This window comes from Pseudomonas sp. NFPP24 (assembly GCF_900112095.1).
GTDB lineage: Bacteria > Pseudomonadota > Gammaproteobacteria > Pseudomonadales > Pseudomonadaceae > Aquipseudomonas > Aquipseudomonas extremorientalis.
Genome location: NZ_FOKD01000003.1, coordinates 450,278 through 506,723, shown reverse-complemented (window position 1 = coordinate 506,723; position 56,446 = coordinate 450,278). Strand labels below are relative to the sequence as shown.

54 protein-coding genes, 1 tRNA gene and 1 pseudogene (2 of these 56 cut by a window edge) are annotated in these 56,446 nt (G+C 61.5%); 42 read left to right on the top strand and 14 right to left on the bottom strand.

The genetic code is table 11. From position 1 onward, the window contains the following. The 3 genes in view from rbsK to BM026_RS09190 are tightly spaced (at most 25 nt apart) and all read left to right on the top strand, a layout consistent with a single transcriptional unit that may run on beyond the window. Positions 1 to 855 carry the 3' portion of a ribokinase gene (rbsK, locus tag BM026_RS09200; RefSeq protein ID WP_093528213.1) on the top strand. 63 nt of this gene lie to the left of the window's left edge, so the window shows 855 of its 918 coding nt (coding positions 64-918); its start codon lies off the left edge, out of view; its stop codon occupies positions 853 to 855. Further along, a complete protein-coding gene (gene rbsD / locus BM026_RS09195; protein WP_071492190.1) occupies positions 852 to 1,256 on the top strand; it encodes a D-ribose pyranase in 405 nt (134 codons plus the stop codon). Before rbsK ends, rbsD begins: the two co-directional genes overlap by 4 nt. A gap of 25 nt (positions 1,257 to 1,281) precedes the next feature. Continuing rightward, entirely contained in the window at positions 1,282 to 2,310 is a 1,029-nt protein-coding gene (locus BM026_RS09190) for a nucleoside hydrolase (RefSeq protein WP_093528210.1), read from the top strand. Between the two features lie 24 nt (positions 2,311 to 2,334). On the opposite strand, the gene BM026_RS09185 is transcribed toward BM026_RS09190, so the two are convergent. Next, positions 2,335 to 2,547 carry a hypothetical protein gene (locus BM026_RS09185; protein WP_010209115.1) on the bottom strand — a complete coding sequence of 71 codons (213 nt, stop codon included), beginning with the start codon at positions 2,545 to 2,547 and terminating at the stop codon, positions 2,335 to 2,337. A gap of 170 nt (positions 2,548 to 2,717) precedes the next feature. Here BM026_RS09185 and BM026_RS09180 point away from each other — a divergent pair, with 170 nt between their 5' ends. Further along, positions 2,718 to 3,026 (top strand): hypothetical protein, encoded by a 309-nt coding sequence (locus BM026_RS09180; RefSeq protein ID WP_071492213.1) that lies wholly within the window; start codon positions 2,718 to 2,720, stop codon positions 3,024 to 3,026. A gap of 143 nt (positions 3,027 to 3,169) precedes the next feature. Continuing rightward, the gene (locus tag BM026_RS09175) at positions 3,170 to 3,490 is read left to right on the top strand and encodes an I78 family peptidase inhibitor (RefSeq protein WP_092250399.1); all 321 of its coding nucleotides are present in this window, start codon (positions 3,170 to 3,172) and stop codon (positions 3,488 to 3,490) included. A gap of 73 nt (positions 3,491 to 3,563) precedes the next feature. Here the strand turns inward: BM026_RS09175 and BM026_RS09170 are convergent, their stop codons facing one another. Together BM026_RS09170 and BM026_RS09165 are read right to left on the bottom strand one after the other, a co-directional pair. Then, the gene (locus BM026_RS09170; RefSeq protein ID WP_003234260.1) at positions 3,564 to 3,776 is read right to left on the bottom strand and encodes a cold-shock protein; all 213 of its coding nucleotides are present in this window, start codon (positions 3,774 to 3,776) and stop codon (positions 3,564 to 3,566) included. Between the two features lie 289 nt (positions 3,777 to 4,065). Then, entirely contained in the window at positions 4,066 to 4,380 is a 315-nt protein-coding gene (locus BM026_RS09165) for a hypothetical protein (protein ID WP_016978147.1), read from the bottom strand. Between the two features lie 367 nt (positions 4,381 to 4,747). Between BM026_RS09165 and thrS the strand changes: the two genes are divergently transcribed. From thrS to BM026_RS29540, 11 genes and pseudogenes are all read left to right on the top strand, one after another. Beyond that, positions 4,748 to 6,670, top strand: a complete 1,923-nt coding sequence (gene thrS, locus BM026_RS09160) for a threonine--tRNA ligase (RefSeq protein WP_093513072.1) — start codon at positions 4,748 to 4,750, stop codon at positions 6,668 to 6,670. Further along, positions 6,670 to 7,221, top strand: coding sequence for a translation initiation factor IF-3 (gene infC / locus BM026_RS09155; RefSeq protein ID WP_169850653.1), 552 nt, complete (start codon positions 6,670 to 6,672; stop codon positions 7,219 to 7,221). Before thrS ends, infC begins: the two co-directional genes overlap by 1 nt. 60 nt (positions 7,222 to 7,281) lie before the next feature. Then, a complete protein-coding gene (gene rpmI, locus BM026_RS09150; RefSeq protein WP_002553160.1) occupies positions 7,282 to 7,476 on the top strand; it encodes a 50S ribosomal protein L35 in 195 nt (64 codons plus the stop codon). Positions 7,477 to 7,506: 30 nt separating this feature from the next. Next, the gene (gene rplT / locus BM026_RS09145) at positions 7,507 to 7,863 is read left to right on the top strand and encodes a 50S ribosomal protein L20 (protein WP_002553161.1); all 357 of its coding nucleotides are present in this window, start codon (positions 7,507 to 7,509) and stop codon (positions 7,861 to 7,863) included. Positions 7,864 to 7,971: 108 nt separating this feature from the next. After that, complete coding sequence (gene pheS, locus BM026_RS09140; RefSeq protein ID WP_003192486.1) at positions 7,972 to 8,988, top strand: phenylalanine--tRNA ligase subunit alpha; 1,017 nt, start codon at positions 7,972 to 7,974, stop codon at positions 8,986 to 8,988. Positions 8,989 to 9,014: 26 nt separating this feature from the next. Continuing rightward, positions 9,015 to 11,393: a phenylalanine--tRNA ligase subunit beta gene (gene pheT / locus BM026_RS09135; RefSeq protein WP_093528207.1), complete on the top strand. Its 2,379-nt coding sequence runs from the start codon at positions 9,015 to 9,017 to the stop codon at positions 11,391 to 11,393. Positions 11,394 to 11,396: 3 nt separating this feature from the next. Further along, a complete protein-coding gene (gene ihfA, locus BM026_RS09130) occupies positions 11,397 to 11,699 on the top strand; it encodes an integration host factor subunit alpha (RefSeq protein WP_002553164.1) in 303 nt (100 codons plus the stop codon). Then, positions 11,680 to 12,036, top strand: coding sequence for a MerR family transcriptional regulator (locus BM026_RS09125; RefSeq protein ID WP_010209127.1), 357 nt, complete (start codon positions 11,680 to 11,682; stop codon positions 12,034 to 12,036). The genes ihfA and BM026_RS09125 overlap by 20 nt, the downstream gene beginning before the upstream one ends. A gap of 90 nt (positions 12,037 to 12,126) precedes the next feature. Next, positions 12,127 to 12,203, top strand: a tRNA-Pro gene (locus tag BM026_RS09120). Between the two features lie 215 nt (positions 12,204 to 12,418). Further along, a pseudogene (locus BM026_RS29545) lies at positions 12,419 to 13,195 on the top strand (PAS domain-containing protein); the annotation flags it as partial. A 99-nt stretch (positions 13,196 to 13,294) separates the two neighbouring features. After that, on the top strand, positions 13,295 to 13,732 hold the full coding sequence (locus BM026_RS29540; RefSeq protein ID WP_371322063.1) for a methyl-accepting chemotaxis protein: 438 nt from the start codon (positions 13,295 to 13,297) through the stop codon (positions 13,730 to 13,732). A gap of 102 nt (positions 13,733 to 13,834) precedes the next feature. On the opposite strand, the gene BM026_RS09110 is transcribed toward BM026_RS29540, so the two are convergent. The 7 genes from BM026_RS09110 to BM026_RS09080 all read right to left on the bottom strand — a co-directional run bounded on the left by BM026_RS09110 (position 13,835) and on the right by BM026_RS09080 (position 21,731). Continuing rightward, the gene (locus BM026_RS09110; RefSeq protein WP_093528205.1) at positions 13,835 to 15,475 is read right to left on the bottom strand and encodes an AMP-binding protein; all 1,641 of its coding nucleotides are present in this window, start codon (positions 15,473 to 15,475) and stop codon (positions 13,835 to 13,837) included. Positions 15,476 to 15,500: 25 nt separating this feature from the next. Then, entirely contained in the window at positions 15,501 to 16,781 is a 1,281-nt protein-coding gene (locus BM026_RS09105) for a GTP-binding protein (RefSeq protein ID WP_093528202.1), read from the bottom strand. Next, positions 16,778 to 17,440, bottom strand: a complete 663-nt coding sequence (nthB, locus tag BM026_RS09100) for a nitrile hydratase subunit beta (protein ID WP_093528199.1) — start codon at positions 17,438 to 17,440, stop codon at positions 16,778 to 16,780. Before nthB ends, BM026_RS09105 begins: the two co-directional genes overlap by 4 nt. A 41-nt stretch (positions 17,441 to 17,481) precedes the next feature. Continuing rightward, positions 17,482 to 18,084: a nitrile hydratase subunit alpha gene (gene nthA / locus BM026_RS09095; protein ID WP_092250418.1), complete on the bottom strand. Its 603-nt coding sequence runs from the start codon at positions 18,082 to 18,084 to the stop codon at positions 17,482 to 17,484. Between the two features lie 80 nt (positions 18,085 to 18,164). After that, complete coding sequence (locus tag BM026_RS09090) at positions 18,165 to 19,679, bottom strand: amidase (protein ID WP_092250421.1); 1,515 nt, start codon at positions 19,677 to 19,679, stop codon at positions 18,165 to 18,167. A gap of 118 nt (positions 19,680 to 19,797) precedes the next feature. Then, positions 19,798 to 20,667: a transporter gene (locus BM026_RS09085; RefSeq protein ID WP_092250424.1), complete on the bottom strand. Its 870-nt coding sequence runs from the start codon at positions 20,665 to 20,667 to the stop codon at positions 19,798 to 19,800. Beyond that, the gene (locus tag BM026_RS09080; RefSeq protein WP_093528196.1) at positions 20,664 to 21,731 is read right to left on the bottom strand and encodes an aliphatic aldoxime dehydratase; all 1,068 of its coding nucleotides are present in this window, start codon (positions 21,729 to 21,731) and stop codon (positions 20,664 to 20,666) included. The genes BM026_RS09085 and BM026_RS09080 overlap by 4 nt, the downstream gene beginning before the upstream one ends. 549 nt (positions 21,732 to 22,280) lie before the next feature. Between BM026_RS09080 and BM026_RS09075 the strand changes: the two genes are divergently transcribed. Beyond that, positions 22,281 to 23,216, top strand: a complete 936-nt coding sequence (locus BM026_RS09075; RefSeq protein WP_093528193.1) for an AraC-like ligand-binding domain-containing protein — start codon at positions 22,281 to 22,283, stop codon at positions 23,214 to 23,216. A gap of 540 nt (positions 23,217 to 23,756) precedes the next feature. Here BM026_RS09075 and BM026_RS09065 read toward each other — a convergent pair. The 4 genes from BM026_RS09065 to BM026_RS09050 all read right to left on the bottom strand — a co-directional run bounded on the left by BM026_RS09065 (position 23,757) and on the right by BM026_RS09050 (position 28,974). Continuing rightward, positions 23,757 to 25,001: an OprD family porin gene (locus BM026_RS09065; RefSeq protein ID WP_093528190.1), complete on the bottom strand. Its 1,245-nt coding sequence runs from the start codon at positions 24,999 to 25,001 to the stop codon at positions 23,757 to 23,759. Between the two features lie 100 nt (positions 25,002 to 25,101). Continuing rightward, complete coding sequence (locus BM026_RS09060) at positions 25,102 to 26,406, bottom strand: CitMHS family transporter (protein ID WP_093528187.1); 1,305 nt, start codon at positions 26,404 to 26,406, stop codon at positions 25,102 to 25,104. Between the two features lie 128 nt (positions 26,407 to 26,534). After that, positions 26,535 to 27,848: a dicarboxylate/amino acid:cation symporter gene (locus BM026_RS09055; protein WP_092250441.1), complete on the bottom strand. Its 1,314-nt coding sequence runs from the start codon at positions 27,846 to 27,848 to the stop codon at positions 26,535 to 26,537. Positions 27,849 to 27,891: 43 nt separating this feature from the next. Continuing rightward, the gene (locus tag BM026_RS09050; protein WP_071492173.1) at positions 27,892 to 28,974 is read right to left on the bottom strand and encodes a 4-oxalomesaconate tautomerase; all 1,083 of its coding nucleotides are present in this window, start codon (positions 28,972 to 28,974) and stop codon (positions 27,892 to 27,894) included. 165 nt (positions 28,975 to 29,139) lie between these two features. Here BM026_RS09050 and BM026_RS09045 point away from each other — a divergent pair, with 165 nt between their 5' ends. The 25 genes from BM026_RS09045 to BM026_RS08925 form a co-directional block, all read left to right on the top strand. Next, on the top strand, positions 29,140 to 30,030 hold the full coding sequence (locus BM026_RS09045; RefSeq protein ID WP_071492172.1) for a LysR family transcriptional regulator: 891 nt from the start codon (positions 29,140 to 29,142) through the stop codon (positions 30,028 to 30,030). Between the two features lie 264 nt (positions 30,031 to 30,294). Beyond that, positions 30,295 to 30,966, top strand: a complete 672-nt coding sequence (locus BM026_RS09040; RefSeq protein WP_071492171.1) for a GntR family transcriptional regulator — start codon at positions 30,295 to 30,297, stop codon at positions 30,964 to 30,966. Positions 30,967 to 31,031: 65 nt separating this feature from the next. Next, positions 31,032 to 31,838, top strand: coding sequence for an ABC transporter substrate-binding protein (locus BM026_RS09035; protein ID WP_071492170.1), 807 nt, complete (start codon positions 31,032 to 31,034; stop codon positions 31,836 to 31,838). A gap of 12 nt (positions 31,839 to 31,850) precedes the next feature. Further along, positions 31,851 to 32,627, top strand: coding sequence for an amino acid ABC transporter permease (locus BM026_RS09030; RefSeq protein ID WP_058426249.1), 777 nt, complete (start codon positions 31,851 to 31,853; stop codon positions 32,625 to 32,627). A 2-nt stretch (positions 32,628 to 32,629) separates the two neighbouring features. Continuing rightward, a complete protein-coding gene (locus BM026_RS09025; RefSeq protein WP_092250444.1) occupies positions 32,630 to 33,409 on the top strand; it encodes an amino acid ABC transporter ATP-binding protein in 780 nt (259 codons plus the stop codon). A 35-nt stretch (positions 33,410 to 33,444) separates the two neighbouring features. Next, a complete protein-coding gene (locus BM026_RS09020) occupies positions 33,445 to 35,055 on the top strand; it encodes a gamma-glutamyltransferase family protein (RefSeq protein WP_093528184.1) in 1,611 nt (536 codons plus the stop codon). Between the two features lie 85 nt (positions 35,056 to 35,140). Further along, positions 35,141 to 37,531 (top strand): TonB-dependent receptor, encoded by a 2,391-nt coding sequence (locus tag BM026_RS09015; protein ID WP_092250450.1) that lies wholly within the window; start codon positions 35,141 to 35,143, stop codon positions 37,529 to 37,531. Positions 37,532 to 37,658: 127 nt separating this feature from the next. Next, entirely contained in the window at positions 37,659 to 38,573 is a 915-nt protein-coding gene (locus tag BM026_RS09010) for a Fe(3+) dicitrate ABC transporter substrate-binding protein FecB (RefSeq protein WP_371914406.1), read from the top strand. A 2-nt stretch (positions 38,574 to 38,575) separates the two neighbouring features. After that, entirely contained in the window at positions 38,576 to 39,565 is a 990-nt protein-coding gene (gene fecC, locus BM026_RS09005; RefSeq protein WP_093528178.1) for an iron-dicitrate ABC transporter permease FecC, read from the top strand. Continuing rightward, on the top strand, positions 39,562 to 40,530 hold the full coding sequence (locus tag BM026_RS09000; RefSeq protein WP_093528175.1) for an iron chelate uptake ABC transporter family permease subunit: 969 nt from the start codon (positions 39,562 to 39,564) through the stop codon (positions 40,528 to 40,530). Before fecC ends, BM026_RS09000 begins: the two co-directional genes overlap by 4 nt. A 4-nt stretch (positions 40,531 to 40,534) precedes the next feature. After that, entirely contained in the window at positions 40,535 to 41,326 is a 792-nt protein-coding gene (fecE, locus tag BM026_RS08995) for a Fe(3+) dicitrate ABC transporter ATP-binding protein FecE (RefSeq protein ID WP_093528172.1), read from the top strand. Between the two features lie 529 nt (positions 41,327 to 41,855). Next, positions 41,856 to 43,517 (top strand): GspE/PulE family protein, encoded by a 1,662-nt coding sequence (locus BM026_RS08990; protein ID WP_371914405.1) that lies wholly within the window; start codon positions 41,856 to 41,858, stop codon positions 43,515 to 43,517. Then, positions 43,514 to 44,710: a type II secretion system inner membrane protein GspF gene (gene gspF / locus BM026_RS08985; RefSeq protein WP_093528166.1), complete on the top strand. Its 1,197-nt coding sequence runs from the start codon at positions 43,514 to 43,516 to the stop codon at positions 44,708 to 44,710. Before BM026_RS08990 ends, gspF begins: the two co-directional genes overlap by 4 nt. Before the next feature lie 13 nt (positions 44,711 to 44,723). Then, a complete protein-coding gene (locus BM026_RS08980) occupies positions 44,724 to 45,113 on the top strand; it encodes a type II secretion system protein GspG (RefSeq protein WP_010209194.1) in 390 nt (129 codons plus the stop codon). A 7-nt stretch (positions 45,114 to 45,120) separates the two neighbouring features. Then, complete coding sequence (locus BM026_RS08975; RefSeq protein WP_092250470.1) at positions 45,121 to 45,546, top strand: GspH/FimT family pseudopilin; 426 nt, start codon at positions 45,121 to 45,123, stop codon at positions 45,544 to 45,546. Further along, positions 45,543 to 45,875 carry a type II secretion system protein gene (locus BM026_RS08970; RefSeq protein WP_058427615.1) on the top strand — a complete coding sequence of 111 codons (333 nt, stop codon included), beginning with the start codon at positions 45,543 to 45,545 and terminating at the stop codon, positions 45,873 to 45,875. Before BM026_RS08975 ends, BM026_RS08970 begins: the two co-directional genes overlap by 4 nt. Further along, positions 45,872 to 46,441, top strand: coding sequence for a prepilin-type N-terminal cleavage/methylation domain-containing protein (locus BM026_RS08965; protein WP_092250473.1), 570 nt, complete (start codon positions 45,872 to 45,874; stop codon positions 46,439 to 46,441). The genes BM026_RS08970 and BM026_RS08965 overlap by 4 nt, the downstream gene beginning before the upstream one ends. Continuing rightward, positions 46,438 to 47,139 carry a general secretion pathway protein GspK gene (locus BM026_RS08960; protein ID WP_071492157.1) on the top strand — a complete coding sequence of 234 codons (702 nt, stop codon included), beginning with the start codon at positions 46,438 to 46,440 and terminating at the stop codon, positions 47,137 to 47,139. The genes BM026_RS08965 and BM026_RS08960 overlap by 4 nt, the downstream gene beginning before the upstream one ends. Further along, entirely contained in the window at positions 47,136 to 48,125 is a 990-nt protein-coding gene (locus tag BM026_RS08955) for a type II secretion system protein GspL (RefSeq protein WP_093528163.1), read from the top strand. The genes BM026_RS08960 and BM026_RS08955 overlap by 4 nt, the downstream gene beginning before the upstream one ends. Continuing rightward, complete coding sequence (gspM, locus tag BM026_RS08950; RefSeq protein WP_093528160.1) at positions 48,100 to 48,702, top strand: type II secretion system protein GspM; 603 nt, start codon at positions 48,100 to 48,102, stop codon at positions 48,700 to 48,702. Before BM026_RS08955 ends, gspM begins: the two co-directional genes overlap by 26 nt. Further along, positions 48,699 to 49,217 carry a general secretion pathway protein GspN gene (locus BM026_RS08945; RefSeq protein ID WP_093528157.1) on the top strand — a complete coding sequence of 173 codons (519 nt, stop codon included), beginning with the start codon at positions 48,699 to 48,701 and terminating at the stop codon, positions 49,215 to 49,217. Before gspM ends, BM026_RS08945 begins: the two co-directional genes overlap by 4 nt. 5 nt (positions 49,218 to 49,222) lie before the next feature. Continuing rightward, positions 49,223 to 51,334: a type II secretion system secretin GspD gene (gene gspD / locus BM026_RS08940; RefSeq protein ID WP_093528154.1), complete on the top strand. Its 2,112-nt coding sequence runs from the start codon at positions 49,223 to 49,225 to the stop codon at positions 51,332 to 51,334. 1,100 nt (positions 51,335 to 52,434) lie between these two features. Further along, a complete protein-coding gene (locus BM026_RS08935) occupies positions 52,435 to 54,828 on the top strand; it encodes a TonB-dependent receptor plug domain-containing protein (RefSeq protein ID WP_093528151.1) in 2,394 nt (797 codons plus the stop codon). Between the two features lie 16 nt (positions 54,829 to 54,844). Further along, entirely contained in the window at positions 54,845 to 55,810 is a 966-nt protein-coding gene (locus BM026_RS08930; protein WP_092244444.1) for an amino acid ABC transporter permease, read from the top strand. After that, a protein-coding gene (locus BM026_RS08925; RefSeq protein WP_092244447.1) for an amino acid ABC transporter ATP-binding protein crosses the window boundary here: on the top strand, positions 55,803 to 56,446 show its 5' portion. 130 nt of this gene lie beyond the right edge of the window; 644 of the gene's 774 nt are visible here — the first part of the coding sequence; it begins with the start codon at positions 55,803 to 55,805; the stop codon falls past the right edge of the window. Before BM026_RS08930 ends, BM026_RS08925 begins: the two co-directional genes overlap by 8 nt.

Sequence of the window (56,446 nt, the reverse complement as noted above, 5' to 3'; positions counted from 1 at the left end):
TTGCCCCGTGCCGGTGAAACCTTGATCGGCCAGACATTCTCAACCGTACCTGGCGGCAAGGGTGCGAACCAGGCGGTCGCCTCCGCACGCTTGGGGGCCGATGTGTCGATGATCGGCTGTGTCGGCAGCGATGCCTATGGCATCCAGTTGCGCGATGCGTTGGTGGTGGAAGGCATCGATTGCCAGGCCGTCAGCACCGTGGACGGTTCCAGTGGCGTGGCCTTGATCGTGGTCGACGACAGCAGTCAGAACGCGATTGTGATCGTGGCGGGCAGTAACGGCGAACTGACGCCAGCCTCATTGCAGGCGTTTGATGCGGTGCTGCAGACGGCTGAGGTGATCGTCTGCCAGCTGGAAGTGCCGATGAATACGGTAGGCTATGCCCTCAAGCGCGGTCGTGAGCTGGGCAAGACGGTGATCCTCAACCCTGCACCGGCCAGCGCGCCGTTGCCGGCCGAGTGGTACGCCTCGATCGACTACCTGATCCCCAATGAAAGCGAAGCTGGCGCACTGAGTGGTGTGGCCGTCGACTCCATTGACAGTGCCAAGGCCGCGGCCACCCAACTGATCCTGGCGGGCGCCGGCAAAGTCATCGTCACCCTGGGCTCTCAGGGCGCACTGTTTACCGACGGCCAGAATTTCGAGCACCTGCATGCGCCCAAGGTCAAGGCGGTAGACACAACGGCAGCGGGTGATACGTTCGTCGGTGGCTTTGCTGCGGCGTTGGCCAACGGCAAGAGCGAGGCCGAGGCCATTCGTTTTGGCCAGGTCGCGGCGGCATTGTCGGTCACCCGCGCCGGTGCGCAGCCCTCTATTCCAACGCTGCACGACGTACAAGGTTTTGTGCCCTCATGAAAAAGACACCTCTGCTCAATATTGCCCTGTCGCGTGTGATCGCCTCCCTGGGGCACGGTGACATCCTCGTGATCGGTGACGCTGGCCTGCCGGTGCCGCCGGGTGTCGAGTTGATCGACCTGGCGTTGACCCAGGGCATCCCGGATTTCATCAGCACCTTGCGTATCGTGCTCAGCGAGATGCAGGTTGAACGCCATGTGCTGGCGGAAGAAATCCTGCTCAAGCAACCACCGGCGCTGGTCGAGCTCAATGCGCTCACAGAGCAGGCGGCCCTCGGTGAGCGGCGCCTGGTCAGCCATGACGAATTCAAGCAGCTCAGCCACAAGGCGCGCGCGGTGGTGCGCACTGGTGAATGCCAGCCTTACTGCAATATCGCGCTGGTGTCCGGCGTAACGTTCTAGCGTTCTCAACGACAAGGAGTGTTTTATGCAATATGGTCTTCCCACCCTGAAAAACCTGTTCCGGAGTGTTCTGCTTTTGTCTGCACTCACTGCTGCAAGCGCCCAGGCGGCGGAAAAAATCGACCTGATCATCGACACCGACCCAGGCGCCGATGATGTGGTGGCATTATTGTTTGCCATTGCCTCCGAGGATGAGCTGAACATTCGCGCGCTCACCACCGTCGCCGGCAACGTGCGCCTGGACAAGACCTCCCGCAATGCACGCCTGGCCCGTGAATGGGCGGGGCGCGAGGATATCCCGGTGTACGCCGGTGCGCCCGCACCGCTGCTGCGCACGCCGATCTACGCCGAGAATATCCACGGTAAGGAAGGCATTTCCGGCGTCACCGTGCATGAGCCGAAAAAGGGCCTGGCGGACGGCAATGCCGTTGATTACTTGATCAATACCCTCAGCACTGCCAAGCCGCACAGCATCACCATCGCGATGCTCGGCCCGCAGACCAACCTGGCACTGGCGCTGACCCAGGCACCGGAAATCACTCAGGGCATCAAGGAAGTCGTGGTAATGGGCGGCGCGCACTTCAACGGCGGCAATATCACGCCGGTGGCGGAGTTCAACCTGTTCGCCGACCCGGTCGCGGCTGAGATTGTGCTCAAGAGCGGCGTCAAGCTGACCTACCTGCCGCTGGACGTGACCCACAAGGTTCTGACCAGCGAAGCGCGCCTGAAAAAGATCGCCGACCTCAAGAACAACGCGAGCAAGGTGGTTGGCGATATTCTCAATGAATACGTCAAGGGCGACATGGAGCACTACGGTATTCCCGGCGGCCCGGTGCATGATGCAACCGTTATTGCCTACCTGCTCAAGCCTTCGCTGTTCAGCGGACGTGAGGTCAACGTGGTGGTGGACAGCCGTGAAGGCCCAACCTTCGGCCAGACCATTGTCGACTGGTACGACGGCCTGAAACAACCGAAGAACGCGTTCTGGGTGGAGAACGGTGATGCCCAGGGCTTCTTCGATCTGCTGACCGAGCGCCTGGCGCGTCTGAAGTGATGGGTTGACCGGTCCAGTCGGTTCTTATTCGCGCTCGGGGTCATGTGCCCCCATGTGATCGGCCGGGTATTTCTCGAATATCTGGCCGATGAACGCTTGGGCTGCCTGCGTACCCAGTTCCTTGACCAGCAGGTCGATGCCGATGATTGCCAATTCCTCTGGGCTGCCGGGGCTGTAGGAGCTTTGTCCTTGGGGCCACTTGGCTTTGATATCGGCTTGGAGCGTTACGGTGGTCATGTAGGTCTCACGGGGCTGAAAGTACTGGGCAATGCGCTGGAACGCGGTTCTTACCGGGCCAGTTAACCATTTTGCATCGCGTTTGGCACTGATACTTAGGCATGAGTCGATTCGGCATGACGCTGCTGCTGTGCGACACTGTCCGCCTGTTTAATTGCCGGGGACACCACGTGCAGATCGATTTGAACAACCCCGAAAACCTGACGCTGGCGAATGTGCGCCAGCTCCTCGCCAGTGCCAGTGACGATGAACATGCCCAATTGCGGGTGACCAAGGCCGGAATTGCCTATATCTCTTCAGGGAGGGTTGTCGGTGGCGTGGATATCGATGGGCTGCTGTTCCGGCTGGAAACTTGGGCCAAGGGTTCCGGATACGTAGGGAATGTGGCCGCCAGTGATGAAGTCTGGGTGACACAGATCTTCAATGCACTGAAGGAAAACTGGCCGAAGCCTGCGTTCGACTACATCGACATCTATTGAGCACATTCATATCCGGTCACGATTGAGCGGGCGAATGCCTGTCCCGACTCAGGCAAACTTGCCCGGCGGCGGTTTACGTCTTGAAACCAATCCGCACAATCGCTGTCGCACGATCTCTGTCCATTTTTATCATAGGAGGCTTCATGCCTTGGAAGCTCGCATCATTCGGTACTTTGTTGGCGGCACTTGCGTTGGCGGGTTGCAGCACCCCGGGTGCCTCTGAGCCAGGCAAAGACGCCACCGTGACCGACGCCGGTCATAGCCGCTGTGAGTCGAAGGCCGCCGAATTCACGATCGGCCAGAAAGCCTCGCCCGAGTTGCTGGAGCAGGCGCGTACCCGTGCCGGTGCGCAGAACGCGCGGATCCTCAAGCCGAATGACATGATCACCCTGGAGTACCGCTCCGACCGCCTCAACCTGAACACCGATGACAACCTGGTGATCACGCGGGTCAATTGCGGCTAAGTCTCTCAAGGCTTTTGCAGTGCCCATAAAAAACCCCGTCACATGGACGGGGTTTTTTTAGCTCAGCGGAGAATTACTCGCCGCGAACCTGTGCAGCTTGCATACCCTTTTGGCCTTTCTCAGCCACGAAGGAAACGGTTTGGCCTTCTTTCAGGCTTTTGAAACCGTCGCTTTCGATAGCTTTGAAGTGTACGAACAGGTCGTCACCGCCACCTTGAGGAGTGATGAAGCCGAAGCCTTTTTCATCGTTGAACCATTTAACGGTGCCGGTTTGGCGATTAGACATGGTGTATCTCCAAGAAACATATATTTTCAGTAGTGCTGTGCTGCTCAGGCCAACTGGGCACACCGGGCTATCATAGTCGAAATGTTCGGCTTGGGAGCCCCCCCAAGGCATTGTTTGCTAATCAATAGCGTTGCGTTTAGTCCCTGTTCCGGCTGAAAGCCCCGATCCACGGGGCTTTCGCCCGAAATATCAACTGGTAAAAAAAGCCGTAAAAGCTGCGTAATTTGTGAGAAATGGCAGTTTTACAGCCGTTTTACCGGTAAAAAAATCGTCTGATCTGTGGCGGATCTTACTTTTTCTTCACGACTTTGCAGGACGAAATAGCCGCGACTGCTTTGTTTTTAAGCTCCGGGCTGGCGTTCTGGTTGGTCATGAGCTCTTTGATTTCCGCGGTGCTCAATTCGGCGTTGATCTTGTCGGCGCCACATTCGCAGTGGGCTTTGGCAGTTTTGACGTCTACGTTCTGGCTGGCGGCTGCGCTGCAATCGCTGACGAAGCTGTCACGGGCACCGGCTGGCCAGTTGGACGGAGCGGCCGCCTGTGCACCGAGGGAAAGAAGGGTCAGGGAAGCGGCGAGAGCGAGGGTAGAGGTAAAACGCATCATGAGGATGCTCCTTTGGGTCGAGGACGAACGGCGATTCTCAGTGGGTTTGAGGCATTGCGTACAGCTCAAGTTCACTTTTGCAGCTATAAATGGCGGATTTTGTCGTAACGCAAGATAGCAGCGCCGCGATGACCGTTCATCTGTGCTAGCATCTTGCGCTTGGCTATTTCCAGGCGTGCCAATTGCCGCCTTGCCAGGTTCTTTTTAGCTCACTCCAGTCACTCTGGTTCGATTATCGGTTGGCCGAAAGGCTCCTGCCGCTGTAAGGCAGGCGTTCATCATTGAACGGCCTGGTGTTGGATCTTGTACTGGCTCATCCCAACCCACGTGACCTTTGGTAGGGGTCACCACTAGGAGAGGAGGCGCCATGCCAACTATTACTCTTCCCGACGGCAGTCAACGTTCATTCGATCATCCGGTTTCCGTAGCCGAGGTCGCCGCATCCATTGGTGCAGGCCTGGCCAAGGCCACTGTGGCCGGCAAGGTCGACGGCAAGCTGGTCGATGCCAGCGACCTGATCACCTCCGATACCAGCCTGCAAATCATCACGCCCAAGGATCAAGAGGGGCTGGAGATCATTCGCCACTCTTGCGCGCACTTGATTGGCCATGCGGTCAAGCAGCTGTACCCCACCGCGAAGATGGTGATCGGTCCCGTCATTGAAGAAGGCTTCTATTACGACATTGCCTACGAGCGTCCTTTCACTCCGGACGACCTGGCTGCCATCGAACAACGCATGCACGCGCTGATCGAAAAAGACTACGACGTGATCAAGAAGGTCACGCCGCGCGCCGAAGTGATCGACGTGTTCACCGCCCGTGGCGAAGACTACAAACTGCGCCTGGTGGAAGACATGCCGGACGAGCAGGCCATGGGCCTGTACTACCACGAAGAATACGTCGACATGTGCCGTGGCCCGCACGTGCCGAACACACGCTTTCTCAAGTCCTTCAAGCTGACCAAGCTGTCCGGCGCCTACTGGCGTGGGGACGCGAAGAACGAGCAACTGCAGCGGATCTATGGCACTGCCTGGGCTGACAAGAAGCAACTGGCGGCCTACATCCAGCGCATCGAAGAAGCCGAGAAACGCGACCACCGCAAGATCGGCAAGCGCCTGAACCTGTTCCACCTCCAGGAAGAAGCGCCGGGCATGGTGTTCTGGCATCCGAACGGTTGGACCCTGTACCAGGTGCTCGAGCAATACATGCGCAAAGTTCAGCGCGAAAATGGCTACCTGGAGATCAAGACACCTCAGGTCGTTGACCGCAGCCTGTGGGAAAAGTCCGGGCACTGGGCCAACTACGCCGACAACATGTTCACCACCCAGTCGGAAAACCGCGACTACGCCATCAAGCCCATGAACTGCCCTTGCCACGTGCAGGTGTTCAACCAGGGCCTGAAGAGCTACCGCGAGTTGCCGATGCGCCTGGCCGAGTTCGGTGCCTGCCACCGTAACGAGCCATCGGGTGCGCTGCACGGCATCATGCGCGTGCGTGGTTTTACCCAGGACGACGCCCACATCTTCTGCACCGAGGAGCAGATGCAGGCCGAATCAGCCGCGTTCATCAAGCTGACCATGGACGTTTATCGTGATTTCGGCTTTACCGAAGTCGAGATGAAGCTGTCCACTCGTCCGGAAAAACGCGTCGGCTCCGACGAACTGTGGGACCGCGCCGAAGCGGCACTGGCCGCTGCGCTCGACAGTGCGGGCCTCGCGTACGACCTGCAACCGGGCGAGGGCGCTTTCTACGGTCCGAAGATCGAGTTCTCGCTGAAAGATTGCCTTGGCCGCGTCTGGCAGTGTGGTACCCTGCAGCTCGATTTTAACCTGCCGATCCGTCTGGGAGCCGAATACGTCTCCGAAGACAACAGCCGTAAGCACCCGGTTATGCTGCACCGGGCGATCCTTGGCTCGTTCGAACGGTTCGTCGGGATCCTGATCGAGCACTACGAGGGTGCATTCCCTGCGTGGCTGGCTCCGACCCAGGCAGTGATCATGAATATCACTGATAAACAGGCAGATTTTGCCGCTGAAGTTGAAAAAACACTCAACGAAAGCGGATTTCGTGCCAAGTCCGACTTGAGAAATGAAAAGATCGGCTTTAAAATCCGCGAGCATACTTTGCTCAAGGTTCCCTATCTTTTGGTTATCGGAGATCGGGAAGTCGAGATGCAGACTGTCGCTGTGCGTACTCGTGAAGGTGCTGACCTGGGCTCGATGCCCGTCGCCCAGTTCGCTGAGTTCCTCGCGCAAGCGGTTTCCCGGCGTGGTCGCCCAGATTCGGAGTAATTATTATTAAGCGTGAAATGAGACAAGATAAACGAGCTGCACCGAAAGCCCCGATCAACGAGAATATCTCGGCACGCGAGGTTCGGTTAATTGGCGCTGACGGCGAGCAGATTGGCATCGTCTCGATTGATGAAGCGCTTCGTATCGCTGAAGAGTCCAAATTGGACCTGGTGGAAATCTCCGCCGACGCAGTCCCGCCTGTTTGCCGGGTGATGGACTACGGCAAGTCGATCTTCGAAAAGAAGAAGCAGATTGCTGCGGCGAAGAAGAACCAGAAGCAGATTCAAGTAAAAGAAATCAAGTTTCGTCCAGGGACGGAGGAAGGGGATTACCAGGTAAAACTGCGCAACCTGGTACGTTTCCTGAGTGATGGGGACAGGGCCAAGGTATCCTTGCGATTCCGCGGCCGTGAGATGGCCCACCAGGAGCTGGGGATGGAACTCCTCAAGCGGGTTGAAGCTGACCTGCTCGAGTACGGTTCGGTCGAACAGCATCCTAAGATGGAAGGACGCCAGCTGATCATGGTCATCGCCCCGAAAAAGAAGAAGTAATCAACAGGGCACGGCAGGCCTTCTGATTATGTTTATCAACTGAATGCGGAGTATCCGAACATGCCAAAGATGAAGACTAAAAGTGGTGCTGCTAAGCGGTTTCTGAAAACTGCTAACGGTATCAAGCACAAGCACGCTTTCAAGAGCCACATCCTGACCAAAATGTCGACCAAGCGTAAGCGTCAACTGCGCGGTAGCAGCTTGCTGCATCCGTCTGACGTGGCAAAAGTCGAGCGCATGCTGCGCCTTCGTTAATTTTTGGATCAAGAATAGAGGAAGTAACTCATGGCTCGTGTAAAGCGTGGCGTCATTGCCCGTAAGCGTCACAAAAAAATTCTGAAACTTGCTAAAGGCTACTACGGCGCGCGTTCACGCGTATTCCGTGTTGCCAAGCAAGCGGTAATCAAGGCAGGCCAATACGCCTACCGTGACCGTCGTCAGAAAAAACGTCAGTTCCGCGCTCTGTGGATCGCTCGTATCAACGCTGGTGCACGTGTTAACGGTCTGTCCTACAGCCGTTTCATCGCTGGCCTGAAAAAAGCGTCCATCGAGATCGACCGTAAGGTTCTGGCTGATCTGGCAGTGAACGAAAAAGCGGCGTTTGCTGCGATTGTCGAGAAAGCTAAAGCCACCTTGGCTTAAGTACCCCCGACAGTCACCCTGGGTTACGCTGTAGCCCAAGGTGTTAAACGTCATAAATAGGGGAAGAGCCTTCAAGCTCTTCCCCTATTTTGTATCTGGAGTCTGTACATGGAAAACCTGGACGCGCTCGTCGCTCAAGCCCTTGAGGCTGTGCAAAGCGCTGAAGATGTAAATGCCCTGGAGCAAATCCGGGTTCACTACCTTGGCAAAAAAGGTGAATTGACTCAGGTGATGAAGACCCTGGGGAATTTGCCGGCTGAAGAGCGCCCGCAAGTCGGTGCGCTGATCAACGTCGCCAAGGAGCGTGTCACAGAGGTGCTCAATGCGCGCAAGGCGTCGCTCGAGGAGGCCGATCTTGCGGCCAAGCTCGCCGCCGAGTCCATTGACGTAACCCTGCCTGGCCGTGGTCAGGCCTCGGGCGGTCTGCATCCGATCACCCGGACTCTGGAACGTATCGAACAGTTCTTCACCCATATCGGCTACGGCATCGCCGAAGGCCCTGAGGTCGAAGACGATTATCACAACTTCGAGGCGCTCAACATCCCAGGCCACCACCCGGCCCGGTCGATGCACGACACCTTCTATTTCAACGCGAACATGTTGTTGCGCACCCATACCTCGCCGGTACAGGTCCGCACCATGGAAGCGAACAAGCCGCCGATCCGCATCGTCTGCCCAGGCCGTGTATACCGCAGCGACTCCGATATCACCCACTCGCCGATGTTTCACCAGGTCGAAGGCCTGCTGGTTGATCGCGATATCAACTTCGCCGACCTCAAGGGCACCATCGAAGAATTCCTGCGGGTGTTCTTCGAGAAGGAGCTGGCGGTACGTTTCCGTCCATCGTTCTTCCCGTTCACCGAGCCGTCCGCTGAAGTCGATATGGAATGCGTGATGTGCAGTGGTAAAGGCTGCCGCGTCTGCAAACAGACCGGCTGGCTGGAAGTGATGGGCTGCGGCATGGTTCACCCCAACGTGCTGCGCATGTCCGGTATCGATCCGGAAGAATTCTCGGGCTTTGCCTTCGGCATGGGTGTAGAGCGTCTGGCCATGCTGCGTTACGGCGTGAACGACTTGCGTCTGTTCTTCGACAACGACTTGCGGTTCCTCGCGCAATTTCGCTAGTCGTAACGAATCTTTAGGAGAGCAGGATGAAATTCAGTGAACAATGGCTGCGTGGCTGGGTAAGCCCGCAGGTTAGTCGCGACGAGCTGGTTGCGCGTCTGTCGATGGCCGGTCTTGAGGTCGATAGCGTTACGCCGGCCGCCGGTGTTTTCAGTGGCGTGGTGGTAGGCGAGGTGCTGAGCACCGAGCAGCATCCCGACGCTGACAAGTTGCGCGTATGCCAGGTGAGCAATGGTGCGGAAACCTTCCAGGTCGTGTGCGGAGCGCCCAATGTGCGCCCGGGCCTGAAGATCCCGTTCGCCATGATCGGTGCCGAGTTGCCGGGCGACTTCAAGATCAAGAAGGCCAAGCTGCGTGGCGTTGAATCCAACGGCATGCTGTGTTCCCAGGCGGAGCTGCAGGTCGGCGAGGGCAATGATGGCCTGATGGAACTGCCGGCCGACGCGCCCGTGGGCCAGGACATCCGCGTTTACCTGGAACTGGAAGACGCCAGCATCGAGGTCGACCTGACCCCGAACCGTGGCGACTGCCTGTCCCTGGCTGGCCTGGCGCGTGAAGTGGGCGCTTTGTACAACGCCCCGGTCACTCGTCCGGTCGTTGCAGCTGTACTCGCTGTGCACGACGAAGTACGTCCGATCGACGTGCTGGCCCCCAACGCCTGCCCACGTTACCTGGGCCGGGTGATCCGCAACGTCGACCTGTCCAGGCCCACCCCGCTGTGGATGGTTGAACGCCTGCGCCGCGCTGACGTGCGCAGCATCGACGCTGCCGTCGACATCACCAACTACGTGATGCTGGAGCTGGGTCAACCGCTGCACGCGTTCGACCTTGCCGAAATCAACGGCGGCATCCGTGTGCGCATGGCGGAAGACGGCGAGAAGCTGGTGCTGCTCGATGGTCAGGAAGTCAACCTTCGCGCAGACACCCTGGTTATCGCCGACCACTCCCGCGCCCTGGCGATTGCCGGCGTGATGGGTGGCGAGCACAGCGGCGTATCCGCTACCACTCGCGACGTATTCCTCGAAAGCGCATTCTTCGACCAGATCGCTATCGCCGGCAAGGCCCGTTCCTATGGCCTGCACACCGACGCGTCGCACCGCTATGAGCGCGGCGTGGACTGGAACCTCGCCCGTGAAGCCATGGAGCGCGCCACTGGCCTGCTGCTGGAAATCACTGGCGGCGAAGCCGGCCCGATCACCGAAACCGTCAACAAGCAGTTCCTGCCATCGGTTGCGCCGATCACCCTGCGTGCCAAAAGTGTTGAGCAGATGCTTGGCCTGGTGATCGAACCGGCTGAAATCGAGCAACTGTTGTCCGCCCTCGGCCTGGGCATTTCCGCCGGTGGGGAAGGGCAGTGGAGCGTTGAAGTACCAAGCCATCGCTTCGATATCAGCCTGGAAGTCGACCTGATCGAAGAGCTGGCCCGCCTCTACGGCTACAACCGCCTGCCGGTTCGTTACCCGCAAGCGCGCCTGGCGCCGCAACCCAAGGCCGAGGCGCGTGCGCACCTGCCTGAGCTGCGTCGCCTGCTGGTTGCCCGTGGCTACCAGGAAGCGGTGACCTACAGTTTCATCGATCCCAAGCAGTTCGAACTGTTCAACCCTGGCGTCGAGCCGCTGCTGTTGGCGAACCCGATCTCCAACGACATGGCGGCCATGCGTTCGTCCCTGTGGCCAGGCCTGGTGAAAGCACTTTCCCATAACCTGAACCGTCAGCAAGACCGCGTGCGCATGTTCGAGAGCGGCCTGCGTTTCGTTGGCCAGCTCGATGGCCTGAAGCAAGAGCCAATGCTGGCTGGCGTGGTGTGCGGTAGCCGCCTGCCGGAAGGTTGGGCGCAGGGCCGCGATGCCGTGGACTTCTTCGACGTCAAGGCTGACGTGGAAGCGGTGCTGGGCTTTGCCGGTGCACTGGACGCCTTCACCTTCGTACCAGGCAGCCATCCGGCGTTGCACCCAGGCCAGACAGCACGCATCGAGCGCGAAGGGCGTTTGGTAGGTTTCGTCGGTGCCCTTCACCCTGAACTGTCGAAAACCCTCGGCCTTGATCGTCCGGTGTTTGTGTTCGAACTGGTCCTGGCTGAAGTGGCTTCGGGCAAAATGCCTAAATTCAGCGAGCTGTCGCGCTTCCCTGAAGTGCGCCGTGACCTGGCGCTGATTGCCGACCGTGACGTGGCTGCCACTGCCGTTCTGGATGTAATCCGTGAAAATGCAGGGGAATGGCTGACAGACCTCAGGCTATTTGACGTCTATCAGGGTAAAGGTATTGATCCGCATAGAAAAAGCCTTGCAGTTGGCTTGACCTGGCAGCATCCATCGCGCACTCTTAATGACGATGAGGTGAATGCCACGACACAAAATATCCTCACCTCGCTCGAACAAAGGTTGAACGCCACGTTAAGGAAGTGACGTATGGGGGCTTTGACGAAAGCTGAGATGGCGGAACGTCTGTACGAAGAGTTGGGTCTGAACAAGCGCGAGGCCAAGGAATTGGTCGAGCTGTTTTTTGAAGAGATCAGACACGCTCTGGAAGACAACGAACAGGTCAAATTGTCCGGTTTCGGCAATTTTGACCTGCGGGACAAACGCCAGCGGCCTGGCCGCAATCCAAAAACGGGAGAAGAAATCCCGATCACGGCTCGCCGTGTGGTCACCTTTCGTCCAGGGCAGAAGTTGAAGGCCCGAGTTGAGGCTTATGCTGGAACCAAGTCATAACGACGAGCTACCCGTCATCCCAGGCAAACGCTACTTCACCATTGGTGAAGTCAGCGAGCTTTGTGCGGTAAAGCCGCACGTGCTGCGCTATTGGGAGCAGGAGTTTCCTCAGCTCAACCCCGTCAAACGCACCGGGAACCGTCGGTATTATCAGCGCCAGGATGTGCTGATGATCCGACAGATCCGAGCGTTGCTCTACGATCAGGGGTTCACCATCAGCGGCGCGCGTCAGCGTATGTCCGGTGATGAAGCCAAAGACGACACCACCCAATACAAACAAATGATCCGCCAGATGATTGCCGAACTCGAAGATGTGCTGGTGGTTCTGAAAAAGTAATTCCGGCTTTTAAAATACTTCCACATTTCAAAAGCTTGCGGTATATTCCGGTTCGCTTCGTCAAGAAGCAAACCCAGTAACACGCCTAGTCGGGGCGTAGCGCAGTCCGGTAGCGCACTAGCATGGGGTGCTAGGGGTCGAGTGTTCGAATCACTCCGTCCCGACCATTATTCCTGAGTAAAATCAGACTCTTAAGCCGATCAGATAGATCGGCTTTTTTGTGCCTGCACAAAACTTCTCGTTGATTTCGCTGATGTTCAGATCCGGAACTGCCTCGGACCAGATGATTTCCCCATGGGTCCCGCTGATAGTTCTTGGTCATGCCCTCAATTTGCGCCATGAGACGCCGATACGATAGGTATGACCCAAGAGGCGATGTCCTATGTTCAATGCAAGCCTTAAGAAACAGCTTCAATCTCAGACCAGTGAACTGTTAGAGCTTCGCCAACTGCGTGATGGCCTGAACCGTGAAATGCTGACGTTGAGTATCGACTCGTCGTTTAACATCACGGCCTGCAACGAAAACTTTGGAAATACGCTGGGCTACGCTCCGGATCAGCTTGTCGGTCGCGCCATGGCCGAGATTGTTCCCTCGTATGTCTCCAAACTGCCGTGCTTTCATAACTTTCGAGCGGCGGTGGCCGCGGGTAAGTCAATCAGCGACGATTACAGATACCTTCATGCCAATGGTTCGTTGGTGTGGATTCATGCACATTGGCAGCCAATCATGGACGCGAGCGGCCAGTTGAGTCATGTCACGTGCTACGCGACGAACATTACCTCCCGAGTGGAAAAAGCCTCGGAAAATGCGTCGTTCATTGAGGCGTTATTACGTTCCACTGCGGTGATCGAGTTTGATCTCTCCGGGCATGTACTGATGGCGAATGATCAGTTTCTACAAGCCATGGGCTACAACCTGGGACAGGCAAAAGGGAGCCATCACCGGGTTTTCTGTAAACCGGAGCTGACTTCGTCCCAGGCGTACAAGGACTTCTGGGCAAAGCTGAACAGAGGTGAATTTGTTGCCGGCCGGTTCGAACGTATAGACAGTCGCGGCCAAACGGTGTGGCTGGAAGCGACCTACAACCCGGTTTACGACACCGAAGGCAATCTTTGCAAAGTGGTGAAGTTCGCCACGGTAGTGACCGATCAAGTGGCCCGTGAGCAAGAAGTAAGCGGGGCCGCCCAGACGGCATTTGAAATTTCTCAGCAAACGGATGTCAGCGCTCAACGAGGCGCAGTCGTCGTCAACGATACGATGCATACCATGCGTAAGATCGCCGTTGATATGCAGGCGGCCTCCGGGGGAGTAGAAGCGCTGGGCAAACAGTCATTGTTGATCAGCTCGATTATTCAGACGATCAGCAGCATCGCGCAGCAAACCAATCTTCTTGCTTTGAATGCTGCGATTGAAGCGGCTCGCGCAGGTGAACAAGGTCGAGGATTTGCCGTTGTGGCTGATGAGGTTCGACAATTGGCGGGCAGAACCAGCACGGCGACTGAAGAAATCGCGTCGGTTGTCTTGCAGAATCAGAAGTTGGTCGATGAGACCGTCGCTGAGATGGCCAACAGCAAGTCCCAAGCCGAGCAAGGCCTGGAACTTGCCACTCAGGCAGGCCAGGTGATTGTTGAAATCCAGGACGGTGCCAAGCAAGTAGTCGACGCCGTGGGCAGGTTTGCGACCCAGTTGGCTTAGGGAGCGAAAGGGCGCGCCACAGCTGTCATCAAGGATGGGGCCTGGACACGGCCCTGCGCTGAAACGCCGGTCGGCTCAGCACAGGAACCATCCGCCCCTGAGTCATGTGTCGAGTGCGTGCTGTTTGGCTATTTCCTGGTTGCGCAAAATAAACCGCTGCAACTTTCCACTCGGTGTCTTGGGTACTTGTTCGACGAATTCGATTTCCCGCGGGTAAGCATGTGCAGCCAGGCGCTCTCGCACGTGCAGGCGCAGGACTTCCGCCAATTCGGCGCTGGGCGAATACTGGCCATGCAATACGATAAACGCCTTGATCAGTTCGGTGCGCTGCGGGTCGGGTTTGCCGATCACCGCGGCCTCGACCACCGCCGGGTGTTCGATCAACGCGCTCTCGACATCGAAAGGCCCGACGCGATAGCCCGAGGTGGTGATCACATCGTCGTTACGGCCGACGAAGCTGATGCTGCCGTCGTCATTCAACTCCACGATATCGCCGCTCAAGTAATAGCGGCTGACGAAGGCGTTGGTCGGCATCGCGAAGTAGCCGTTGAACCAGCACTGCGGCGAACGCTCGCGGTCCACCGCCAGCACGCCAGGCTGGCCAGTCGGCAATTCTTGGTGGGCGTCATCCAGCACGACAATCCGGTATCCCGGCACCGCATAGCCGGCCGAGCCCTCACGTACCGGGTGGCGTAGCCCATGATGATTGCACAGCACCATGCCGATTTCGGTCTGGCCGTAATGGTCGTGGATGACCACGCCGAGCTGTTCGGCAAACCAACGGATGACTTGCGGGTTGAGCGGCTCGCCGGCGCTGCTGACGATACGCAGATGGCCGCGCACGGCGTCGGCGAACTCGGCTCCTGCCGCGATCAGCAGGCGATAGGCTGTCGGCGAGCCGGCCAGGTTGCGGATGCCGTATTTGGCGATGATCCGGCAGGTACTCTCCACCGAAAACGGCCCGTCATAAAACAATGTGGCATGGCCACATGCCAATGGACCGGTCACCGCGTAGTACAGGCCATACGCCCAGCCAGGGTCGGCGAGGTTCCAGAATGGCTCGTCCTCACGCAGGTCGATTGCATCACGCATATAGCCCTTGAAGGCCAGGAGGGCGCTTAAAGGCACTTCCAGCGGTTTGGCCGGCCCGGTGGTGCCCGAGGTGCACATCAGCAGAAAAGGCGCACTGGCATCCAGCAACTCGGGTGCGCATTCGGTGTGTTGATGACCCAGTGCACTCCAGAAATCGTAATCGCCCGGGGCCCGTGCATGATCGTCGGTCACCAGGATGCCTGGGCAGTCCGGGATGTCATCCAGCTTGGAACGGTTGTGCGCGTCGGTCACGATCCAGCGTGCCTTGGAGCAGCCCAATCGCTGCTCGATCGCCTTGGGACCGAATGCGGTAAAAAGCGGCTGGTAGACCGCGCCGATACGCCAGGTGCCCAAGATGGCGATCAACAGTTCAACCGTGCGTGGCATCAGACCCGCGACACGCTCTCCGGGCTTGACTCCCTGTTCCCGCAGAAAATTGCCGAAGCGCGCAGCGTGGGCCTGCAGTTCGCTGAAGCGGTAATGCGTGGCACGGCCATCCCGCGTTTCGCAATACAACGCCACGGCATTTGCGTCGGCGTGGCGGTCGCAGCATTCGACGCAGGCATTCAAGGCATTCAGCTCGCCCTGCAAATCCTGCGCGGCCAGGCGTAAAAAATCGAAGGAGTTCACTGCTGAGTCGTAATCGCGCATAACGTACCTGATTGTTATTGTTGGATTAGGTGCTTTGCCCACGCCCATGGTGCGGGGGGGAGGTTGCCCCAGCCTGCAAGGCGGCCGACAGGGCCTGTGCGTCAAAGGCAGCCGCCCCCGGCAGGGCTCGCCAGGCCGACGGCCCGGCGGCGATTTCCTCGGCACTGAGCAGGCAGTGGTCGAGTTCACGCTGTAAAGCATGGGTGTCGAGATCCTGGCCGATGAACACCCACTCCTGCCGACAGTCGCCGACGATGCTGTCCCACTTGGCCATGATGCTCTGCAACCGGTATTCATCCCGGGGCCACTGCGACTGCTCGATGAAGTTCCACCAGTGCCCGACGTAGTCCCACTGGAACTGCGCGCCGCTCTGCGCCAGCAGGCCGGTTTCCAAGTGTCGGCTGGCCAGCCAGAAATACCCTTTGCTGCGTAACAGGCGGCCGTTGCTCCAGGGCCGTTGGAGGAAATCGAGCAAGCGTTGTGGATGGAAGGGCGCGCGTTCGCGGTATACCCAGGACGTCACGCCGTAGGTGTCCGACTCGGAGGCCGGAGCGTCTTCAACCTCCATTTTCCTCATCCAGCCCGGCGACGCCGCAAGGCTGGGCAAGTCAAACAGATGGGTGTCGAGGAGGCGGGTCAACTCGACCTGGCCGTGGGCCATTGGCATGATCCGGGCGGTCGGATTAAGGCCTGTGAGAATCGCCCGCACAGCCTGATAACCCGGCTCGTCGATCAGGTCCCGTTTGTTGACGAGAATGACGTTGGCGTACTCCACCTGCTCGATCAGCAGGTCCGCCAGAGGACGCGCAGGGGTGCTCTCCTGTGTGTCGTCGCGGGCCACGGTGTCCGGTGACGCGAGTAATGCCTGAAAACGGCTGCCATCGACCACCGTCACCAGGGTGTCGAGCCGTGCCAGTTCGCTGAGGCTGAAGCCTTCAGCGTCAAGGAAGGCGAACGTCTCGGCGACCGGCATTGGCTCCGAGATGCCCGTGGATTCGATGAGCAGGTAATCGAAACGCTGCTGACGCGCCAGGGCACTGATCTGTTCGAGCAGATCGGCGCGCAGCGTGCAGCAAATGCAGCCGTTGCTCATTTCGATCAGCTCATCGCGACCACGGTGCAGCGACACGTCGCGCTGCACCTCGGCGGCATCGATATTGACCTCGCTCATATCATTGACGATGACCGCCACCCTCAGGCCTTCGCGATTGCGCAGGATATGGTTGAGCAGGGTGGTCTTGCCGGCACCGAGGAAGCCGGAGAGCACCGTCACCGGCAGTCGGCCCGCCTGGGTGCCGTCCATCATACGTTCACCGTTCGAGGGGCATCGACGCGGTCCAGGTAGCTTTCGAACAGATCGACCACCACGAAGCCGTCGTCTGCCGCATCGCCCCACAGATCTTTCACGGCAAACTCCACATGGTAGGTCGGCTGATGCGCCGCGCTTGTATCGCCATGGCCGATCGCGTCCGGGAACGGCCATTTTTCCGACGTGCGATGCAACACCACGCCTTGCTTGCCGCGCACATAGGCCGGCATGCGGATATGCCCGGCCACGTACTCGTCGCGCACGACCACGCGGTCACCGACCTCAAACGGCGCTCGATCAGTGATCGCCGCACGACCTCCAGCCTGTGCCGGGTTTGCCAGCTTGAAGTGAGAACCCAAGGCCTGGTCGAGCTCCGCCTGGGTGATGACGCCCGTTTCGACCAGCAGGGTGGCGGTCGCGATGACGTAGCGTTCGTAGTACTGGGTGCCGACATGTTGGCGAACGTCCAGGCGTTCGACGGCATGACGCACTTCGTCCACGCTGAACTTCTTCAAATGATCGGCCCCGACGAACATCAAGCTGTAGGCCAGGTGCTCCCAGTCCTGCTTGAATACCTGTTTGTAGTCCAGGCTATTGATGGTGTGAGGGACTTTGCCAAAGCCTTGGAAACCGCCGAGATCGTGAAAGCCATCCATAATAGAAACTCCGGGAGTTGAACGATGATGCGTGGTTTTTCTCAGCCAACGCGGGGCAGGGCGACGCCGATCAGCACGTCTTTGGTCACGAGTGCCTGAAGCTGCGCCTCACTCATGTGCTCGGAACCTTCAGGCCTTACCGGCAACACCAGGTAGCGGGTCTCGGCGCTGGTATCCCAGACCTTGACCACCACGTCGGTTGGCAGCTCCGTCCCCAGTTCTTGCAGCACCGTGCGCCCCTCCCGGACCAGGCGTGCACGGAACTCGAAGCCCTTGTACCACTCGGGCGGCAGGCCGAGCACCGGCCAGTTGGTGCAGGAGCACAAGCTGCAGACAATGACGTTCTTCACCTGCGGCGTGTCTTCCAGCGCGACGATGTATTCGCCCTGCGGTCCGGTATAGCCGAACTGGGCACACGCAGCGGTGCCGTCCTTGAGCAACAGCGCCCGGAATTGCGGATCGACCCAGGCCTTGGCGACCACACGGGCGCCGTTCTCCGGGCTCCAGCCGTGCTCCATCAATTGCGTTAGCTGCTCGACGTAGCCCTCCGGGATAAGGTCCTTGCTCTTGAGGACTTGAAACAATGCCCAGGCTCGTTCACCCGGGGTTGAAGTGCCCGCAGGCGTGGAATTGGATGGACTCATGGGGTATCTCCTATCAGTCAACGCGGTTGTGGAGTGGTTGAAACGTGTCGGTGTTTCTTATTGTTTTCCAGGTTGGGCGCTCAGAGCGTGCGCCAGTCCACCGTGGCTTCGAACGCCGCCGCGGCCTGGTAGATCGTGCCTTCGCCGTAGTGCCTGGCTACCAGCATCAGCCCGACGGGCAGCCCGTCCACCAGGCCGCAGGGAATCGACATGGCCGGATGCCCGGTGATGTCTTGTGGCGCGGTATTGCCGATCATTTCCAGGGCGCGCGCCACGTATTCAGTGATCGAACAGCCCGCTGGCGGGTGGGGCTGGGCGGTGATGGGCGTGGTCGGCATCACCAGCAGGTCATAGCTCTGCAAGGCCTTGTCATAGCCTTGCCGGGCGAAGCGGGCGAGGTTCTGTGCCTTGGCGTAATACCGCCCGTTGTAGTGGGTCAGGCCGTACTGGCCGACGAACATGCACAGCTTGAGCGACGCGGATAACTGGTCCGCCTGGTCGCGCCAACCGGCCTGTTTGTCCAGCAGGCCGACGTCGTACAGGCCTTTCCAGTTAAAGCCCGCGCCGTTGCCGTGCATCATCTGCATGGTCAAGCCTTCGCAACCGATGGGATGCCACAACGAACCTGCCAGGTTGTGTTCGGGAACGGACACCGGCTCGACATGGGCGCCCAACGCTTCGAGACGGGCGATAGCGTCGCGCACCTTGTCCGCCACGCGCGGGTCCTGATTGGCCAGCGCGAACCCCTCCTGCAACACGCCGATTCTGAGCCCGCTCACGCCCCGCGCCAGGTAACTGCAATAGTCATCGACCTGGGGCGCCGCCTGGCGTGGGTCGAGGCCATCGGAACCGGCCATGGCCTGCAGCATCAGCGCGTTGTCGTGCACGTTGGCGGAAATGGGGCCGACATGATCGATCGTCGCTTCAATCGCCATGATGCCGGTGTAGGGCACCAGGCCATGGGTGGGTTTCATGCCGTAGGTGCCGCAGAAGGCCGACGGAATGCGGATGGAGCCGCCTTGATCGCCGCCCACGGCGATGTCGACTTCACCAGTGGCGACCAATGCCGCGCTGCCCGATGAAGACCCGCCGGCGGCATACCCGTGGCGATGGGGGTTGTGTACCGGGGCTGGGTCAGAGGTATGGCTGCCGCCCGACAGACAGTAGTGCTCGCAAGTGGCTTTGCCGAGGATGGTCGCGCCGGCATCGAGCAAACGCGTGACCACGGTGGCATCGAAGCCCGGCACAAACCCTTCCAGCGGTGCGGCGCCGTTCATCATCGGGACGCCGGCCAGGGCGATGTTGTCTTTGAGCGCGACGGTTTTACCGGCCAGCAGGCCGCTACGGGCGCCATTTACTTCAGTCCGGTAGTACCACGCGTTGAGCGGGTTTTCCTTGGCCGAGGGACGATATCCTGAGCTGCGCTCGTAACGTATCGGCGGAACGAAATCACACAGTTCGTCGACCAGGTCGTATGCATCGAAACTCGGTTGCATCAGGTCCAGGTAGGACGCCGCCTGTTCGTGGGTCAGTTGCATGTTCAACTGGGCCGCAATGGCTAACAGCTGATCAAGCGTGGGACGAGTAATGGCCATGATTTTCCTGTCTTTTTATCGATTCAGTCCGGGTAGCAATGGACACCAAATTAGGCCTCTATCACTGTGTTCGCATGGTTGAGCAGGACACGCATTTGGCTGAAAAGGACAGCGCCACTCAGAACACTTTCAAGACGCGCAGATTCAGGCGTGCACCTTCCCTGAAGCCTTGCTCCACCTCGATATCCCTGCCGAGCTGCGCCTGGACCTGCAAGGTTGGATCGATAAAGTGCGTGACCGTGAAACGTGCATAGGACGTCGATACGCCATCGTGCTGGTCAACGCCGTCGACGCTGGTTGCGGCCCCGGTGACATAGCCTCCGCCGAGGGCGAACGTGGTGCTTGGGGTCCAGTTGTAGCGCACGGCGGCCTGGTACTCGTAGCGCGTGTTTTCTTCGAGTTTTGCGCTGCTGGCGCCGTAGTCGTGATTGGTCGAAACCCAGGACACGTCTGCTACGGTGTCCAATGCCCACTGCGCTGAGAAGTGGTGGATATAGGCTGCTTGTAGCGTCGCCCGCCAGCGATTCTCGCCCAGGTTCAAGGCATCGTTTTTGTCGTAGCTGCCCACGGGGATGTACAGGTAGGGGGCCAGGGCAAATACATCTTTGTTGGCGGTGGGCAGTGTCCACTTGAGCGGGGCGGTGAGAATCGGGTCGCCCACGCCGTGGGCATCGCCCAGTGCGCCGACATCGCCAGCGGCGTTCATGTAGCCGAACGGCAGCAATATCTGCGGTTCCCATGAAAGGTTTTCGCCGAGGCCTACGGCATGGATGTAACGCAGGATCCCTACGTCGGAGCTGAGCTTGGCGTTGTCCGAGGTTCGATGGCCGTTCTGATACAGCTCGGACCGGTCGGTGTGCTGGTAGTAAAACAGCACCGCATCGGCCCCGGCGGGCAGCGGCTCGAAATCCCCCGGCGCGACTTCAAGGGCCTGGCTTTTGGCAAATGGCAACATCCCCAGCACCAGCACGAGTCGACTCACTTTCATGGCCGTTCTCCTTGTGCGGCGGCGGCATCGCGCAGCATTCCGGTGTGCGGATGGCAGTTGATGTACTCGAAGATCTGGCTGTTGGCGTCTGACACTGACACTTCGTGGTACAGCCGCAACTTTTTCAAACCGGCGGCCACGCGGAAGAACGTCACGAAAATACGCAGGTGGGTCGGGTGGGATTCGGCCCAGCGCTCGAGTTTTTCCACCGAGCGCCAGTGGCCGATGTTGTAGCTGATATCGAGAAAGTTGCCGTCCAGGTCGATATTGCGCACGAACCGATTGCTGTAGCAGCCCAACGGCTGGCCGTTGTCACGCAGGAAGTCCATGCCGTCCTGCAAGGTTGGCAGAATTTCGTCGAGGTACAGCGCGCGCTCATCCGCCTCGGCGTCCGCCCAATCCTGGCCGGAACGAATCAGCGTGAGGTTGTCATGCCCCAGCACCACCACCCGTCCGCCCCTGGCAGGATCACCGCTGATCACTTGCAGCTCACTGGTAGGCTTCATCCAGTCGGTCTGGGAGATCGGAAAGCGGTCGCGCATCGAGCCCCAGTAACCGTGCTCTTCGATTTCGCCGCTGGTCTTGTCCATGACTGCGCCGACACCGGGCAGATTGTCCTGGAAGGCGTACAGCGTCTCGAACTGCTCCGCGCGCGGTGCGCTGATTTCACGAAAATAGCCCAGCCCGTCGTCGAGGCGATCCTGGGAGGCCCACCAGTCGTTGACCGGTGCGCAGCGTAACCAGCGGCAGTGAGCTGCCGGGTCTTTCCAGTAGCCGACCACCATCAGGTTATCGAAGCCGCTGTTGTCGGTGTGGTGGGTCACGTCATGGTTCTGCGGGCCATCGGCGAGGCTGAAGCTGTCGACGATGTGACGCATGGCCTGGAGCGCGGCTTCGCGCTGCGCTTCCCCTCGGTACTGCACGCCGAAGTAAGCCATCACCACCTGTTCCAATTGCTCGTCGGCGCGTGCAACCCACATGGCAAAGGGGGGCTGGTACTCTTCGGGCACACGGCGAGACAGGGTGCGTGGGCATTTGAGATGTGTGTCGATTGCAGATTCCATGTTGCGCTCCTCGTTATTTTCGTTCAGGTCTGCGGGTGGGCATCAGTGCTGGGGCGACGGGTCGCGCTTGGCGGTCTGTCGTCGGCGCAGCAGCTTCATGGCCCCCCACTCAATCAACCAATAAGCCGACTCTTCAGGCACGAGGTCGCGCCTCTGCAAGAGCCAGGAGGCATCAGCCGAAGGGTGTGAACAGTGTCGATGCATGGCGTGCCTCATCAGCGGGGGGGGGGGGGTGAGCTGCTGTGAGGTGGAAATTAGGCGTGACGGCAAGGCGGCGCTTGGTTCGTCGAGACAACCGTTTGGTTGGAAGAGACAACGCCGGAGGGGACTCCACGGGTGATCGGCGTTGGTGCGCCCGTGTCGAAAGCTCAGGCCTCTGTGCCTCTTATTGGGGACGACGAGGGCGTTGAAAGCCACGCTTGAGTGCAGGAAACCGATAGGCGTACGTGAGGGCGAGCGTCAATGTGCCTGGCCTGTTAATTGCTAGCGCTGAAAAGCCGGTAACACCTTTTCGAGTTCATACTGCATAGCTGTACCGAGGTCAGTGCCATGAATCCAAGCACTCAGTATTCGACCCTTGCCGTTGCTGCACCACGTCGATTTGATTACTGGAAAGAAGTGGTCTGTCGCCATTGCCTGGCGGCCGATAGCAAACCCCTGTCCCAGAGCAGTTTCGATGGCGTTCTTGCGGTCAATTCCGTGGGCGCTCTCGATCTCTGTTCCCTGTCATCGCCCCTGCATTACTGGGAGCGTTCCGAGCAGCATCTGCGCAGCGGTCCGGCCGACGATCTATGGTTGGGGTTTGCCCGAAACGGTTATGGACAGATCGAACAGAGCGGAAGAAAAGCCAGCCTGGCAACGGGCAATTTGTTTCTTTATGACGCAACGCAACCGTTCCGATTCAGCCTCGGTGGTACCGAAAACCACCTGGTGCGTATTCCGCGGGCGTTGCTGACCGAACGCCTGCCGCGTATTGCGGAGCACACCGCGATGGTCCTGGATGATCGGCGGCCTGGCGTGATTCCCTTGCGGGAAATGCTGCGCCAAGCAGCGATTACGCCGGCATCCTTACAGGATCAGCACATCTCCAGTCGCTATTCAGGGGCGTTGCTCGACCTTCTGGTGATCAGCCTGGAACTCCAGGACCTGAAGGCCACTCACCAGGAACTGGACCTTTACGGCCGCATCATGCAGTACATCCAACGGCATCTGGCCGAGCCGGACCTGTCGATTGAGGTCATCGCCCAAGTCCACAATGTGTCGACCCGCACCGTCACGCGCGCCTTCGCGCGGCACCAGAAAACCCCCGCCGCAGAAATCTGGAGGGAACGCCTGAATGCCAGCCGTGAAGCGATCGAGCGCGGCCAGGTGCGCAGTATCTCGCAAGCCGCACTGGACTTCGGGTTTTCTGACTTCTCCCATTTCAGCCATGCGTTCCGCAAAGCGTTCGGCGTCGCGCCTAACACGCTGTTGCAGCGAAATTGAATGATCAAGCAGGGGGAGCGCTAGCCGGCGCTCCTGTTCCTGGACATATCAATCTCAAACGTTATCTCGTCCGCAAGCTGCTGCACGCTCGAGCGGTCTGCAAGCTTGGCCAGGTTGATACCCGTTGTGCAAAACATTGATTCAGTTTCTGGCGACCTGACAAAGACGGTAGCAGTCCAGCCATTGATCAGAACGCAATCGACCTTGTGCCCCGGCAGGCTCCGCTCCAGACCCTCGGTCAGCGATATTTTCTTCCAGCTGTGCATGATGACGTACTAACGTGGGTAGTGATGAACTGTTGACCTGTGCGCCTTCAAGAAGTGCCAATAGGCCATCATTTTCAATCTGAACAACCTTTATACCTAATTGATCAGGGCCCCGAATATTCCTGCTCTGCGCTTGCCAGCAGGTTGGCGCCAGTGCTCAGTGCCAGCACCGTAAACAACAGCACCAGGATCAGCGCTTTGTTCTTGAACAGCATGTTCGGATGACCTCACCTGAACCTTAAGGAAAGCGGCCGCAAGGGCCGCAATCGTCGACTTACCAGAGGGCAATGTCATAGGTGAGGTAAAGGCGGTTGCTGTCGCGGCCCCGGGAGAATTCAGAGCGATAGACATAGTTGCGCATGCGCACCCCCAGCCCCTTGAACGTGCCGGCCTGCACCACGTAGGCCAACTCGGTATCACGCTCCCATTCCTTGACGGTGGTTGCGGACTTACCGTCATTGCCGCTCAGGTAGCGCGTTGAAAAGGTCAGGCCGGGCACGCCGACGGCGGCGAAGTTGTAGCCGTAGTTGAGCATCCAGGTCTTCTCGTCCTCCTCGATGAATTTGCCGATGCCGGCGTTGCTGAACGAGTAGACGGTGGCGCCGCTGATGTAGGGCAGACCGGCATCTCCGCGAAGGGTCTGGTAGCCGCCGCCGACGGTATGGCCTGCGATCACGTAGGACAGCTGGCCGCTGAACATGTCGTTGTCGATTTTGCCTGCGTAGGCAGAGCCGCTATCGACACTGTTGAAGTAGCGCAGGTCGCTGGTCAGCACCCCACCGGCCAGTGGCAGGTCGTGCTGGATACCGGCGAAATTCTGTCGGTAGAAGTTCTCGAGCTCTCCATAGAAATAACTCAAGCGAAGGTTTTTGCCCCATTTGTACTCAGCCCCCGCGTAGTTGAAATCCCCCGATTTTTCCCCGCTGTAGCCATCGGGCACGATCGGCACGCTGTTGGTGGAGTCGCGTAACTTGAAGCGGTCCAGGTGCCCGCCGGTGACGGTCAGGTTGTCGATGTCGGTGCTGCTGACCTGGGTGCCCTGGTAGGTCTGGGGCAACAAGCGTGCATCGTTGTAAATCAGTACCGGCGTCTTGGGCAGCAAGGTGCCGTACTTGACGGTGGTTTTGGCGAACCTGGCCTTCGCGGTAGCGCCGGCGCTGGCGAACTCGTCGGCTGCCTGCCCATCGTCATGCACCGGCATGAGCCCGGTGCCACTGCGACCGCGCCCCGAATCGAGCTTTACGCCATAGAGCCCCAGGGCGTCCACACCAAAGCCAAGGGTGCCCGGCGTGAATCCGGACTGATAGTCCAGCAGAAATCCCTGGGCCCACTCGGTACGCTCGCTTTTTGCCGTTCTGGCGGCTCGCGCACTCAAGCCGTGCTCGTCGCGAAAGTTCTCGTTGAAATACACATTGCGCAGTTGCAGCTTGAGTTTGCTGTCGTCAATAAAACCTTCGGCGTTCGCACTTGCGACCGGTACCAGGGCAAACGCGCAAAACAACGCCCGATGGGCATACATAGGGTTCATGGCAAATGACTCTTTGTTGTTATTTGGGGTGCGGTGCGACACGCGCCCCGTGAGCGAGGCGCGCTGAAAGACAGCAGAGGTTGTGGGTGGATCAGGTGAACAGGCTGATGGCCCCGGTCAACAAGGCCAGCGCGGTGACGACCAGCGAGGTCAGCACTGCCCATTTGACGGTGGCCTTCTGGAAGTCGCCGATATCGCGATCGACCATGCCCACCAGCAACAGAGTCGAGGCCACCAGCGGGCTCATGAGGTGGACGGGTTGCCCCAGGATCGAGGCGCGCGCGATTTCAACCGGGTCGATGCCATACGCCGCGGCGGCATTGGCCAGGATCGGCACCACGCCAAAATAGTAGGCGTCATTGGACAGCACGAACGTCAGCGGCATGCTGGTGATCGCCACCACCAAGGGAAACAGGTGGCCCCAGGATGGCGGGATCCAGTCGACGAGGGTCTGCGCCAGGGCGTCCACCATCTTTGTGCCGGAAAAAATCCCGGCGAAGATCCCGGCGGCGAATACCAGCAACACCACGGTCATGGCATTGCCCGAATGCGCCAGGATGCGTTCTTTCTGAATGTCCAATTGCGGGTAGTTGATCATCAGCGCGAGCACAAAGCCGATCAGGAACAGGATCGCGGAGTGCATCAACCCCATCACCAGGGCCGCCAGCACCGCAATGACCAGCACCAGGTTAACGTAGGCCAGTTTCGGACGCTTGTGGGGGGTGTCTTCAAGAATCGCGTTGATATAGCAATCGCCGCCACCGCTCTGCAGTTGGACGTTGCCGATCCGCTTGCGCTCGGCGCGCCCCAGCAGGAAGGCGGTGAAGATCACCCACAGGGCGCCGCCGATCATGGTCGGCAGCAACGGCACGAAGTATTCGCCGGCATCCAGGCCCAGCGCGGCGATAGCACGTGTCGCGGGGCCGCCCCAGGGGGTCATGCCGCTCATGATGCTCAGCGACAGCATGGAAATGGTCGCCAGGATCATCGGGTTCATGCCGATGCGCTTATACAGCGGCAGCATTGCCGCACAGGTGATCATGTAGGTCGTGGTGCCGTCGCCGTCGAGTGCGACCAGCAACGAGAGCAGGGCAGTGCCGACCGCGATCTTCATCGGGTCGCCATTGACCCGCTTGAGGATCTTGCGGATCAGCGGGTCGAACAAGCCTGCGTCGATCATCAAGCCGAAGAACAGGATCGCAAACAACAGCAAGGCGGCAGACGGGGCGACCATTTTCAGGCCGTCGAGCATCATCTTGCCGGTGGTGCCGCCGAAACCGCCAAGCACCGCGAAGACGATAGGTACAACGGTAAGCGCGACGATTGGCGACAAACGCTTCGTCATGATGAGGACGGTGAATACGACCACCATGGCCAGGCCAAGGAAAGCGAGCATAGGACGATTCTCTTGTTGTTATCGTAATAGTGGCTGACGCCGAGGCGCACGCGCCCTGATCCGCCGGGCGGCCAAGGGCGCCTGGCGGAGGAGGGGTCAAGTCAGGGAGGGGCGTTGCCCGGTTATTGTTAAACGCGCTTGGGGACTTTCAGGTCTTCCCAGGCTTCTACCGGCGTCGCAGAGGGTTTTGCGTCGAGCATCCGGTGTAGCGTTTCGCGATGGCAGGCATTTTCCGATAGGGAAATCACTACCGTCGCGACGGCGTTGCTGGCCAGGCTGGTCAGGGCGCGCGCTTCGGACATGAAGCGGTCAACCCCGATCAGCAGCGCCAGGCCGGCCAACGGGATGTCGTGAATGACCGTCAAGGTCGAGGCGAGCGCGACGAACCCGCTGCCCGTCACGCCGGCGGCACCTTTGGAGGACAGCAGCATGATCGCCAGCATGGTGATGATTTGCGTCAGGCTCAGGTCAATGTTGCAGGCCTGGGCGATGAAAATCGCCGCCAACGACAGGTAAATGGCCGTACCGTCCAGGTTGAACGAGTAGCCGGTGGGGAGTACCAGGCCTACGACGCCTTTCTTGCAGCCCAGCGCTTCGAGTTTTTCCAGCATGCGTGGCATGACCGGTTCCGTGGAGGACGTGCCCAGCACCACCAGGAATTCTTCGCGAAAGTAGCGCAACAGTTTCCACAGGCTGAAGCCGTTGCTACGGCAAATGCTGCCCAGGACCACGAACACGAAGAAGCCGCAGGCGATGTACAAGGTCATGATCAACTTCGCCAGCGAACCCAGCGAAGTGATGCCGTACTGACCCACGGTGAACGCCAGGGCGCCGAAGGCACCGACCGGGGCAAAACGCATCAGGTACGCGAAGATCTTGAAGACCATCTGCGAAGCGGCTTCGAGTACGTCGAGTACCGGCTTGCCACGTTCGCCCAGGGATGACAAGGCAAACCCGGACAACACTGCAATAAAGAGCACCGGCAGCACTTCCCCCTTACTGAAGGCACCCACGAAGGTTTCGGGGATGATGTGCATGAAGAACTCCACAACCCCAAGCTTTGCCGCCGACTCGGTGTACTGGGCCAAGCCTTTGGTGCTCAGTTGGGTGGGATCAATGTTCATGCCGACGCCCGGCTGGAACACGTATACCGCCACCAGGCCAATGACCAGGCTGATCACCGTCAGGCCAAAAAACAGCAGCATGGTCTTGCTGAGCAGGCGTCCGAGCGAGCGTTTGTCGCTCATGCCGGCGATGCCGGTGACGATGGTGCAGAACACCACGGGGGCAATCATCATCTTGATCAGCTTGATGAACGCATCACCCAACGGCTTGAGCGCGATGGCCTGCTGAGCCCAGAAATGCCCGACCACAATGCCCAGCACCACGGCGCAGAGAATCTGGAAGTAGAGCGATTTAACAACTTTCATGGCATCACCCATTTTTAGAATTGTGCGGATGCAAAAATGCCAACGACCGCCGGAATTATCCGGCGAGGCGCTGTGACTCAGTGGCGTAGACGTAACCGGAGAAAAGCCTGCGCGCGGTGCGTACGACGGACGCTTGAATTGTCTCACCATTGCTGCCGGTGTAGGACAATACGACATCAATCCCGCCGCTTGGATGTTCGATACGCACCGCTTCACGACGCGGCGTGCTGACCCCGCCAAGCATCTGCGCGACGATACTGCCTTCTATCACGCACGCGGTGGCCAGACCAATCGAGCCGGTAATGGCAAGCGCGCGGTGGCAGTTGTGCGGCATGAAATAGCGAACCTGAATCGTACCGCCAGCTTTCGCGGGCGAGACCAGGACCGGCTTGGGAATCACTTTGCCGCTGACATCGCCCAGGCCCATGGCCAGGCCGGCCTGGAGCCGCAGTGTCTCCAGGCGTCGCAGGAACTCCTTATCGGCGTCCAGTTCCGCTGGGCTCTCATCGCCTCGCTTGCCCAGTTGGCTGGCTTCGACGAGCACCATGGGCATCGCCATGTCGATACAGGTCACTGCAATGCCATCAAAGACGTCCTGCGTGTTGCCGGTGGGAAAGAGCTTGCCCGTCTTGCTGCCGGCTGCATCCAGGAAGGTCAGTTGCACCGGCGCCGCAGTACCGGGCACGCCATCAATGGCGGTATCGCCCTCATAACTGACTTTGCCATCCGGTGTGTACACCTGGGAATGGATGAAGGTCCCGGTGTTGACGTTGCGAATGCGCACGCGGGTGCGTCCGGGGGTGGCTTTGACCAGGCCCTGTTCGATGGCGAATGGGCCAACCGCACACAGCATGTTGCCGCAATTGGGTGCGCTGTCGACTCTGCGCTGAGACACCATCACTTGGACAAACAAGTAATCGACGTCCGCATCCGGGTGCAGCGAAGGGCTGACAATCGCAACCTTGCTGGTTTGCGGGCTGCCACCACCGATTCCGTCGATCTCCAGTTCATGACCGGAGCCCATCAGGTTGAGTAGCAGTTCGTCGCGGGCCTCGATGGACGACGGCAAATCCCAGTCGAGAAAAACCGGACCTTTGGAGGTACCACCGCGCATCAGCACACAGGGGATTCTTTGCATAATACTGACTCTTGTTGATCAATCGAGGTAATTGATGCTCTGTGAGCAAGAGTCTCAAGCTTTGAAAAATGTTTCCAATGCAAAAATTGACGTTATTATTGCGTTTGGCGAATGGTAAATGTGCGCCAAACGACTTCCCAATTTCCTTGGCTGACGAGACTGGACATGGACTATGAGCTGAATGATATCCGATCTTTCGTGAAAATCGCCGAATTGGGTAGCTTTCACGAAGCGGCCGATGCTTTGCATCTGTCTCAACCTGCACTCAGCCGGCGGATAAAAAAACTCGAAGAGGGGCTGGGCACGGCGTTGCTGGATCGCACCACCCGCAAAGTCAGCCTTACCAGCGTCGGGCGTGACTTTCTTCCCAAGGCGCGCCGGTTGCTGGATGACTTCGACGAGTCGATTCTTAATATCCGTGAACTGGCCGAACGCCAGATCGGCCGTGTAACCCTGGCGTGTATCCCTACCGCCGCGTTCTATTTCCTGCCTTCAGTGATCCGTCTGTACAACGAGCGCTACCCGAAAATCCGGATCCGTCTGCTGGATTTGAGTGCGAATGAGGGGCTTGAAGCGGTGCTGCGCGGGGAAGCCGACTTCGGTATCAACATGATGAGTGGCCAGCATCCGGACATTGAGTTCGTGCCATTGGTCAGTGAGCCCTTTGTATTGGCGTGCCGGCGTGATCACGAGCTGGCAGGGCGCAGTTCGGTCACCTGGTCTGAATTGAGCGATTACCGCCTTATCGGGGTAGGGCGTTTGAGCGGCAACCGCATGCTGCTCGACCACGCTCTATCGGGCTTGAGTTGGCGGCCGCAATGGTTCTATGAAGTCCAGCACCTTTCGACTTCACTGGGCCTGGTGGAGGCCGGCCTGGGGGTTTCGGCGATGCCAAGCCTGGCCATGCCGGCTGATGATCATCCCACCCTGGTCAGCGTTCCATTGATCGAGCCCGTGGTGAACCGCTCTTTGGGCCTGGTTTACCGCCGAGGGTCCTCGCTTTCGCCGGCGGCGGAAAAATTCGTCTCGATACTGCTTGAGCAATGGCCACAGTGACCGGCCGCGTGTTGCCGTTCGCCGGCGGTCATCGTCATGAATGCGAGGTGGGCATGCTCTGAGTTGTTACTTCTGCCCACTGAGCGGGCGTTTTCTGAGCGGTCAGGTAGCAAGCTTGTGCACGATCCCTTCACGGTTTCCGCTGATGCAATGGGCCTATTTCATTTGAATCAAGCGCTTGGGTCATAGCGCCGTGATTTGGCACGCTTCCTGCTTTTTCGTATCCATGGATAATTGGATACAAAAATTCAAAAGGTGCTGCCGATGCAATTTGCCCCCGCTTACGTTGACCGCCAGCCCCTCACCGCCGAGGAGGAGGCCTACAACTTCCTGCTCGATGCCATTTGCGGCGGCCGCTACCGCAAAGGCGACCGTCTGATCGCCGAAGATATCGCCAGCGAAATCGGCATGAGCCGCATGCCGGTGCGCGAAGCCTTTCGCCGCCTGGACGCCCAGGGCCTGGTGACCTTGCGGCCCAATCGCGGCGCCATCGTCAGCGGCCTGGATATCGATGAACTGCACGAAGTGTTCGAAATGCGCAGCGCCCTCGAAGGCCTGGCGGTGCGCGTCGCGGTGGGGCGTATCGGCGAGCGCCAGTTGGCCGCGCTGGAGCGCTTGCTCGATGCGATGGACGACTACCGCGATGACAGTGCCGCCTGGGTCAGCCGGCACCGCGCTTTCCACGAATACCTGTGCAGCCTCAGTGGCCGCCCACGCCTGATGAAGCAGATTTCGGCGCTGTACTCACTGGTCGAAGCGCCCATGCGCCTGTGGTTGCAGCACGGCGAAAAACCCCTCAGTGCCCGCCAGGAACACGCGGTGATCCTCGACGCGATCCGTGCCGGTGACGCCGCCCGCGCCGAGGCCGTGGTGCGCGAACACATCGAAGGCACCGTGCCGGCACTGATCCAGTTCCTGCAAACCGAACAACAATAAGAAACACCTGCTGTGTGTTGACGTTGAGTCCTGCCCCGTTAATCAACGAACTGGAGTGTCTGGTCATGCATAAACACCGCGCCTTGCTGGTGGCTGTCTCCCTCGGCCTCTGTACCCAATGGGCCGTTGCCGCGCCCCAGGTGCCGGAGCGCCTGAAGAACGTCGACAAACTCATCTACTGCTCGGGGATGGATTCACCGCCCCTGGTGTCCTTCGATGAAGCACAGAAACCCCGCGGGCTCACCATCGACCTGGGCCTGGAGATCGCCAGGCGCCTGGGCGACAAGCAGGTGCAGTGGCGAGTGATTCCGTTCTCTGGCCTGGTGCCGGCATTGCTCGCCCAGCAGTGCGACATGATCGTCGACCAACTGTTCGACAAGCCTGAGCGACGCCAGGTGATCGACATCGTCAACTACATGTATTCCAGCCAATCGGTGGTGGTGCCCAAGGGCAACCCCAAGGGCATCAAGACCCTGGATGATTTGTCCGGACACAAGGTCGCGGTGCTCAACGGCTCCACCATCAAGACCCTGCTGGACGCGCAGAACGACAGCCTGGCCAAGGCCGGCAAACCGCCGATGAAACTGGTGGTGTACAACACCGACACCGACGCCTTCCAGGCCCTGCGCATCAGCCAAGTCGACGCCTACGGTACCACCGTGGAAACGGCCGGCTATTACGCCGCCATGGCCCCGGACCTTTTCCAGGAAGGCGTGCCAGCGTTCAGCCGCATTCTCACCGGTTTGGGCATGCGCAAGGACGACCCGCAACTCACCGCCGCCGTGCAGCAGGTGATCAGCGACATGCGCAGCGACGGCAGCTACGTCCAGTTGCTGAACAAATGGCATGTCAGCAGCGACACACTCGACTGAGGCACACCGGCGATGAATTTCAATTGGGATGTGTTCTGGCAGTACCTGTTGCAGCCGAGCGGGGTGTACCTCACCGGGCTGTGGCTGACCTGCTTGATCGCGGTGTCGGCGATGCTGCTGGGCTGCGTGCTGGGGTTGGCGGCGGCGCTGCTGCGCTTGTCGAAGAACCCGCTGTTGCACTTGCCGGTACGCTTTTATGTGTGGCTGATGCGTGGTACGCCGCTGCTGGTGCAGATCGTATTCCTGTACACCGCGCTGGCGGCGGGTGGGATTTTCCGTTTCGAGGACATCGCGCTGTTCGGCCTGGTCATCCCCGGCAATATCCAGGCGGCGATCATCGCGCTGGGCTTGAACGAAGGCGCGTACATGGCCGAGATCATCCGCGCCGGCATCGGCGCGGTGGACAAGGGCCAATACGAAGCCGGGCGTTCCCTGGGCATGGGCTTTGCCAAGCTGATGCGGCGCATCGTGCTGCCCCAGGCGTTCCGCGTGATCGTGCCGCCGCTGGGCAATGAGTTCAACGTGATGCTCAAGAACACCACCCTGGTCAGCGTGATCGGCGTGCAGGAGTTGCTGCTCAGCACGCAGATGGTCACCTCGGCGACGTTCCGCGTGTTCGAGTTGTACCTGGTGGTCGCGATTTACTTTTTGATGCTTACCACGCTGTGGGGCTTTTTCCAGCGCTGGCTGGAGGCGCGCTTTGGCCAGTCCGACCGGCCATCCGCGCCGCCACCGGCGTCCAGCCGCATGTTCGGGCGCAGCACCTTGAAACTGCTGAGGGGACGATAACCATGGCGCACCAGAGTGAAGAATTGATCATCGAGGCGCTGGACATCCACAAGTCGTTCGGCACCCTGCAGATCCTCAAGGGCATCTCCCTGCAAGTGCGGCGCGGCGAAGTGGTGGTGCTGATCGGCGCCTCCGGCTCGGGCAAGACCACCTTTATCCGCTGCATCAACCTGCTGGAAGACATCCAGAGTGGGCGCATCCGCGTCAACGGTCGTGCCATGGGCTATCGCGAGCGCAGCGATGGCAGCCTGGTACGCGATTCGGAGCGCAACATCGCGCGCCAACGCCGCGACATCGGCATGGTGTTCCAGCGTTTCAACCTGTTCCCCCACATGACCGCGCTGGAAAACATCATCGAAGCGCCGATCCAGGTGCTCGGCATACCGCGCGCCGAAGCCTTGGAGCAAGCCCGTGGATTGCTGGCGCGGGTCGGCCTGGCGGACAAGGCCAGCCATTACCCGTCGATGCTTTCCGGCGGCCAGCAGCAGCGGGTGGCGATTGCCCGCGCCCTGGCGATGAAACCCCAGGCCATGCTGTTCGACGAACCCACCAGCGCCCTCGACCCGGAAACCGTCGGCGAGGTGCTGCAGGTGATGAAGGAGCTGGCCGAGGAGGGCATGACCATGGTGGTGGTCACCCACGAAATGGGCTTTGCCCGTGAAGTGGCCGACCGCGTGGTGGTGCTCGACCAGGGCGAACTCATCGAACAAGGGCCGCCGGAACAGATTTTCAGCCGCCCCAGCCATCCCCGTACCCGGGCCTTTCTCAGTCGTGTGTTGTGAGTCTTTCCATCACCCTGTGTTGACGAGTCTTAGCCATGTTGAAATTTTCTGCTCACGAGTACCCCTATCCCTCGCAGCGCCAAAGCGTGTTTGCCCGTCGCGGCATGGTTGCGGCGTCCCAGCCCCTGGCGGCCCAGGCCGGTATCCAGATCATGCAACAGGGCGGTAACGCCATTGATGCGGCGATTGCCACGGCGGCCGCGCTGACGGTGGTGGAGCCCACCGGCTGTGGCCTGGGCGGCGACGCGTTCGCGCTGGTCTGGTGCAAGGGCCGGTTGCACGGCCTGAACGGCAATGGCCACGCGCCGGCGGCCTTGAGTATCGAGGCGGTCAAGGCGGCGGGGCACGACCGGATGCCGCTGTATGGCTGGACCCCGGTCACCGTGCCCGGTTGCCCCTCGGCCTGGGCCGAGCTGTCCGAGCGCTTCGGCAAGTTGCCGTTTGCCGAGTTGCTGCAGCCCGCCATCAGCCTGGCGCGTGACGGCTTCCCGTTGTCGCCGGTGATCGCCCAGCTCTGGCAGGCCGCGCTGGATGAATTCGGCCCCCATCGTGACCCGGCCCTGGACGCCTGGTTCGACACGTTCCTGATCGACGGCCGTGCGCCCCGGGCGGGTGAGATATTCCGCAACCCCGCCCAGGCACGTACCTTGGAAGAACTCGCCGCTACCCGTTGCGAAAGCTTGTATCGCGGTGCCCTGGCCGAACGCCTGGATGCGCATTCCAGGGCCAGTGGCGGTTACCTGCGCGCCAGCGACCTCCAGGATTATCGCGCCCAATGGGTGGACCCTATCCACGTCAACTACCGAGGGGTGGACGTCTGGGAAATCCCGCCCAGCGGCCAGGGCCTGGTGGCGCTGATGGCGTTGAAAATCCTTGAAGGCTTCAGCTTCGATCACCGCGACAGCCAGCAGACCTGGCACCTCCAGTTGGAGGCGATGAAACTCGCCTACAGCGACGGCCTGCACCACATCACCGACCCGTTGCACATGCGCGTGGCCGTCGCCGACCTGCTCAGCGATGCCTACAGCACCCGCCGCCGTGGGCAGATCGGCGAACAGGCGCAGCCGCCCAAGCCCGGCGACCCCCATGCCAGCGGCACGGTGTACCTGGCCACGGCGGATGCCGAGGGCAATATGGTCTCGTTCATCCAGAGCAACTACCACGGCTTCGGCTCCGGCGTGGTGCTGCCCGACAGTGGCATCGCCCTGCAGAACCGTGGGCAGGAATTCAGCCTCGACCCAAGTCACGCCAACTGCCTGGCACCGGGCAAGAAAACCTTCCACACCATTATTCCCGGCTTCCTCACCAAGGACGGGCAGGCCCTCGGGCCATTCGGCGTGATGGGCGGCTACATGCAACCCCAGGGCCATGTGCAGATGGTGATGAACCTGGTGGACTTCGGCCTCAACCCGCAAGCGGCCCTGGACGCGCCGCGCTGGCAATGGCTGGGCGACATGAAGGTCGGCATCGAACACGGTGCCTCTAGTGACCTGGCCAATGCCCTGGCGCGACGCGGGCACCAGGTGCAGATCGCCAGCGACCTCACCGACTACGGGCGTGGCCAGATCATCCTGCGTGATCCGGTCAGTGGTGTATTGTGCGGCGGAACGGAGCCAAGGACGGATTCAACGATCGCAGTGTGGTAAGCGAAAAAAATTGGCTGAAGCCTGTCCCTTTTTTTCACCTCGCCTGTCATTCCAGGCAAGTGAACAATATCGAGAGCTTCCGCCAATGCCCGCAGTCCGCCCCTTGCTCAAACTGAGCCTGATGCTGAGCCTCAGCGCCAGCCCGTTTTTCGCCGCCGTCAGCTACGCCGAAGACACCGCCGCGCGGCGCAGCTACCAAGTGCCGGCGGGCAGCCTGAGCGCGGCGCTGACGCGTTTTGCCGGGCTGTCGGGGGTCAACCTGTCGGTGGACCCGGCGCTGGTCAGCGGGCGCAGCAGCACTGGCTTGTCCGGCGAATACGGCGTGGAGGAGGGCTTTGCCCGCCTGTTGCAAGGTTCCGGCCTGCAACTGCAAGCCATGGGCGAGCAGGCCTACATGCTGGTGCCGGTGCCGGAGGGCAGCAGCCTGGAGCTGGCGCCCACGTCCATCCTCGGCACCACCGGCCTGTACGACGGCGACACCTACGCCGGTGGCCAGGTGGCGCGCCGCACGGCGCAGGGCATGCTGGGCACGCGGGATTTCATGGAGACTCCGTTCAGCATCACCACCTACACCCAGGAGGCGGTGAAAAACCAGCAGGCACGCACCCTCGGCGACCTGATCGCGGCCGACCCCTCGGTGCGCGCCACCAACCCGGCCGGTGGGCGCTACGAGCAATTCACCATTCGCGGGTTCAGCCTGTTCAACAGTGACGTGGCCTACAACGGCTTGTACGGCGTGCTGCCGACGTACACCATCGACATGGAAATGGCCGATCGCGTCGACATCCTCAAAGGCCCGAGCCAGTTGATCAACGGCATCTCGCCGCGTGGCAGCGTGGGCGGCGGGATCAACGTGGTGCCCAAGCGCGCCACCGACAAGGACATCAACTCGTTTACCGGCAACTGGGCGTCCGACAGCCAGGCTGGCGGTGCGGTCGACATTGGCCGACGCTTTGGCGAGGACAACCAGTACGGCATTCGCTTCAACGGCGTGAAGCAATCCGGCGACACCGCCTGGGACCACCAGAGCGTCGACCGCGAAATGGCCGTGCTGGGCCTGGATTTTCGCGGCGAGCGCCTGCGCCTTTCCACCGATATCGGCCACACCGAGCGCGACACCGATGCCCCCCAGGAGCGCGTGCAGGTGGCGGCCGCTGCGCCGGTCCCGAGTGCCAACGACGTGCGCCGCAACTATGCGCAGTCGTGGAGCAAGGCTCGCACCAATGACACCTTTGGTACGGTCAACGCCGAGTACGACCTCAGTGACAACGTGATGCTCTACGGTGGCGTGGGCGCGCGCAAAAGCAACCACGACTTCCTGCGCCACGCGGTTTCGGTGACCAATGCGGCCGGCGATTTCAGCGTGCAGCCGCGGGATTTCACCCGCGATGAAAACGTGCGCACCTACACCGCTGGCGTGCGCAACTGGTTCCATACCGGGCCGGTGAGCCATGAGGTCAACCTGGCCGCCAGCTACTTCGACATGGACTTCACCAACGGCGGTGCGCGGTATACGGCGCCGTCGAGCAATCTCTACAACCCGGTGCAGTCGCCGACGCCGTCACGGCCGACGCGCTTCGATCCCAAGGTCTACACCGAAAACAAATTCAGCGGCGTGGCCTTGTCCGACACCCTGGGTTTTTTCGACGACCGCCTGTTGCTCACCCTCGGTGCGCGCTGGCAGCGGGTCAAGGTGACTGACTGGAGCGACGGGATCAAAGGCGACACCGCCTATGACGAAGAAAAGGTATCGCCGTCGGGCGGCATCCTGTTCAAGGCCACCGACAAGTTGTCGCTGTACGCCAACTACATGGAGGGCCTGAGCCAGGGCAAGATCGCGCCGTCGACCTCGAGAAACGAAGACGAGATCTTCCCGCCGTTCATCAGCCGCCAGGTGGAAGTGGGCGCCAAGTACGATGCCGGTGCCTTCGCGGTGACCGCCGCCGTGTTCCGCATCAAGCAACCGGCCTATGAAACCAATGCGACCACGCGGCTGTTTGGCCCCAACGGCAAGCGCGAGAATGCCGGTGTGGAACTGAGCGTGTTCGGCGAACCGCTCAAGGGCTTCCGCCTGCTGGGCGGGGTGATGTACATCGACAGCAAACTCAAAGACACCACCAATGGCACCTGGGACGGCAACCGTGCGCCGGCCACGCCCAAGTACAACGTCAACCTCGGCGCCGAATGGGACGTGCCGGGCCTGGAAGGCCTGACGTTGACCAGCCGTGGCATCTACTCCAGCTCGCAGTACCTGGACCAGTCCAACGTCAAGGAAATCGACGCCTGGAACCGCCTCGACGTGGGTGCACGCTATGGCTTCAAGGTGGATGACAAGCACATCACCCTGCGGGCGAATGTGGAGAACGTCGCCGATAAACGCTACTGGAGCTCGGCCGGTGCATCGGATGACAGCGAGCCGGGGCTGACCCTGTCGACGCCGCGCACCTACCTGCTGTCGGCCACCGTCGACTTCTGACACTGGGCCGTGCAGGTTATAAATGAGAATGTTTTTTGATCACGCCGCGCCGATATGGAATAGTACCCGCCGTTTTCCCCGGCCTGCCTAGCCGGGGTGTTTTAACGCCGAGGTCCTTGTCATGCGAATGCTGCGTTCCATCCCCACCCTGGCCGCCTGTGTCCTGGCGTTCTCGTCCAGCCTGCTGAGCGCCGCCCCCATCGACCTCAACGACGGCCAGCACGCCGTGCATCTGCCCGATGCCCCCAAACGCGTGGTGGTGCTGGAATTCTCCTTTCTCGACAGCCTGGCCGCCGTTGACGTCACCCCGGTCGGCGCCGCCGATGATGGCGATGCCAACCGCGTGTTGCCCCGCGTACGCCAGGCCATCGGCCAATGGCAGTCGGTGGGCCTGCGCTCGCAGCCGAGCATCGAGGAGATCGCCCGGCTCAAGCCCGATCTGATCGTGGCCGACCTTAATCGCCACCAGGCGCTGTACAGCGACCTGGCGAGCATCGCGCCGACCTTGCTGTTGCCGTCCCGTGGCGAGGATTACCAGGGCAGCCTCAAATCCGCCGAACTGATTGGCAAGGCCCTCGGCAAGAGCGCGCAGATGGAGGCGCGCATCCAGAAGAACCGTGAAAACCTCAAGGCCATCGCGCAACAGATTCCGGCCGGCGCCAGCGTGTTGTTCGGTGTGGCGCGTGAGGACAGCTTCTCCGTGCATGGCCCGGACTCCTACGCCGGCAGCGTGCTTGAGGCCATCGGCCTGAAAGTCCCATCGGTACGCGCCAACGCCGCGCCCACCGAGTTCGTCAGCCTGGAACAGTTGCTGGCCCTCGACCCGGGTTGGTTGCTGGTCGGTCATTACCGTCGCCCCAGCCTCGTCGACAGCTGGAGCAAGCAGCCGTTGTGGCAAGTGCTCGGCGCCGTGCGCAATAAGCATGTGGCCGAAGTGGATGGCGACAGCTGGGCGCGCAACCGTGGCGTGCTGGCGTCGGAGCAGATCGCCGAGGATGCGCTGGCGATTCTCAAGGGCGGCAAAGCCGTATTGAGCCAATAACCGTGCAACGCAGTTTCGCCGCCATTGGCATTCTGCTGTCGGGTGCCGGGTTGTTCTGGCTGTCGCTGTACAGCTGGTCGCCATTCACCCTGACAGCGACGGATGCGTGGAATGGCCTGGTTCACCAGGGCCGCGTCGGCGGCAACATGGCCTATATCGTCGCCCAGTTGCGTGTGCCACGGGCCGTGTGTGCCGCGTTGGTCGGTGCCTGCCTGGGCCTCGCGGGGGCGCTGATGCAGGGCATTACGCGCAACCGCCTGGCCTCGCCGTCGCTGTTTGGCGTGACGGCGGGCGCCGCGCTGGGACTGGCCCTGTTTTCCACCGGCCTGGTCGCGCCGCCCTTTGCCGGCGGTGCGCTGTTGATGACCTGCCTGGGCGGCGCGCTGGCCTGGATCACCGTGTTCAGCCTCGGCGGTGCCTGGTCGCCGACCACGGCCCAGGGCCGTCTGGTTTTGGCTGGCGTGGCCGTGGCGGCGTTGTGCGCCGCGTTGACCCGGCTCGCAGTGATCCTGGTCGAGGCCCAGGCGCAAAGCGTGCTCAACTGGCTGGCCGGTTCACTGGCCAATGTCGGCGCTGCGCAGGTGCAAGTGCTCTGGCCATGCGCCTTGATCGGCGGCCTGTGGGCACTCTGGTGCGCGCCGCGCCTGAACCTGATCAACCTCGGCGAAGACGCCGCACGCTCACTGGGCGTCGGCATCGCCAGCCTGCGTCTGCAGGTGTTTGTCGCCAGTTTGCTGCTGGTGGGCGCCAGCGTGTGTGCGGTGGGGCCGATCGCGTTTGTCGGGCTGATCGCGCCGAATATCCTGCGTCAGTTCCTGGGCAATGACTACCGCTGGCTGATCCCGCTGAGCGCCACATTGGGCGCGGTGATCGTGCTGGGGGCCGACCTGCTCAGCCGCGCCGTTGCCTTCCCGGTGGAAACGCCGGCGGGAGTGGTCACCGCGCTGATCGGCGCGCCGTTTTTCCTCTTTCTTGCCAGGCGCGCCCTATGATCCGACCACGACTGCGCCTGTGGCTGCTGCTCGGGTTGCTGCTGCTGGCAACCGGGGTCAGCCTCAGCGCCGGCACCCTGTGGCTCACGCCGCAAACCGTTTTCGAACGCCTGCTGGCCCACGACGTCCTTGACTTCGAAGTGTGGAACCACCGCCTGCCGCGCAGCCTGATCGCGATTCTCGCCGGTGCGGCCTTCGGCCTGGCCGGGGCGATTGTGCAGGGCGTGATCCGTAATCCGCTGGCCTCGCCGGAGATCCTCGGCGTAACCCAGGGCGCCGGGCTCGCGCTGACCGTGGCGATCATTGGCTGGCCGCAGTTGCCGATTGCGTGGCTGCCGCTGGTGGCTTGCCTGGGCGGGGCCGGCGGCGCGTTGCTGCTGGCGCTGTACAACACCGGCGTGAGTTTTTCCGGGGTGCGCTTTGCGTTGTCCGGGGTGGCGATTGCGGTGACCTTGTCCAGTGTCACCGAGTTTCTGATCCTCTCTCATCCCCTGGATATCAACACCGCGCTGCTCGCGCTGACCGGCAGCCTGTGGAGCCGCAACTGGCACCATGTGGCGCTGGTGTTGCCGTTCCTCGTATTGATCCCCGTGGGCCTGTGCCTGGCCAAGCCGCTCAACCTGATCGCCTTGGGCGATGAGGCGGCCCACAGCCTGGGCACCGCGCTGAGCCGTACGCGTTGGTCGGCGATGGCCTGCGCGGTGTTGCTCACCAGCCTGGGCGTGGGGGTGATCGGTCCGATTGGCTTTATCGGCCTGGTCGCGCCGCACATGGCGCGCCGGCTGGTGGGCGGGCATCACCAGTACCTGCTGCCGGCGGCGATGCTGATCGGTGCGTTGCTGCTGGTGCTCGCCGATACGCTGGGGCGCACGCTGATCGCGCCCAGCGAAATCCCCGCCGGGGTGCTTACGGCGGTGATCGGCGCGCCGTATTTTCTTTGGTTGCTGGCACGGTTCAAGGGTTGATGACATGAGTATTCTCCAGGCACGCGAGCTGGACATCGGCTACGGCGCCACCCGTATCGTGAAAGGTCTGTCCTTTGCACCGCCCGCCGGCAAGGTCACCGCGTTGATCGGCCCCAATGGCTGCGGCAAGTCCACCTTGCTCAAGGCCTTCGCGCGTATCCTCAAGCCGACTCAGGGCGAGCTGACCCTGGATGGCCAGGCCTATGCCAGCCTGTCTGCCCGCCAGTTGGCCCGGCACATCGCATTCTTGCCGCAAGTGTTGCCGGTGCCGGAAGGCGTCAGCGTGCGCCAGTTGGTTGCCTATGGCCGCAGCCCGCATAACTCGCTGTGGGGACGCCTGAGCGGCAGTGATCAGGCTCACGTGAGGCAAGCCATGCAGCGCCTGGAACTGGACGTGCTGGCTGATCGCGCCCTGGCGGACCTGTCCGGCGGCCAGCGCCAGCGTGCCTGGCTGGCGATGGTGTTGGCGCAGAATGCGCCGGTGGTGCTGCTGGATGAACCCACCACTTACCTCGACATCAGCCATCAGGTCGAACTGCTCGACCTGATGGGCGAACTGGCTGCCGAGGGCAAGACCGTCATCACTGTGCTGCATGACATCAACCAGGCCTGTCGTTATGCCGATCACCTGGCGGTGATGCACGGCGGCAAACTGGTCGCTGATGGCGCACCGGCGGAGGTGGTCAGTGCCGAGTTGATGCGGCGGGTATTTGAGGTGCAGGTACAGGTGATGCAAGAGCCGGTCGCCGGCACGCCGATGTGCCTGGTTGAAAAAAGCACTCGGACCAAGGCCTGATCAAGACCGACTCGCTTCGCATCGTGGATACGGTTTTTGTTCTGTGTAGCCGGCCTGCTGTGGTGGGCCGGCCTGCTGTGGCGAGCGGGCTTGCCCCGCGTTGGGCTGCGAAGCAGCCCCAAAAACAGTCACGCAATCCAGTCAGCGCGCTCCCACATTTCAACGCTCGATAATCCTGGTGAACGGCCACTCGAAAGTGCGAGTGTGCTCCGCGTCACAGGTGAAGTAAGTTCTGTGAATTTATCGGGCTGCCGTTTAATTGTGGGAAAGCGCACAAGTGGCTAATTGCAACTAGCGAAGTAGTGGCTATTAGCTGCTAAGGCTCTGTCACGGGGTTCTTGGTCATTGTGTTTATTTTATTCCCCTCTTTCAGGAACTAGCGCTATAACTTCCAGTCGATAACCCCGGCTTACTCTCGCTTGGGTTATGGCTAACTAATGGCATGCTTAAGTAGTTCCAAATAGCCATACTTTCTCGCAATACTAGATACCTCAACCTTATGTCGTCAGCGCCTATCGATGCCTGCCAGATGCAGATCCCGCACACCGACCAGGTGTGTGCGTGGCTGATGCAGCATGCTGGGCTGAAAACGGTGGACCTGGAGCGCGCCCGGCGCTTGCCGTCGGATGACCTGCTAAGCCTGCTGACCCGCCTGGGCCTGGTTTCCGATATCGAACTGGCCCGCGCCTGGGCGGCGTTGCTCGGTGCGCCGCTGTTGCTGGCGGACGCCGCGCCGCCGTTGCTCGATCCCTTGCCTGCCCTGACTGAACGCTTCATGCGCCATTACCAGGTCGCGCCCATGGGCTGGACCCAGGGTGGCCTGCGCGTGCTGGCCGCCAACCCGGCGCTGCGCTATCCGTTCCAGGCCCTGGCCTATGCATGCCAGGTGCCGGTGTGGCTGGCCATTGGTCCGCGCACTGAGGTCGACACACTGATCGAGCGCTACTACGGCCAGGGCCGTTCGGCCATGGGCACGCTGATCGAAAACCTCGATGAACAGGGCGGCGCCCAGGACGATATCGAACACCTCAAGGACCTGGCCTCCGAAGCGCCGGTGATCCGCCTGGTCAACCTGATCCTGCAACGCGCCGTGGAGCAACGTGCTTCGGACATCCACATCGAACCCTTCGAACACCAACTCAAGGTGCGCTACCGCATCGACGGTGTGCTGAATGACGCCGAAGCGCCGCCGGCCAGTTCCTCGGCGGCGGTGATTTCGCGGGTGAAGATCATGGCGCGGCTGGACATCGCCGAGCGCCGGCTGCCGCAGGATGGGCGCATCATGCTGCGTATCCAGGGCAAGGAGCTGGACCTGCGGGTGTCCACGGTGCCCACCAGTTTCGGCGAGTCGGTGGTGCTGCGCCTGCTGGACCGGCAAACCGTGCAGTTCGACTTTCCCAGCCTGGGCTTCGACGGCCAGCGCCTGGCCGCCTTCCTCGACCTGCTGGAACGGCCCCACGGCATCCTGCTGGTCACCGGGCCCACCGGCTCCGGCAAGACCACCACGCTCTACACCGCGCTGTCGCGGCTCAACACCGCCGAGCGCAAGATCATCACCGTGGAAGACCCGGTGGAGTACCAGCTCGAAGGCATCAACCAGATCCAGGTCAAGCCCGCCATCGGCCTGGACTTCGCCGGGGCGTTGCGCTCCATCGTGCGCCAGGACCCGGACGTGATCATGATCGGCGAGATCCGCGACCTGGAAACCTGCCGCATCGCCATCCAATCTTCCCTTACCGGGCACCTGGTGCTCTCCACCCTGCACACCAACAGCGCCGCCGCGAGCATCACGCGGCTGCTGGACATGGGCGTGGAAAGCTACCTGATCGCCTCGACCGTCAGCGGCATCCTCGCCCAGCGCCTGGTGCGGCGCCTGGACCCGGCCACGCGTGTCGCTTTCGAAGCGCCGCCCGAACTGATCGCCGAACACGGCCTGGATCGCCTCACCGAACAACGCCCGATCCTGCTCTATCGCGGCGCCTATCACGGCCGCAGCGCCCTCACCGAACTGCTGGTGATGAACGACGAACTGCGCAGCCTGCTGATGCGCCACGCCGATGCCTCGACCCTGGAGCAGGCCGCGCGCCGCGCCGGTTTGCGTACCTTGTATGAAGAAGGTTTGCGCCAGGCACTGGCGGGGATTACTTCGCTGGAAGAAGTGCTGCGCGTGACCCGTGGAGAGGACGCGTGAGCCTGTTCAGATACCGCGCCCTGGACAGCCAGGGCACGCCGCAGAACGGTACGTTGGAGGCCACCGATCAAACCGCTGCGGTGGCGGCGCTGCACAAGCGCGGGTGGCTGCTGTTGCACATCGAACCGGCCGGCAGCCTTGGCCTGCGCACGGCACACAGGCCGTTGAAGGGCCAGGCGTTGGTGAGTTTTACCCAGCAATTGGCGACGCTGCTGGGAGCGGGCCAGCCGCTTGAGCGCTCGTTGAGCCTGCTACTCAAGCAGCCCGGCCCACCCCAGGTACGTGCGCTGATCGAGCGCCTGCGCGACCGCGTCAAGGCCGGCAAGCCATTGTCCGCCGCGCTGGAGGAAGAGGGTGCGGCGTTCTCGCCGTTGTACCTGAGCATGGTGCGCGCCGGTGAGGCCGGTGGCGCGCTGGAAGGAACCCTGCGCCAACTCAGTGATTACCTGGAACGCAGCCAATTGCTGCGTGGCGAAGTGATCAATGCGCTGATCTATCCGGCGTTCCTGGTGGTGGGCGTGCTGGGATCCCTGGCGTTGCTGCTGGCGTATGTGGTGCCGCAGTTCGTGCCGATCTTCCAGGACCTGGGCGTGCCGATTCCACTGATCACCGAGGTGATCCTGGCCCTTGGAACGTTTCTCGGCGCCTATGGCCTGGCGCTGTTGGCCGGGTTGATCGTGATCGTCTGGTTGGGGGCCGCGCGCTTGCGCGATCCGCTGTTTCGCGAGCATTGCGACCGGCGGCTGCTCGGTATTCGCGTGGTCGGCCCGTTGCTGCAACGCGTCGAGGCGGCGCGTCTGGCACGCACCCTCGGCACGCTGCTGAGCAATGGCGTGGCGTTGCTGCAGGCCTTGGTGATTGCGCGGCAAGTCTGCACCAACCACGCTTTACAGGCGCAGGTCGGGCGTGCGGCGGAATCGGTAAAAGGCGGCGGCACCCTCGCCAGCGCGTTCGGCAGCCAGCCGCTGTTGCCCGAACTGGCCCTGCAAATGATTGAAGTCGGCGAACAGGCCGGCGAACTCGACGGCATGTTGCTCAAGGTGGCCGACATCTTCGACGTCGAAGCCAAGCGCGGCATCGACCGCCTGCTGGCCGCGCTGGTGCCGTCCCTGACAGTGGTCATGGCGGTGCTGGTGGCGGTGATCATGCTGGCGATCATGCTGCCGCTGATGAGCCTGACCAGCAATCTATAAAGGAGCTGACCCCATGAGAAAACCACGCCGCCAAGGCGGTTTCACCCTGTTGGAAATGCTCGCGGTGATCGTGCTGCTGGGCATCGTCGCCACCATCGTCGTGCGCCAGGTCGGCGGCAATGTGGACAAGGGCAAGTACGGTGCGGGCAAGGCCCAGTTGGCCAGCCTGAGCATGAAGATCGACAGCTACGCCCTCGACGTCGGCGCACCGCCCACCAGCCTGCAACAGCTGGTGGACAGGCCCGGTGGCTATGCCAAGCCTTCGGACCTCAAGGACCCGTTCGGGCACGCCTTCGGTTATCGCTTTCCCGGCGAACACGGCGCGTTCGACCTGATCTTCTATGGCCAGGACGGCCAGCCGGGCGGCGAAGGCTACAGCGCCGACCTGGGCAATTGGGAGTAGGGCCGCCATGTTGCAGCGCGGCTTCACCCTGCTGGAAATGCTGGTGGTGATCCTGCTGATCAGCCTGGCTGCCAGCGTGCTGGGGCTGGGCGTGCGCCAGGGCTTGCAGGTGGCGCAGGAACGCCGTGCGGTGGGGCAGATGGTGGAGGCGCTGCGTACCACGCGGGCGGGGGCGATTGTCAGCGGGCAGCCTGCGCGTACCGTATTCGATCTGAGCGACCGTACGTTCCAGGCGCCGGGGCGTGCGTTGCAACGGTGGCCGTCGCGGTTGCATGTCACGCTGCACACCGCCGAACAGGTCGGCCCTGGCGTCGAGTTCTACCCCGACGGCAGCTCCACCGGCGGCAATCTTCTGGTGGCCAGTGGCGCCCGGCGTTGGCGCATCGATATCGGCTGGCTCACCGGCAGCGTGCAATCCAAGGCGCTGCCATGAAGCGCCAGGCCGGTTTCACCCTGCTGGAAATGCTCGCCGCCCTCACGCTGATGGCGGTGTGCAGCACGGTGCTGCTGGTTGCGTTTGGCCAGAGTGCGCGCTCGTTGTCCCAAGTGGCCCACAGCGACCGGTTGACCCACGCAGCGCTGACGATTTTCGACCAGGAAGCGGCGGGGCGCTTGAGCAACGGCGTCAGTCAGGGCGAACTCGACGGCATCCACTGGCAGTTGACCAGCACCCGGCAGCAGGCACGGATTGTGCGCCTCGACCTGGTCCTCAGCGAAGGCTCGCACCAGGCCCGCTTCAGCACCTTGAAGGCGCGCCTGTGAAGCGCCGTGAACAGGGCTTCACCTTGCTGGAAATCCTTGTGGTGCTCAGCTTGCTCGGCGTGTTGCTGGTGCTGGTCGGCGGTGCATTGCTGGGGGCCAATCGTGCCGTGTCCAAGGCCCAGGCATACACAGTGAACCTGGATGAAGTGCGTGCCGCCCAACAGTTCTTGCGCACGGCGATCAGCGAAGCGTTGCCGCTGGCGGTGGGCGAGGGCGATGGTTTCTTTGTCGGCACGGCGCAGCGCCTGGAGTTCGTCTCGACCTTGCCCGGCGTGCTCGGTGGCGGGATCCATCGGTTCAGCCTGCAACGGGTCGAACAGGCGTTGCAGGTGGGGTTTTCTCAACGTGAACCCCAGGTGCTGCTGAACAACATCGAGGCGTTGCAGTTCAGCTATCGCGGTGAGTCGCCGCTGGGCCAACCCACCGGCTGGGTGAGTGAATGGCCCTGGCCCAGGCGCTTGCCTTCGGCCGTGCGTATCGCTGCCAGCGTGGAGGGGCCGGTGCCCTGGGTCACCCAGGTGATTGCCCTGCGCCTGAACCTGTCCAGCGGAAGCGTTGAAGAATGAGGCGCCAACGCGGTGCAGCGTTGCTGCTGGTGCTGTGGGTACTGGCGCTGCTCAGCGTGTTGCTCGGCGGCCTGGCTGGCTGGGTACAGCTGGAAAGTCGCCAGGCCCTGTGGCTGCGCCAGCACACCCAGACCGTATTGGCCGCCGAAGCCGGCATCGCGCTGGTCATGGCCGAGCGGCACTGGGTTGCCGATGGCCGCGATATCCCCCTGAGCTTTGACGACGCCATCTTGCACGTGAGCCTGCGCAGCGAGCGCGGCAAGCTCTACCTGATCAACGCTGATGCCCAGGACTTCACGCGCCTGGCCCTGGCCTGTGGCGCTACGCCGGCCCAGGCCAGGCAACTGGCCACGGCCCTCGAAGCACGACGCAACCAGGGCCTGGCGCCGTTGCGGGTGCTGGAAGAAGTACGCCAGTTGCCCGGCATGACGCAAACCCTCTACAGCCGCTTGCTGCCCGAAATCACCTTATGGAGCGACCTGGACCGCCCCGATCCCGCCTTCGCCAGCCCGCTGATGCGCAAGGCGCTGAACCTGCCGCGCCAGGACGCCGAAGGCGTGGACCCCGGCGAAGTGCTGGTGGTGGACAGCCGCGCCGAGCGGCCCGGCGGTTATCAGGCGCGGCTGCAAGTCACCGTTTTATTGAGCCCATCGGAGGACAGCGCACAACCCTACCGGGTGTTGCGTTGGCAAGAATGAATCGACTGGAACCCATCGCCCGACACTGGCGCGGCAGCCTGCTGCAACAGGGTTGGCAGGCATGGATCGCGGAGTTGCGCGCCTGTGTACCTGCATGGCTGGCGTGGCAGGAGCCGCCCGAGCAGATCCATCACTGGCCATTGAGCGCGCCGGTTGCAGCAGCCAGCACGCGCCAGGTGCTGATGCTCGGCGCCGACGCTGTGCTGGTGCAAACCGTACAACTGCCCCTGGCGGCCGCGCGCAACCTCAGTGCCGTGGTCGGTTATGAGCTGGACCGCTACACGCCATTCGAGGCGGACCAGCTCTACTTTGTGGCGCGTCAGGAGCGGCGCACGCCCACCCACCTTGAGGTGACAGTGGTGGCGATCCTGCGCGAGCGCCTGGACCGGATGCTTGCCGACTGTGCCACCCTCGGCCTGCATCCCCACCGCGTGGATGCGGCCGACCTCGGCGTTGATCTGCTGCCCGCGCCACTGCGCCCGCAGCGGCCCACCGGCATGGGCCTGCAACGCAGCCTGCCGTGGCTGTGCGGGGCGTTGCTGATCGCGGCGATGCTGCTCTGGCTCAACGACCGCCAGCGCGTTATCGACGTGATGCACGCCCGCGTCCAACGGCAAAAAGCCGAGGTCGCCGAGGTGCACGCGCTGCGCCAGCAACTGCTCAATACCCGCGGCGCCGCGCAGTACCTCACCCGGCGCAAACTGGCGCAACCGCCACTGGCGGCGCTGCTCAACGACCTGACCACCTGCCTGCCCGCCGACACCTGGCTGGATCAACTGGACGTGAAGGATGGTGAAATTTCCATCTCCGGCCAGAGTGCCAAGGCCAGCGCGCTGATCACCCGCATCAAGGGCTGCCGCAGCCTGGAAAACGCCCAGTTCGAAGGGGTGATCCAGCCCGATGCGCGCACCGGCAAGGACCAGTTTGCCTTGCGCGCCCACCTACGCCAGGAGGCCGCCGATGCGCCGACCCCTCACACCCCGTGAACGTCGCGGCGCGGCCTTGCTGCTACTGGCCGTGGTGGTCGGCGCGGCCTACTGGCTGTTGGTCGACAGCTGGTTTGCCGGCCCCTTGCGTGACATGGGCGAACAGGCCGAACAACTGCGCGAGCAACAGCAACGTTATGCCGGTGTGTTGCGCCAACGCGATGCGTTGCGCCAACAGCTTGAGCAAGCCCGCCAGGACCCCGCCAGCAGCGCCAGCCTGCTGCCGGGGGACGACCCGGACGTGGTCGCCGCTGATCTGATGCAGCGTCTCGCTGACCTGATCAATAGCCACGCCAACCTCGGCGGCGGGTGCAGCCTGACCCAGCGCAAGCCCATCACCGCGGAGCAGGACGATGGCGAGCCGTATCGCCAGGTCAAGGTCAGCCTGACACTCGATTGCGCCATCGAACCCCTGGAAGCGCTGCTGCATGAGCTGGAGTACCAGCCGCCGTTCCTGTTTGTGGATGAGTTGCGCATCCGCCGCAGTCAGCAGGCGCCGGCCAGTGGTGGTGCGGGCAAGCTGGTGGTGCACCTGCTGGTGCGCGGCTACCTGCAACCGTCGCGGGTGACGCCATGATGAGCCGGTTGCGCCCCGTGGAGTGGGGCTTGCTCGGCCTGTCGGGGTTGCTGGGCGTGTTGATGGCGGTGATCCTCAGCAGCCTCGGTGATGAACCGCAATGGCTGCCCGAAGCGCCTGTGCGCGCCCATCCCGCTCCTCGAGTACAAGGGCTGCCCAGTGTGCCGTTGGACAACCTGGCTGCGACGTGGCAAGCGCCGCTGTTCAGCCCGGATCGCAGCCCGGATCGTGTGGTGGGCAAGGCACAGGTCAGCAGCCTGGCCCATCTCACCCTCAGCGGCATCATGATCACCGGCAACCTGCAGATGGCCATGCTCAAGCAGGTCGACGGCCCGCTGCTGACCGTGCGCCTGGGTCAGACCCTGCCCAACGGCTGGCGCCTGGAACACCTCACTCCGCAATCCGCCCGTTTCAGCCTGGACGGCCGCACCCAGACCTTGAGCTTCTACGCCAAGCGCTTGCCGCCACCGTCCAAGCGACCCCCCCTTACTTTGCCCCGCGAGCCCCTCCCTTGATCGACATGCGCACCTCCACGTTATGCCTGGCCACCGCCCTTGCCCTGGGCGGCTGTGGCAGCTTCCCCGACCGTCTCGAACCGGATGATGAGCTTCTGCACGAGGCCATGCAGGGCACTGGCTCGCAACGCCCGCCCGGCGAGGCGCCCCCAGTGGAAGTTGCCCGGCCCTTGGTCAAGTCCCCCGCGCAGCGCCAGTTGATTCGGGGCAACCGGCAGTTCGTGCGTCCGCCGGCGACCGCGCCGGGTGTGAAGGCAGAGGGCGGCGACATCGTGTTCAACTTCGCCGACCAACCCATCGAAGCGGTGATCAACAGCGTGATGGGCGACCTGCTGCACGAAAACTACAGCATCGCCCAGGGCGTGAAGGGCAACGTCAGCTTTTCCACCTCCAGGCCGGTGGACAAGCAGCAGGCCTTGTCGATTCTCGAAACCCTGCTGTCCTGGACCGACAACGCGATGATCAAGCAGGGTGACCGCTACGTGATCCTGCCGGCCAGCCAGGCGGTGGCGGGCAAGCTGGTGCCGCAGATGAGCGTGGCGCAACCTTCCAGCGGCTTGTCGGCGCGGCTGTTTCCGCTGCGCTACATCTCCGCCACCGAGATGCAGAAACTGCTCAAGCCCTTCGCCCGCGAGAATGCGTTTCTGCTGGTCGACCCGGCGCGCAATGTGCTGAGCCTGGCCGGTACGCCGGATGAACTGGCCAACTACCAGGACACCATCGACACCTTCGACGTGGACTGGCTCAAGGGCATGTCGGTGGGCGTGTTCGGCCTGCAACGCGCGTCAGTGGCCGAGCTGATGCCTCAGTTGCAAAGCCTGTTCGGCCCGGACAGCGGCATGCCCCTGGCGGGCATGCTGCGCTTTCTGCCGATTGAACGGACCAACTCGGTGGTAGCGATTTCTTCCCAGCCCCAGTACCTCAGCGAAGTCGGCGACTGGATCCGCACCATCGACGAAGGCGGCGGCAACGAGCCACAGATGTACGTCTACGACGTGCGCAACATGAAGGCCGCCGACCTGGCCAAGTACCTGCGGCAGATCTACGGCACCGGCGCGATCAAGGACGACACGCCGGCCAAGGTTGCGCCTGGCCTGCGCACGACGACCCTGTCGTCACTCAATACGGGTGGCTTGCAGAACAACCCGCCCGCTGCCGAAGAACCGGAGCCGGAGGAAAAGGTGATCGCGCCCACCAACGCGCTGGAGGCGGGTACCCGTATCACCGCACAAAAGAGCAGCAACCAACTGTTGGTGCGCACCCGTCCCGCGCAGTGGAAAGAGATCGAAGCGGCGATCAAGCGTCTCGACAACCCGCCCCTGCAAGTGCAGATCGAGACACGGATTCTTGAGGTCAAGCTCACCGGTGAACTGGACCTGGGTGTGCAGTGGTATCTAGGGCGGCTGGCGGGCAATTCCGGCAGCACCACGGTGGCCAATGCCTCCGGCAGCCAGGGTGCGCTGGGCGGTGGCGGGGCAGGGCTGGGGGCGACGGACTCGTTGTTCTACTCATTTGTCAGTTCGAATCTGCAGGTGGCGTTGCATGCGCTGGAAACCAATGGACGCACCCAGGTGCTCTCGGCGCCGTCGCTGGTGGTGATGAACAACCAGCCGGCGCAGATTCAGGTGGGGGACAACATTCCAATCAGCCAGACCACCGTCAACACCGGGGACGCCGATACCACGTTGAGCAGTGTCGAGTATGTGCAGACCGGGGTGATCCTGGATGTGGTGCCGCGGATCAATCCGGGGGGGTTGGTATACATGGATATCCAGCAGCAGGTCAGTGATGCCGAGAGTCAGAGTGGTACTAGCGATACGCCGGTGAATCCGCGTATCTCGACGCGTTCGGTGTCGACGCAGGTGGCGGTGCAGAGTGGGCAGACGGTGTTGCTGGGAGGGTTGATCAAGCAGGACAACGGGGAGAGTGTCAGTGCCGTACCGTATCTGGGAAAGGTCCCAGGGTTGCGCTGGTTGTTTGGGAGTACCAGTAAGTCCAAGGATCGGACGGAGTTGATTGTGTTGATTACGCCCAGGGTGATTACCAGTAGTGGGCAGGCGCGGCAGGTGACGGATGATTATCGGCAGCAGATGCAGTTGTTGCGGCCGGGTAGGTAGGTGTACATATCCGTTTCTTCGGTAACGGCTACTTATGGTTCCGCTCTTACAGCGGCTCACTTTTGGAAAGGCCGGAAGCCGGCCCAGCCAAAAGTAAGCAAAAGGCCTTCGCCCCAACACTCGGCACCTCGCTTAGGCTCGGTGTGCCCTCACTCCGGCTTGAATCCGTGGGCCGCCGCCACGCGCCATCCATGGCGCGGGGCGGCTAACCCGGCGTCCTGCCGGGTTACCCACGGATTCAAGCCTGCGTTCGGCCAGCGTGTTTGACGGGGCGCCCCAGATCAAGATCAAGATCAAGATCAAAAGCAAGAGCAAGAGCAAGAGCACGGCGGCCTGGTAGCCGACCTGAGTGGTGTAGATCAAAAGCAGAGCTGGTTGATTCCTCAGCCCAGAGTGGCCGGTATTTTACTGTCGATCTCGGTTAAATGTGGGAGGGAGCTTGCTCCCGATAGCGGTCTGTCAGTTGATGCATCTGTGCCTGCTTCACTGCTATCGGGAGCAAGCTCCCTCCCACAGTTTGATCTCCATACAGCAGTCAGATATCCGTCTGCTTTTGATCTGGCTTTTGATCTGGCTTTTGATTTTGATCTTAGGCGGCCCCCCAAATCACTGTCGGATTACGGGCACACCGAGCCTAGGCGAGGTGCCGAGTGTTGGGGCAAGAGCCTTTTGGTTACTTTTGGGCTCTTTTCAAAAGTGACCCGCCGTAAGGGCGGAACCATAAGCCGCCGTGACCCAAATAACGGATATGCCCCAATCCCCAAATCGCAAAAAACATTACTTATATGAATAACAAAATTCATAAATAATGAAATACAAGAATATTAGCTTATACCCAAATAGCATTATATTTTCAAAACCCATTCCGTTATGTTTGAACTCAACAGCCTACCCCTGACCTCGGATGGTACCAATCTAGACTCGGATTCTGCGCTGCCACCCCGCAGCAGAACCGTTGGAAGGGAGTTCAACGTATGTTGCCAATTCAAACCTCGCCCCACACCTAGCCCCAAATCGCCCTGACACCCCAGAAAAAAACCGAGCACCGCGCCCACCCGCGTGACGGCCCGACTTCGCGATTTGGAAACGCAGGAACCCCTATGAAGCGAGTGCTACAACCCACCGCCGCATTCACCCTGGCCATCCTGGCCAACACCGCACACGCCCAGGACGACAGCACCCTGTCCACCGTGGTCGTCACCGGCAACCGCGGCGCCGAGCAGCGTACCGTCACCAGCAGCCCGGTGCCGATCGATGTGGTCAGCGCCAAGCAATTGCAGAACACCGGCAAGCCCGGCCTCATGGAGGCCCTGAGCGCAGTGATCCCCTCGCTGACCCTGCCGGAAAAAACCGGCTGGGACGCCAGCGGTATTGCCCGAGCCCCCAACCTGCGTGGCCTGAGTGCCGCCGAGGTGCTGGTACTGGTCAACGGCAAGCGCCGTCACACCGCCGCCACCTTGAACATCAACGGGATCAATATCGGTGCGGCCCCGGCCGACCTCGACCTGATCCCCATCAGCGCCATCGACCATGTGGAAGTCCTGCGCGACGGCGCCGCCGCCCAGTACGGTTCCGATGCCATCGCCGGGGTGATCAACGTGATCCTCAAGGCCGACACCAGCGGCACCGCGCTGACCAATATCGGCCAGGGCTATGACGGCAAGAAACAGACGGTGCAGCAAAGCCTCAACAAGGGTTTCGAGATCGGCGACGGCGGCATCGTGCAGCTCGCCCTCGACGCGCGCAGCCAGAACGATGACAACAAGGCCAGCGCCAACGGCTACACCTATGCCCAGGCCTACGAGCAGGCCGGGCGGTCGACGTACGGCGGTTATGGCACGCCCAAGACCAACCTGCTGACCCTGGGCTACAACGCCGAGTTGCCGATCGACGACAGCCTCAGCCTGTATTCCTTCACCACCTATTCACGGCGCAAGGCCGAGCAGGGGCAGAACTTCCGCCTGCCGACCATCACCAACACCATTACCACCGGGCCCAACGGTTATCCCGGCGGCTACACGCCGACGTGGTTTATCGACGAGGATGATTTCCAGGCGGCATTCGGCGGCAAAGGCACGGTGGGCGAGTGGGACTGGGACCTGTCCACCACCTACGGGCGCAACGAGGCGGAGCAGGGCACCACCCATAACCAGAACCCGTCCCTGGGGGAGGCCACGCCGAATCACTTTACCTCCGGTACCTGGATCGCCACCGAGCTGACCACCAACCTCGACTTCAAGCGCGGCTTCGACATCGGCCTGCAAAAGCCTCTGGACCTGAGCGTCGGCTTCGAGCATCGGCGCGACACTTATGAGGTGCAGGCCGGTGACTATGAATCCTATGCCAACGGCGGCTACTGCGTGGCGCCGGGCAATTGCGCGTCGTCGGGCGCGCAGGTCACCAACGGCATTTCGCCGGACGAAGAAAGCAGCGCCTCGCGCAACAGCCTGGCCAGTTACGTCGACGTGGGCTTCAACCCGGTGCCGGACTGGTACGTCGGCACGGCGTTTCGTTACGAGCACTACAACCAGGGCGTCGGCGCCACGCGCAGCGGCAAGCTGACCACCCGCTATGACATCACCCCGCAGTTCGCCGTGCGCGCCACTGTCAGCAACGGTTTCCGAGCGCCGTCCCTGGCCAACAGCCTGTTCAGCGCACGCTCCACCACCTATGGCGTGGTGGACGGCGTGTACCAGTCGATCAACTACGGCGTGTTGCCCGTGGGTTCCGCCGCGGCCCAAGCCCTGGGTGCCCAGGAGTTGAAACCCGAGCGTTCGACCAACTTCAGCCTGGGTTTCACCCTCACACCCACCGACCGCCTGAGCTTCACCGCCGACGCCTACGTGATCAACCTGCGCGACCGCATCACCCTCACGGGCACCTTGCTCGGCCCCGAGATCACCCAGGTATTGCAGAACAATGGCATCCACTCCACCTCCGGCGGGCAGTACTTCATCAATGGCGCCGACACCCGTACCAAAGGCCTGGACCTGGTCAGCAACTACAGCCAGGACCTCGGCCGGTACGGTTCGGTGAAATGGACCGCAGCATTCAACTGGAACCAGACCAGAATCCTCAACTACAAGGAATCCACCCACATCCTCGGCACCTCCTACGAGCTGATGAACCGCGAGGCGCGCAACCTGATCACCGGCGTGCAGCCCAACACCAAGTTGATCCTGGGCGGCGACTGGAGCATCGATCGCTTCAACCTCAACCTGGCCCTGACGCGCTACGGCTCCTACAAGGAAGTGAACTCATCGGCCAATCGCGACCTGGACCGCATCTACAGCGCCAAGTGGATCACCGATCTCGACCTTGGCTACAACCTCACCAAAGACCTGAACATCGCCGTCGGCGCCAAGAACCTGTTCGACATCTACCCCAAGAAACAAGGGGTGCCGAGCAGCACCATGGTCAGCAGCTATGGCGTCTATTCGCCCTACGGTTTTACCGGCGGGTACTACTACACCCGCTTGACCTATGCCTTCTGAGGCCGAGGAGTACACCATGCCTATCGTCGCCAAACCCTATGACCTGATCGACGCGCCCAGTCCGGTGCGCCAGGCCCGTGTCTCCACGCCGATCAAGGCCCTGCAGGTGGTGCCCGCCCGGCATCCCTGGCGCTGGGCCGGGTCGATCTTTGCGGCGCTGGTGCTGCTGGCCATCGTGCACTCGCTGGCCACCAACCCGCGCTGGGAGTGGGGCGTATTCGGCCAGTGGTTTTTTTCGCCGTCGGTGCTGCGTGGTCTGGGGCAGACGCTGTTGCTGACCCTGCTGAGCACGCTGTTCAGCATCATCCTTGGTACCGCGCTGGCATTGGCGCGGCTGTCGGGCTCGCCGCTGCTGGCGGCATTGGCCTGGGGATATATCTGGTTTTTCCGCTCGATGCCGGCGTTGCTGGTGCTGATCATCCTCTACAACTTTGCCTACCTGTATGACCACATCGTGCTCGGTGTGCCGTTCACCAGCGTGGTGTTCGCCGAGTGGTCGACGGTGGATGTGCTCAGCCAGTTCACCGTGGCCGTGCTGGGCTTGAGCCTGATGCAGGCGGCGTATGCGGCGGAGATCATCCGTGGCGGCCTGATCGGCGTCGACGCCGGCCAGCATGAAGCCGCCGCGGCCCTGGGGTTGCCGGCCTCGCGGCGCATCTTCCGGATCATCCTGCCCCAGGCGCTGCGCTCGATCCTGCCGTCGGGTTTCAACGAGATCATCGGCCTGGTCAAGGGCACGTCCATCGTCTACGTGCTGGCCCTGCCGGAGCTGTTCTACACCGTGCAGGTCATCTACAACCGCACCCAGGCGGTGATCCCGCTGCTGATCGTAGCGACGGTCTGGTACCTGATCATCACCACCGTGCTGACCAGCGCGCAGTACTACGTCGAACGCCACTTTGCGCGGGGCACCGCACGGGTGCTGCCACCCACGCCGCTGCAACGCATTCGCGGCTGGATCAAGGAGAAGACCCATGGCTGAAGCACGCGCCGGGCGCATCCAGATCCAGGGCGTGGGCAAGCGCTTTGGCAACCAGCAGGTGTTGAAAGACATCGACCTGACCATCGACCCGGGCAAGGTCACGGTGATCCTCGGGCCGTCCGGCTCGGGCAAGTCGACCTTGCTGCGCACCATCAACCACCTGGAAAAGATCGACAGCGGGCATATCACCATTGACGGTGAATACGTCGGTTACCGTCGCAAGGGCGATCTGCTCTACGAACTCAAAGAACGGGAGATTCTCAAGCGCCGTATCGACGTCGGTTTCGTGTTCCAGAACTTCAACCTGTTCCCCCACCTCACCGCCTGGGAAAACGTCGCCGAAGCGCCCCTGGCCCACAAGCGCTGGAGCAAGGCCGAGGCCCAGGCCAAGGCGGCCGGGTTGCTGGCCAAGGTCGGCCTGGCGGACAAGGTCGATGCCTATCCACGCCAGCTCTCTGGCGGCCAACAACAGCGCGTGGCCATCGCCCGTGCCCTGGCGCTGGACCCCAAAGTGCTGCTGTTCGATGAACCCACCTCGGCCCTCGACCCGGAACTGGTGGGCGAAGTGCTCGACGTGATCAAGGGCCTGACCCAACTGGGCGTGACCCTGGTGATCGTCACCCACGAGATCGGCTT

Bases quoted from the DNA above. Each gene is read 5' to 3' on its own strand.
- rbsD (WP_071492190.1), top strand. From the start codon at position 852: ATGAAAAAGACACCTCTGCTCAATATTGCCCTGTCGCGTGTGATCGCC.
- BM026_RS09190 (WP_093528210.1), top strand. From the start codon at position 1,282: ATGCAATATGGTCTTCCCACCCTGAAAAACCTGTTCCGGAGTGTTCTG.
- BM026_RS09185 (WP_010209115.1), bottom strand. From the start codon at position 2,547: ATGACCACCGTAACGCTCCAAGCCGATATCAAAGCCAAGTGGCCCCAA.
- BM026_RS09175 (WP_092250399.1), top strand. From the start codon at position 3,170: ATGCCTTGGAAGCTCGCATCATTCGGTACTTTGTTGGCGGCACTTGCG.
- BM026_RS09170 (WP_003234260.1), bottom strand. From the start codon at position 3,776: ATGTCTAATCGCCAAACCGGCACCGTTAAATGGTTCAACGATGAAAAA.
- BM026_RS09165 (WP_016978147.1), bottom strand. From the start codon at position 4,380: ATGATGCGTTTTACCTCTACCCTCGCTCTCGCCGCTTCCCTGACCCTT.
- thrS (WP_093513072.1), top strand. From the start codon at position 4,748: ATGCCAACTATTACTCTTCCCGACGGCAGTCAACGTTCATTCGATCAT.
- rpmI (WP_002553160.1), top strand. From the start codon at position 7,282: ATGCCAAAGATGAAGACTAAAAGTGGTGCTGCTAAGCGGTTTCTGAAA.
- rplT (WP_002553161.1), top strand. From the start codon at position 7,507: ATGGCTCGTGTAAAGCGTGGCGTCATTGCCCGTAAGCGTCACAAAAAA.
- pheS (WP_003192486.1), top strand. From the start codon at position 7,972: ATGGAAAACCTGGACGCGCTCGTCGCTCAAGCCCTTGAGGCTGTGCAA.
- pheT (WP_093528207.1), top strand. From the start codon at position 9,015: ATGAAATTCAGTGAACAATGGCTGCGTGGCTGGGTAAGCCCGCAGGTT.
- ihfA (WP_002553164.1), top strand. From the start codon at position 11,397: ATGGGGGCTTTGACGAAAGCTGAGATGGCGGAACGTCTGTACGAAGAG.
- BM026_RS09125 (WP_010209127.1), top strand. From the start codon at position 11,680: ATGCTGGAACCAAGTCATAACGACGAGCTACCCGTCATCCCAGGCAAA.
- BM026_RS29540 (WP_371322063.1), top strand. From the start codon at position 13,295: ATGCATACCATGCGTAAGATCGCCGTTGATATGCAGGCGGCCTCCGGG.
- BM026_RS09110 (WP_093528205.1), bottom strand. From the start codon at position 15,475: ATGCGCGATTACGACTCAGCAGTGAACTCCTTCGATTTTTTACGCCTG.
- BM026_RS09105 (WP_093528202.1), bottom strand. From the start codon at position 16,781: ATGATGGACGGCACCCAGGCGGGCCGACTGCCGGTGACGGTGCTCTCC.
- nthB (WP_093528199.1), bottom strand. From the start codon at position 17,440: ATGGATGGCTTTCACGATCTCGGCGGTTTCCAAGGCTTTGGCAAAGTC.
- nthA (WP_092250418.1), bottom strand. From the start codon at position 18,084: ATGAGTCCATCCAATTCCACGCCTGCGGGCACTTCAACCCCGGGTGAA.
- BM026_RS09090 (WP_092250421.1), bottom strand. From the start codon at position 19,679: ATGGCCATTACTCGTCCCACGCTTGATCAGCTGTTAGCCATTGCGGCC.
- BM026_RS09085 (WP_092250424.1), bottom strand. From the start codon at position 20,667: ATGAAAGTGAGTCGACTCGTGCTGGTGCTGGGGATGTTGCCATTTGCC.
- BM026_RS09080 (WP_093528196.1), bottom strand. From the start codon at position 21,731: ATGGAATCTGCAATCGACACACATCTCAAATGCCCACGCACCCTGTCT.
- BM026_RS09075 (WP_093528193.1), top strand. From the start codon at position 22,281: ATGAATCCAAGCACTCAGTATTCGACCCTTGCCGTTGCTGCACCACGT.
- BM026_RS09065 (WP_093528190.1), bottom strand. From the start codon at position 25,001: ATGTATGCCCATCGGGCGTTGTTTTGCGCGTTTGCCCTGGTACCGGTC.
- BM026_RS09060 (WP_093528187.1), bottom strand. From the start codon at position 26,406: ATGCTCGCTTTCCTTGGCCTGGCCATGGTGGTCGTATTCACCGTCCTC.
- BM026_RS09055 (WP_092250441.1), bottom strand. From the start codon at position 27,848: ATGGGTGATGCCATGAAAGTTGTTAAATCGCTCTACTTCCAGATTCTC.
- BM026_RS09050 (WP_071492173.1), bottom strand. From the start codon at position 28,974: ATGCAAAGAATCCCCTGTGTGCTGATGCGCGGTGGTACCTCCAAAGGT.
- BM026_RS09045 (WP_071492172.1), top strand. From the start codon at position 29,140: ATGGACTATGAGCTGAATGATATCCGATCTTTCGTGAAAATCGCCGAA.
- BM026_RS09040 (WP_071492171.1), top strand. From the start codon at position 30,295: ATGCAATTTGCCCCCGCTTACGTTGACCGCCAGCCCCTCACCGCCGAG.
- BM026_RS09035 (WP_071492170.1), top strand. From the start codon at position 31,032: ATGCATAAACACCGCGCCTTGCTGGTGGCTGTCTCCCTCGGCCTCTGT.
- BM026_RS09030 (WP_058426249.1), top strand. From the start codon at position 31,851: ATGAATTTCAATTGGGATGTGTTCTGGCAGTACCTGTTGCAGCCGAGC.
- BM026_RS09025 (WP_092250444.1), top strand. From the start codon at position 32,630: ATGGCGCACCAGAGTGAAGAATTGATCATCGAGGCGCTGGACATCCAC.
- BM026_RS09020 (WP_093528184.1), top strand. From the start codon at position 33,445: ATGTTGAAATTTTCTGCTCACGAGTACCCCTATCCCTCGCAGCGCCAA.
- BM026_RS09015 (WP_092250450.1), top strand. From the start codon at position 35,141: ATGCCCGCAGTCCGCCCCTTGCTCAAACTGAGCCTGATGCTGAGCCTC.
- BM026_RS09010 (WP_371914406.1), top strand. From the start codon at position 37,659: ATGCTGCGTTCCATCCCCACCCTGGCCGCCTGTGTCCTGGCGTTCTCG.
- BM026_RS09000 (WP_093528175.1), top strand. From the start codon at position 39,562: ATGATCCGACCACGACTGCGCCTGTGGCTGCTGCTCGGGTTGCTGCTG.
- fecE (WP_093528172.1), top strand. From the start codon at position 40,535: ATGAGTATTCTCCAGGCACGCGAGCTGGACATCGGCTACGGCGCCACC.
- BM026_RS08990 (WP_371914405.1), top strand. From the start codon at position 41,856: ATGCAGATCCCGCACACCGACCAGGTGTGTGCGTGGCTGATGCAGCAT.
- BM026_RS08980 (WP_010209194.1), top strand. From the start codon at position 44,724: ATGAGAAAACCACGCCGCCAAGGCGGTTTCACCCTGTTGGAAATGCTC.
- BM026_RS08975 (WP_092250470.1), top strand. From the start codon at position 45,121: ATGTTGCAGCGCGGCTTCACCCTGCTGGAAATGCTGGTGGTGATCCTG.
- BM026_RS08970 (WP_058427615.1), top strand. From the start codon at position 45,543: ATGAAGCGCCAGGCCGGTTTCACCCTGCTGGAAATGCTCGCCGCCCTC.
- BM026_RS08960 (WP_071492157.1), top strand. From the start codon at position 46,438: ATGAGGCGCCAACGCGGTGCAGCGTTGCTGCTGGTGCTGTGGGTACTG.
- BM026_RS08955 (WP_093528163.1), top strand. From the start codon at position 47,136: ATGAATCGACTGGAACCCATCGCCCGACACTGGCGCGGCAGCCTGCTG.
- gspM (WP_093528160.1), top strand. From the start codon at position 48,100: ATGCGCCGACCCCTCACACCCCGTGAACGTCGCGGCGCGGCCTTGCTG.
- BM026_RS08945 (WP_093528157.1), top strand. From the start codon at position 48,699: ATGATGAGCCGGTTGCGCCCCGTGGAGTGGGGCTTGCTCGGCCTGTCG.
- gspD (WP_093528154.1), top strand. From the start codon at position 49,223: ATGCGCACCTCCACGTTATGCCTGGCCACCGCCCTTGCCCTGGGCGGC.
- BM026_RS08935 (WP_093528151.1), top strand. From the start codon at position 52,435: ATGAAGCGAGTGCTACAACCCACCGCCGCATTCACCCTGGCCATCCTG.
- BM026_RS08930 (WP_092244444.1), top strand. From the start codon at position 54,845: ATGCCTATCGTCGCCAAACCCTATGACCTGATCGACGCGCCCAGTCCG.